The organism is Nocardiopsis codii (assembly GCF_036327455.1).
Lineage (GTDB): Bacteria > Actinomycetota > Actinomycetes > Streptosporangiales > Streptosporangiaceae > Nocardiopsis > Nocardiopsis codii.
Window position 1 is genome coordinate 1 of the sequence record NZ_JAUZMY010000031.1, and the last position, 57,145, is coordinate 57,145.

The 57,145-nt window shown below is 72.6% G+C and carries 50 protein-coding genes and 1 riboswitch (1 of these 51 cut by a window edge); of the genes, 13 read left to right on the forward strand and 37 right to left on the reverse strand.

Features of this window, described 5'->3' with window-relative positions; translation table 11 throughout:
* The first annotated feature begins 509 nt into the window (after positions 1-509).
* Complete coding sequence (locus Q8791_RS25375) at positions 510-1,379, forward strand: alpha/beta fold hydrolase (protein WP_330094322.1); 870 nt, start codon at positions 510-512, stop codon at positions 1,377-1,379.
* Between the two features lie 171 nt (positions 1,380-1,550).
* Here the strand turns inward: Q8791_RS25375 and Q8791_RS25380 are convergent, their stop codons facing one another.
* From Q8791_RS25380 to Q8791_RS25440, 13 genes are all read right to left on the reverse strand, one after another.
* Positions 1,551-2,300, reverse strand: a complete 750-nt coding sequence (locus Q8791_RS25380; RefSeq protein ID WP_330094323.1) for a YebC/PmpR family DNA-binding transcriptional regulator — start codon at positions 2,298-2,300, stop codon at positions 1,551-1,553.
* The gene (gene pdxT, locus Q8791_RS25385) at positions 2,297-2,905 is read right to left on the reverse strand and encodes a pyridoxal 5'-phosphate synthase glutaminase subunit PdxT (protein ID WP_330094324.1); all 609 of its coding nucleotides are present in this window, start codon (positions 2,903-2,905) and stop codon (positions 2,297-2,299) included. The genes Q8791_RS25380 and pdxT overlap by 4 nt, the downstream gene beginning before the upstream one ends.
* A gap of 104 nt (positions 2,906-3,009) precedes the next feature.
* Positions 3,010-3,921, reverse strand: a complete 912-nt coding sequence (pdxS, locus tag Q8791_RS25390) for a pyridoxal 5'-phosphate synthase lyase subunit PdxS (protein ID WP_330094325.1) — start codon at positions 3,919-3,921, stop codon at positions 3,010-3,012.
* Between the two features lie 189 nt (positions 3,922-4,110).
* Positions 4,111-4,620, reverse strand: coding sequence for a hypothetical protein (locus Q8791_RS25395; RefSeq protein WP_330094371.1), 510 nt, complete (start codon positions 4,618-4,620; stop codon positions 4,111-4,113).
* Positions 4,621-4,720: 100 nt separating this feature from the next.
* Positions 4,721-5,914: a glycosyltransferase family 4 protein gene (locus Q8791_RS25400; protein WP_330094326.1), complete on the reverse strand. Its 1,194-nt coding sequence runs from the start codon at positions 5,912-5,914 to the stop codon at positions 4,721-4,723.
* A gap of 7 nt (positions 5,915-5,921) precedes the next feature.
* Positions 5,922-6,875 carry a phosphatidylinositol mannoside acyltransferase gene (locus Q8791_RS25405; RefSeq protein WP_330094327.1) on the reverse strand — a complete coding sequence of 318 codons (954 nt, stop codon included), beginning with the start codon at positions 6,873-6,875 and terminating at the stop codon, positions 5,922-5,924.
* A gap of 31 nt (positions 6,876-6,906) precedes the next feature.
* Positions 6,907-7,557: a phosphatidylinositol phosphate synthase gene (gene pgsA, locus Q8791_RS25410; protein ID WP_330094372.1), complete on the reverse strand. Its 651-nt coding sequence runs from the start codon at positions 7,555-7,557 to the stop codon at positions 6,907-6,909.
* A gap of 186 nt (positions 7,558-7,743) precedes the next feature.
* On the reverse strand, positions 7,744-8,316 hold the full coding sequence (locus tag Q8791_RS25415; protein WP_330094328.1) for an HIT family protein: 573 nt from the start codon (positions 8,314-8,316) through the stop codon (positions 7,744-7,746).
* A gap of 146 nt (positions 8,317-8,462) precedes the next feature.
* On the reverse strand, positions 8,463-10,151 hold the full coding sequence (locus Q8791_RS25420) for a DUF885 domain-containing protein (protein ID WP_330094329.1): 1,689 nt from the start codon (positions 10,149-10,151) through the stop codon (positions 8,463-8,465).
* Between the two features lie 100 nt (positions 10,152-10,251).
* Positions 10,252-10,845 (reverse strand): GTP-binding protein, encoded by a 594-nt coding sequence (locus Q8791_RS25425; protein WP_017565656.1) that lies wholly within the window; start codon positions 10,843-10,845, stop codon positions 10,252-10,254.
* Between the two features lie 34 nt (positions 10,846-10,879).
* Positions 10,880-11,296, reverse strand: coding sequence for a DUF742 domain-containing protein (locus tag Q8791_RS25430; RefSeq protein WP_330094330.1), 417 nt, complete (start codon positions 11,294-11,296; stop codon positions 10,880-10,882).
* Positions 11,297-11,394: 98 nt separating this feature from the next.
* Complete coding sequence (locus tag Q8791_RS25435) at positions 11,395-11,796, reverse strand: roadblock/LC7 domain-containing protein (RefSeq protein WP_014909276.1); 402 nt, start codon at positions 11,794-11,796, stop codon at positions 11,395-11,397.
* 232 nt (positions 11,797-12,028) lie between these two features.
* Positions 12,029-15,307: a sensor histidine kinase gene (locus Q8791_RS25440; RefSeq protein ID WP_330094373.1), complete on the reverse strand. Its 3,279-nt coding sequence runs from the start codon at positions 15,305-15,307 to the stop codon at positions 12,029-12,031.
* Positions 15,308-16,020: 713 nt separating this feature from the next.
* Here Q8791_RS25440 and Q8791_RS25445 point away from each other — a divergent pair.
* Entirely contained in the window at positions 16,021-17,178 is a 1,158-nt protein-coding gene (locus Q8791_RS25445) for a M15 family metallopeptidase (protein ID WP_330094331.1), read from the forward strand.
* A 40-nt stretch (positions 17,179-17,218) separates the two neighbouring features.
* On the opposite strand, the gene Q8791_RS25450 is transcribed toward Q8791_RS25445, so the two are convergent.
* From Q8791_RS25450 to Q8791_RS25480, 7 genes are all read right to left on the reverse strand, one after another.
* Positions 17,219-17,893, reverse strand: a complete 675-nt coding sequence (locus Q8791_RS25450; RefSeq protein ID WP_330094332.1) for a hypothetical protein — start codon at positions 17,891-17,893, stop codon at positions 17,219-17,221.
* Positions 17,894-17,928: 35 nt separating this feature from the next.
* Positions 17,929-18,153 (reverse strand): hypothetical protein, encoded by a 225-nt coding sequence (locus Q8791_RS25455; RefSeq protein ID WP_330094333.1) that lies wholly within the window; start codon positions 18,151-18,153, stop codon positions 17,929-17,931.
* A gap of 125 nt (positions 18,154-18,278) precedes the next feature.
* Positions 18,279-19,313: a LacI family DNA-binding transcriptional regulator gene (locus Q8791_RS25460; RefSeq protein ID WP_330094334.1), complete on the reverse strand. Its 1,035-nt coding sequence runs from the start codon at positions 19,311-19,313 to the stop codon at positions 18,279-18,281.
* A gap of 177 nt (positions 19,314-19,490) precedes the next feature.
* Positions 19,491-20,888 (reverse strand): GH1 family beta-glucosidase, encoded by a 1,398-nt coding sequence (locus Q8791_RS25465; protein WP_330094335.1) that lies wholly within the window; start codon positions 20,886-20,888, stop codon positions 19,491-19,493.
* A gap of 154 nt (positions 20,889-21,042) precedes the next feature.
* Positions 21,043-21,912, reverse strand: coding sequence for a MetQ/NlpA family ABC transporter substrate-binding protein (locus Q8791_RS25470; RefSeq protein WP_330094336.1), 870 nt, complete (start codon positions 21,910-21,912; stop codon positions 21,043-21,045).
* 118 nt (positions 21,913-22,030) lie between these two features.
* A complete protein-coding gene (locus Q8791_RS25475; RefSeq protein WP_330094337.1) occupies positions 22,031-22,771 on the reverse strand; it encodes a methionine ABC transporter permease in 741 nt (246 codons plus the stop codon).
* A complete protein-coding gene (locus tag Q8791_RS25480) occupies positions 22,771-23,727 on the reverse strand; it encodes a methionine ABC transporter ATP-binding protein (protein ID WP_330094374.1) in 957 nt (318 codons plus the stop codon). Before Q8791_RS25480 ends, Q8791_RS25475 begins: the two co-directional genes overlap by 1 nt.
* 687 nt (positions 23,728-24,414) lie before the next feature.
* Between Q8791_RS25480 and Q8791_RS25485 the strand changes: the two genes are divergently transcribed.
* Positions 24,415-25,449, forward strand: coding sequence for a coiled-coil domain-containing protein (locus tag Q8791_RS25485; protein WP_330094338.1), 1,035 nt, complete (start codon positions 24,415-24,417; stop codon positions 25,447-25,449).
* A 569-nt stretch (positions 25,450-26,018) separates the two neighbouring features.
* On the forward strand, positions 26,019-27,017 hold the full coding sequence (locus tag Q8791_RS25490; protein ID WP_330094339.1) for a DUF3558 domain-containing protein: 999 nt from the start codon (positions 26,019-26,021) through the stop codon (positions 27,015-27,017).
* Positions 27,018-27,113: 96 nt separating this feature from the next.
* On the opposite strand, the gene metE is transcribed toward Q8791_RS25490, so the two are convergent.
* On the reverse strand, positions 27,114-29,405 hold the full coding sequence (gene metE, locus Q8791_RS25495) for a 5-methyltetrahydropteroyltriglutamate--homocysteine S-methyltransferase (protein ID WP_330094340.1): 2,292 nt from the start codon (positions 29,403-29,405) through the stop codon (positions 27,114-27,116).
* Positions 29,406-29,548: 143 nt separating this feature from the next.
* Positions 29,549-29,779: riboswitch (cobalamin riboswitch) on the reverse strand.
* Between the two features lie 223 nt (positions 29,780-30,002).
* Here metE and Q8791_RS25500 point away from each other — a divergent pair.
* On the forward strand, positions 30,003-31,553 hold the full coding sequence (locus tag Q8791_RS25500; protein ID WP_330094375.1) for a polysaccharide deacetylase family protein: 1,551 nt from the start codon (positions 30,003-30,005) through the stop codon (positions 31,551-31,553).
* Between the two features lie 208 nt (positions 31,554-31,761).
* Positions 31,762-33,342, forward strand: coding sequence for a polysaccharide deacetylase family protein (locus tag Q8791_RS25505; protein ID WP_407942055.1), 1,581 nt, complete (start codon positions 31,762-31,764; stop codon positions 33,340-33,342).
* Between the two features lie 292 nt (positions 33,343-33,634).
* On the opposite strand, the gene Q8791_RS25510 is transcribed toward Q8791_RS25505, so the two are convergent.
* From Q8791_RS25510 to Q8791_RS25535, 6 genes are all read right to left on the reverse strand, one after another.
* The gene (locus tag Q8791_RS25510) at positions 33,635-34,771 is read right to left on the reverse strand and encodes a quinone-dependent dihydroorotate dehydrogenase (RefSeq protein ID WP_330094341.1); all 1,137 of its coding nucleotides are present in this window, start codon (positions 34,769-34,771) and stop codon (positions 33,635-33,637) included.
* On the reverse strand, positions 34,768-35,694 hold the full coding sequence (locus tag Q8791_RS25515) for a proteasome assembly chaperone family protein (RefSeq protein WP_330094342.1): 927 nt from the start codon (positions 35,692-35,694) through the stop codon (positions 34,768-34,770). The genes Q8791_RS25510 and Q8791_RS25515 overlap by 4 nt, the downstream gene beginning before the upstream one ends.
* 358 nt (positions 35,695-36,052) lie before the next feature.
* A complete protein-coding gene (locus Q8791_RS25520) occupies positions 36,053-37,819 on the reverse strand; it encodes an ABC-ATPase domain-containing protein (protein WP_330094343.1) in 1,767 nt (588 codons plus the stop codon).
* Positions 37,820-38,249: 430 nt separating this feature from the next.
* Complete coding sequence (locus tag Q8791_RS25525) at positions 38,250-38,681, reverse strand: hypothetical protein (RefSeq protein WP_330094344.1); 432 nt, start codon at positions 38,679-38,681, stop codon at positions 38,250-38,252.
* 69 nt (positions 38,682-38,750) lie between these two features.
* Positions 38,751-39,539 (reverse strand): PhzF family phenazine biosynthesis protein, encoded by a 789-nt coding sequence (locus Q8791_RS25530; RefSeq protein WP_330094345.1) that lies wholly within the window; start codon positions 39,537-39,539, stop codon positions 38,751-38,753.
* Between the two features lie 205 nt (positions 39,540-39,744).
* On the reverse strand, positions 39,745-40,182 hold the full coding sequence (locus Q8791_RS25535) for an Lrp/AsnC family transcriptional regulator (protein ID WP_330094346.1): 438 nt from the start codon (positions 40,180-40,182) through the stop codon (positions 39,745-39,747).
* Positions 40,183-40,316: 134 nt separating this feature from the next.
* Between Q8791_RS25535 and Q8791_RS25540 the strand changes: the two genes are divergently transcribed.
* Complete coding sequence (locus Q8791_RS25540; protein ID WP_330094347.1) at positions 40,317-41,411, forward strand: thiamine pyrophosphate-dependent enzyme; 1,095 nt, start codon at positions 40,317-40,319, stop codon at positions 41,409-41,411.
* Positions 41,412-41,861: 450 nt separating this feature from the next.
* Here the strand turns inward: Q8791_RS25540 and Q8791_RS25545 are convergent, their stop codons facing one another.
* The 3 genes from Q8791_RS25545 to Q8791_RS25555 form a co-directional block, all read right to left on the reverse strand.
* A complete protein-coding gene (locus Q8791_RS25545) occupies positions 41,862-42,743 on the reverse strand; it encodes a hypothetical protein (protein WP_330094348.1) in 882 nt (293 codons plus the stop codon).
* Positions 42,744-43,438: 695 nt separating this feature from the next.
* Positions 43,439-44,677, reverse strand: a complete 1,239-nt coding sequence (gene kynU / locus Q8791_RS25550) for a kynureninase (RefSeq protein WP_330094349.1) — start codon at positions 44,675-44,677, stop codon at positions 43,439-43,441.
* Positions 44,678-44,720: 43 nt separating this feature from the next.
* Entirely contained in the window at positions 44,721-45,626 is a 906-nt protein-coding gene (locus tag Q8791_RS25555; RefSeq protein ID WP_330094350.1) for a tryptophan 2,3-dioxygenase, read from the reverse strand.
* A gap of 204 nt (positions 45,627-45,830) precedes the next feature.
* Between Q8791_RS25555 and Q8791_RS25560 the strand changes: the two genes are divergently transcribed.
* On the forward strand, positions 45,831-46,298 hold the full coding sequence (locus tag Q8791_RS25560) for an Lrp/AsnC family transcriptional regulator (RefSeq protein ID WP_330094351.1): 468 nt from the start codon (positions 45,831-45,833) through the stop codon (positions 46,296-46,298).
* Complete coding sequence (locus Q8791_RS25565) at positions 46,295-46,576, forward strand: DUF4031 domain-containing protein (protein WP_330094352.1); 282 nt, start codon at positions 46,295-46,297, stop codon at positions 46,574-46,576. Before Q8791_RS25560 ends, Q8791_RS25565 begins: the two co-directional genes overlap by 4 nt.
* Before the next feature lie 71 nt (positions 46,577-46,647).
* Here the strand turns inward: Q8791_RS25565 and Q8791_RS25570 are convergent, their stop codons facing one another.
* From Q8791_RS25570 to Q8791_RS25580, 3 genes are all read right to left on the reverse strand, one after another.
* Entirely contained in the window at positions 46,648-47,313 is a 666-nt protein-coding gene (locus Q8791_RS25570; protein ID WP_330094353.1) for an HD domain-containing protein, read from the reverse strand.
* A 79-nt stretch (positions 47,314-47,392) separates the two neighbouring features.
* Entirely contained in the window at positions 47,393-48,055 is a 663-nt protein-coding gene (locus Q8791_RS25575; RefSeq protein ID WP_330094354.1) for a response regulator transcription factor, read from the reverse strand.
* Positions 48,056-48,173: 118 nt separating this feature from the next.
* On the reverse strand, positions 48,174-49,775 hold the full coding sequence (locus Q8791_RS25580) for a sensor histidine kinase (protein ID WP_330094355.1): 1,602 nt from the start codon (positions 49,773-49,775) through the stop codon (positions 48,174-48,176).
* A gap of 237 nt (positions 49,776-50,012) precedes the next feature.
* Here Q8791_RS25580 and Q8791_RS25585 point away from each other — a divergent pair, with 237 nt between their 5' ends.
* On the forward strand, positions 50,013-51,332 hold the full coding sequence (locus Q8791_RS25585; RefSeq protein ID WP_330094356.1) for an MFS transporter: 1,320 nt from the start codon (positions 50,013-50,015) through the stop codon (positions 51,330-51,332).
* Positions 51,333-51,383: 51 nt separating this feature from the next.
* On the forward strand, positions 51,384-51,848 hold the full coding sequence (locus Q8791_RS25590; RefSeq protein ID WP_407942057.1) for a VOC family protein: 465 nt from the start codon (positions 51,384-51,386) through the stop codon (positions 51,846-51,848).
* Positions 51,849-51,893: 45 nt separating this feature from the next.
* On the opposite strand, the gene Q8791_RS25595 is transcribed toward Q8791_RS25590, so the two are convergent.
* Complete coding sequence (locus Q8791_RS25595) at positions 51,894-52,664, reverse strand: DeoR/GlpR family DNA-binding transcription regulator (protein WP_330094358.1); 771 nt, start codon at positions 52,662-52,664, stop codon at positions 51,894-51,896.
* Between the two features lie 241 nt (positions 52,665-52,905).
* On the opposite strand from Q8791_RS25595, the gene Q8791_RS25600 reads away from it, so the two are divergent.
* Both Q8791_RS25600 and Q8791_RS25605 read left to right on the forward strand, forming a co-directional pair.
* Positions 52,906-53,625 carry a glycerophosphodiester phosphodiesterase gene (locus Q8791_RS25600; protein WP_330094359.1) on the forward strand — a complete coding sequence of 240 codons (720 nt, stop codon included), beginning with the start codon at positions 52,906-52,908 and terminating at the stop codon, positions 53,623-53,625.
* A gap of 227 nt (positions 53,626-53,852) precedes the next feature.
* Positions 53,853-54,473 carry a TetR/AcrR family transcriptional regulator gene (locus Q8791_RS25605; RefSeq protein WP_330094360.1) on the forward strand — a complete coding sequence of 207 codons (621 nt, stop codon included), beginning with the start codon at positions 53,853-53,855 and terminating at the stop codon, positions 54,471-54,473.
* Between the two features lie 192 nt (positions 54,474-54,665).
* Here the strand turns inward: Q8791_RS25605 and Q8791_RS25610 are convergent, their stop codons facing one another.
* From Q8791_RS25610 to Q8791_RS25620, 3 genes are all read right to left on the reverse strand, one after another.
* Positions 54,666-55,577: a MerR family transcriptional regulator gene (locus Q8791_RS25610; RefSeq protein WP_330094361.1), complete on the reverse strand. Its 912-nt coding sequence runs from the start codon at positions 55,575-55,577 to the stop codon at positions 54,666-54,668.
* Positions 55,578-55,754: 177 nt separating this feature from the next.
* Positions 55,755-56,060, reverse strand: a complete 306-nt coding sequence (locus tag Q8791_RS25615) for a hypothetical protein (RefSeq protein ID WP_407942056.1) — start codon at positions 56,058-56,060, stop codon at positions 55,755-55,757.
* Positions 56,061-56,097: 37 nt separating this feature from the next.
* Positions 56,098-57,145 carry the 3' portion of an SGNH/GDSL hydrolase family protein gene (locus Q8791_RS25620; RefSeq protein WP_330094362.1) on the reverse strand. It continues 878 nt past the right edge of the window, so the window shows 1,048 of its 1,926 coding nt (coding positions 879-1,926); its start codon lies off the right edge, out of view — the gene reads right to left on this strand; its stop codon occupies positions 56,098-56,100.

Here is a 57,145-nt window from a genome sequence, read left to right on the forward strand (position 1 = left end):
GTCTGGGGAGTGATCAGACGGATGACAGGGGGCACGGGGATGGCGGGCAGGGGACGCGGCGGCACGGTGCGGCGGGTGCCGGCCGGTGGTGCGTCGAGGCGCTCGCAGGGGAGGCCCCCGCCCACCTGACGGGCGGACCGCGAGGGACCGGACGAGCGCGGCGGCCCTCGCCCGACGGCACCGCCCGGGCCGTCCCACACGTCCGTCCCCCGTCCGGCCCGTACGCGGGCGAGGCGCCGTCCCGGCGCGGACGCCCGCCGGGCAGGCCGCCGCCGCAGAGCCCTCCGAGGAGGTGCGGCCTCTCGTCCCGCCGCCCCGTGGCCGCGTGCCGGCCCGCGTGGGTGCCGCGGCGGTGGTTCCGCCGCCGACCGCGCCCCCTGTCGGTTCCCTGTCCCTCCGGCCCGCGCCCCGATCCCGGGGCCGGGCCGTTCCCCGTGTCCCGGCGCACCCCGGACGGCTCCCGGCCGTCCGGGTCTCCGTGTGTGCCGTCGTTCCGCCGAAGGTGAGAGATGTCGACCCGGTTCCCGGCGCACGTGCGCGTGTACCGTTCCAGATCAGGCGAGGCCGCCGTGCGCTCGTGGTGTGAGAGGGAGCTGGCCGCATGCCCGGGGATGCGCCCCCTGCCCCGGATCGAGGCGGACGGCCACGGCACCCGGGTCCACGTGCTCGACGGCGGCCGGGGCGTACCCGTCCTGGTCCTGCCCGGTGCGGGCCTCAGCTCGGCGGCCCTCACCGGCACCGCACGGCTGCTGGCCCGGGACCGCACGGTGATCCTCGCCGACCTGCCCGGGGAGCCCGGGCTGAGCTGCCCCCACCGCCCCCTCGGGGGGCGGGCCGCCGCCTACGGCGCGTGGCTCGACGCCCTGCTGCCCCAGGTCACGGACCGCCCTGTGGTCCTCCTCGGGCACGCGCTGGGAGCCGCCGCCGTCCTGTCGTCCCTGCCGTCGCCGCTGGTGGACCGCCTCCTGCTGCTCAACCCGGCGGGGCTGGCCGCCCCGGTGAGGGACACCGGCCGCCTGCGCGCCACGTGCGCGTGGCGGCTCTCCCCCGGCGAGGACACCAGCACGCGGCTCCTGCGGGCGTGGGGCGGGCCCGCCGGTCCGGGACCGCTCGCGGAGTGGATGACCCTGGTGGGACGGCACTGTCGGACGGGCACGGTGCCCGGCCTGCTGCGGGGCGAGGAGTTCCGCGACTGGCGCGGGGTCCCGGTGACCGTCGCGACGGGGTCCCGCGACCGAGTCCTCTCCCCCGCTCTCCTGCGCGGGGCCGCACGCCGGCTCCTCGACACCGACGTCCACGTGGTCGCGGGCGCGGGCCACCTGGTGCCCCACGAGGCCCCGGAGCAGGTCCGCGACCTGCTCCGGAGGGGCGGGGGCTGATCCCGTCCGCTCCCGCGCGCGGGCGGCTCCGGCACGAACGCCGGTGGCCGCGCCCCTGTGCTGGGCGCGGCCACCGGCGTTCGACCCCCGGCCCGGGGTCCTCAAGGCGTGTCGAACCGTCTCCGGAACGCACGGGCGGAGGAGGACCGGGGTCCCCCGATCCGCCGTCGCCTAACCGAGTTCGGCCATGACCTCGTCGGGGATGTCCGCGTTGGTGAAGACGTTCTGCACGTCGTCGGAGTCCTCCAGGGCGTCCACGCACCGCAGGACCTTCTTGGCGGTCTCGGCGTCGACCGGGACCTCCATGGTCGGCAGGAAGCTGGAGTCCGCGGACTCGTAGTCGATGCCCGCCTCCTGGAGCGCGGTACGCACCGGCACCAGGTCGGTGGCCTCGCAGACGATCTCGAACGCCTCGCCCAGGTCCTCGACCTCCTCGGCCCCGGCCTCCAGGACCGCCAGGGTCACGTCGTCCTCGGTCGTCCCCTCCTTGGGGACGATCACGACGCCCTTGCGGTTGAACATGTACGACACCGATCCGGCGTCGGCCATGTTGCCGCCGTTGCGGGTGACCGCCACGCGCACCTCGGAGGCCGCGCGGTTGCGGTTGTCGGTCAGGCACTCCACGAGCAGCGCCACACCGCCGGGGGCGTAGCCCTCGTACATGATGGTCTGCCACTCGGCGCCGCCGGCCTCCTCACCGGAGCCCCTCTTGCGGGCGCGCTCGATGTTGTCGAGCGGCACCGAGTTCTTGCGCGCCTTCTGGATGGCGTCGTAGAGCGTCGGGTTCCCGTCGGGGTCCCCACCACCGGTACGCGCGGCCACCTCGATGTTCTTGATCAGCTTGGCGAAGAGTTTGCCGCGCTTGGCATCGATGACGGCTTTCTTGTGCTTGGTGGTGGCCCACTTGGAGTGGCCGCTCATGCATGTCCTTTCACGAGGTCGACGAAGAGGCGGTGGATGCGCGCGTCGCCGGTCAGTTCGGGATGGAAGGACGTGGCCATCAGGCCGCCCTGTCGTACGGCGACGATCCTACCGGCCCCGTCGGGGCCCGGTACGCTACCGAGCACCGTGACCTCGGGCCCCGTCGACTCCACCCAGGGGGCGCGGATGAACACCGCGTCGAACGGCGCGCCGTCCAGGCCGTCGACGTCGACAGGCGCCTCGAAGGACTCGGTCTGGCGCCCGAACGCGTTGCGGCGCACCGTCATGTCGATCCCTCCGACGGTCTCCTGGCCTTCGACGGCCCCCTCGACACGGTCCGCGAGCATGATCATCCCGGCGCAGGTGCCGTAGGCCGGCAGGCCCGCCCGGACCCTCTTGCGCAGCGGTTCCAGCAGTCCGTACCTGACGGCCAGCTTGGACATGGTGGTGGACTCCCCGCCGGGGAGGACGAGGCCGTCCACGGTGTCGAGCTGTGCGGGGGTGAGCACCTTGGCGGTGTGCACGTCGAGGGTGTCGAGGACGCGCAGGTGTTCGGCGACGTCGCCTTGGAGGGCGAGGACGCCGATGGTGGGTCTGCTGCTCAAGAACGGCCTCACTCGTTGACTGGCGGGAGCGGGGCGGGGAGGCGGGGCCGACACGCGGTCCCGCTTCCCCGCCCGGGTCGTCGGCGGCCGGACGGGCGCCGCTACTACCAGCCGCGGCCGGCGTAGCGCTGCGCGTCGGACAGCTCGTCCAGGTTGATCCCGACCATGGCCTCGCCCAGTCCTCGGGAGACGCGGGCGATCACGGCGGGGTCCTCGTAGTGCAGGGTCGCCTGCACGATGGCGTCGGCGCGCCTGGCGGGGTCGCCCGACTTGAAGATGCCCGAGCCCACGAACACGCTCTCCGCGCCGAGCTGGCGCATGAGCGCGGCGTCGGCCGGGGTGGCCACGCCGCCCGCGGAGAACAGGGGCACCGGGAGCCTGCCCAGCCCGGCGACCTCCTTGACGACCTCGAACGGGGCGCGGAGCTCCTTGGCTGCGCCGAAGAGCTCGGCCTCGTCCAGGGTGCCGAGGCGCTTGATCTCGGAGCGGATGGACCGCATGTGGCGGGTGGCCTCGACGACGTTGCCCGTGCCGGCCTCCCCCTTGGAGCGGATCATGGCCGCGCCCTCGGCGATGCGGCGCAGCGCCTCGCCGAGGTTGGTCGCGCCGCACACGAACGGGACGGTGAACGCCCACTTGTCGATGTGGTACGCCTCGTCGGCGGGGGTGAGCACCTCGGACTCGTCGATGAAGTCGACGCCGAGGGACTCCAGGACCTGCGCCTCGACGAAGTGTCCGATGCGGACCTTGGCCATGACCGGGATGGAGACGGCGGCGGTGATGCCGTCGATCATGTCCGGGTCGGACATGCGGGCGACGCCGCCGTCCTTGCGGATGTCTGCGGGAACGCGCTCCAGCGCCATGACCGCGACGGCGCCGGCGTCCTCCGCGATCTTGGCCTGCTCGGGCGTGACGACGTCCATGATGACGCCGTTCTTGAGCTGCTCGGCCATGCCGCGCTTGACGCGCTGGGTACCGACCACTGCGCCGGAGCTGTTCGATGCGTTGTTGGCCACGGTTGTGGACTCCCGTTCGTCGAGTTGTCGCTGGGGCCTGCTGTCGCCGGGCAGCGGTGTCGGCGGCCGCGCGTGACGATACGCGGGCGCCGTCGGCGCCGCGCACCCAGGGGGGCGATCAGGCTCCCATTCTAGTTCCACCCCCTTTCGGTGGCTTTGGCCAGATCGGTGCTTTCGGAGGTCGCGGCCTTACAGGGTGTCGGGGCGGACCGGCGGGAGCGGGATCCGGGGCGGCTGGTCGTCGATCTCGAAGTAGTCCGGGAGGGCCGCGGTGCCCGACAGCCGGAACACGCGTATGAGCCTGGAGCGGCGGGCCCGGCGGGTGTCGGAGACGGCGTCGTTGTAGAAGGTGCGGGCGATGTGGACGCCCTTGGCGGCCGCCTCCACCTCGGCCAGCACGGGCAGCGCCGAGGGCGCGCACCCGGGCCCCGTGTCCTCGAGCACGGCCCGCAGCACCCGGGAGAGCGTGCTCTCCGCGAGGTCGAGGTTGCGTTCCCCCGCCTCACCGGCGACCTCGACCGCCTCCTCCAGCCCGCGGGCGCCGGCCGGGGAGGTGCATCCAGCCGCGGCGAGCGCGAGCACGGCGGACCGGCGGCGCACCAGGGCCCCGTCCAGCCCGGCCCGGGCGACGTCGACCCGGTGGTGCAGGCGGTGCAGCCGCGTGGCCCTCCAGGACAGGTAGAACCCGAACAGCGCCAGGGCGAGGACCGCCCCGGCGACCGCCGCGACCGGGGCGACGTCCCCGCTCAGGGCCGGTCACCTCTTCCCGGTGCTCCTGTTCCCGGTGCTCCTGCCACGCTCACACCGACCCCCGCCGCAGCAGGGCGGTGGCGCGGGGTCCGGTGTCCAGGCGCACACCCGTGCGGCGTCCGCGGCCCGCCCTGTCCCCCATGAGCACCGTCTCGTACACGCGTGCGACGTCGGCGGCCACGGTCTCCCAGTCGTAGGCGCGCACCGCCAGGCGGGCGGCCCGGGAGAGCCGTCGGCGCCGTTCCGGGGCGTCCAGGAGCGCTCCCGCGCGGGCGGCCAGGTCGGCGGGGTCCCCTGCGGAGAACAGGTCCCCGGCGGCGCCGCCCTCCAGGACCGCGGAGAAGGCGGGGATGTCACTGGCGACGATCGCCGCTCCGGACGCCATCGCCTCGGTCAGGACGATGCCGAAGCTCTCCCCGCCCAGGTTGGGGGCGCAGAAAACGTCGGCCGAGCGGTACGCGCGCGCCTTGTCCGCGGCGTCCAGGCGGCCGAGGGGTACGACGCGCGCCCTCAGGTCGTCGGGGACGGCGGCCAGCGCGGCCTCGCGGTCCCCGGGCCCAGCGACCAGGAGCCGCAGGCCGGGGCGCTCCGGAGCCATCAGGGCGAAGGCGTCCAGCAGTACGGACAGCCCCTTGCGCGGTTCGTCCAGACGGCCGAGGAAACCGAGGGACCCGCCCTCGCCGGGCCAGCCGGGCAGGGCGGAGGCGCGCTCGAAGGACCGCACCGCCACCCCGTTGGGGATGAGCACCGCGTCGCCGCCGACGTGCTCGACGAGGGTCCGCCGGGCCGCCTCGGAGACCGCGATGCGGCCGTTGATCTTCTCCGTCGCCGAGCGCAGGGCCCGGGAGCTGGCGGCCATCGCCCGTGAGCGCGGGTTGGAGGTGTGGAACGTGGCGACCAGGGGGCCGTCCGCCGCCCAGCACGCCAGCAGGGAGACGCTGGGCGCCGAGGGTTCGTGGACGTGCAGGACGTCGAAGCCGCCCTCCGCGATCCAGCGGCGCACCCGGGACGCCGTGCGCGGGCCGAAGCTGAGCCTGGCCACCGACCCGTTGTAGCGGACCGGGACCGGTCTCCCCGCGTTGACGAGGTGGTCGGGCAGCTCCGCCCCCTCCGCGTCCCCCACCGGGGCCAGCACCGACACCTGGTGCCCCATGCCGGTCAGCGCCTCGGCGAGGTCTCCGACGTGCTGCTGCACCCCGCCCGGGACGTCCCAGGCGTAGGGGCAGACGAGACCCACCCGCATGCGCGCCTCACCCGTCCCGGTGGCCGAGCGCCCGGAGGGCGGCGGTTCCCTCGGCCTCCAGGCGCCGCGCCCGGTCCTCGTCGTGGTCGCGGCTGAACACCGGTTGGAGCATGTGCCAGTCCTCGGGGTGCCGGGCGATCGCCCCCTCGAAGACCCGGGCCAGCTCCTGCGTGGTGTCCTGGATGCGTGCGGCGCGGGTGGCCCCCTCCGCGACGGGGACCTCGTCGTGGATGCGGATGTTCCAGTACGGGCCGTCGTACCAGAGCGAGACGGGCATGAGGGCGGCCCCGGTGTTGAGGGCCAGGGCGGCGGGCCCGGACGGCATCCGGGCGCGCTCCCCGAAGAAGTCCACCTCCAGGCCGGTGCCGTTGATGTCGCGGTCGGCGAGCAGGCACACCAGCCCGCCGTCGCGCAGCCGTCGGGCCAGGGTCGCCACGGTGTCGCCGCCTCCCGTCAGCGGCAGCACCTCCATGCCCAGCGACTCCCGGTAGGCCGTGAACCGCTGGAACAGGCTCTCCGGGCGCAACCGCTGGGCGACGGTGGTCAGAGGGGTCCCCCTCAGGGTCATCCAGGCCCCGGCGTGGTCCCAGTTGCCCATGTGGGGCAGCGCGGCGACCACGCCGCGACCCGAGGCGACGTGCTTCTCCAACACCTCGATCCCGGTGGAGCGAGTTCGGCCGAGGACGTACCGCTCGTCCATCGCGGGCAGTCGGAACATCTCGTAGTAGTAGCGCATGTAGGAGCGCATGCCCGCCCGGGACAGCGCGCGCAGCCGGACGTCGGTGGCGCCGGGGCCGAGCAGGCGGCGCAGGTTGCGCTCCAGCCCGCGCGTCCCGCCGTCGTGGGTGCGCCAGGAGCGGTCGGCCAGACGCTGGAAGGCCGCCCGGCCCGCCCCCTCGGGCGCGCGTTGGACCAGCTCCCAACCCGCCGTGTAGGCGACGTCCGCCCAGCGTTCGTCCACGTCGTGCTCCCCGTCCTTCCTCACGCGGCCCTCAGGCCTCTCCGACGGTGTCGCCGGTGCCCTCGGCCCCGCGCTCCTCGGCCCTGGTGACGTCGACGTAGGTGGGGTCGTTGAGGCGGGCCCGGGTCTCCACCAGGCGCTGGAGGACGGTGAGCAGGCTCATGCCCGCGAGCAGCCACAGGCCGCCGGCCAGGACGTAGGGCACGCCCAGCTCGCTGAGCCCGACGGCCACCAGGATGATCACCAGGCGTTCGGTGCGCTCGGCGACGCCGACGTCGCAGTTGACGCCCAGGCCCTCGGCCCGCGCCTTGATGTAGGACACCATGAATCCGCTGATCAGGCAGAACAGGGTCAGTCCGGCGAGCAGCGGGTCGTCGCCGCCGCCGATGAACCACCAGGTGAGCCCGGCGAGGATGGAGGCGTCCGCCACGCGGTCGAGTGTCGAGTCGAGGAAGGCGCCGAACGCGCTTCCGCTGTCGTTGGCACGCGCCACCGCTCCGTCGAGCATGTCGAAGAGCGCGAACACGGTGATGACGACCGATCCCGCGTACAGCTGGCCGCGGGGGTAGAAGTAGAGCGCGCTGATCACGACGCCGGCGGCGCCGATGATGGTCACGAGGTTGGGTGTGAGGCCGATCCGGGCGAGGCTCCGGCCGAGCGGAGCGGTGACCCGGGAGGTCATGGGGCGAAGGATTCTCAGCATGGCTTCTTGTGATCGTAGGGCGGGAACGGCTCCTGGGGTGGGAACCGCGTCCGGTGGGGGTGGCGCGCCACCGGACCGCCCGTGACCGGGCTGGAGGCGGCGCCGTGGCCGCGCGGGTACGCGGCCGTCGGGCCGCCGCGCGGTCGGTGCTCCGAGCGGGTCCGCCTAGTCGCGGGGCCAGTGGTCCGCCAGCTTCGCGCGGGTCTGCTCCAGCATCTCGGGCAGCACCTTGGTGTGGCCGACGACGGGCATGAAGTTGGCGTCGCCGCCCCAGCGGGGAACGATGTGCTGGTGCAGGTGGGCGGCGATGCCCGCGCCCGCCGCGCTGCCGAGGTTCATGCCGACGTTGAAGCCCTGGGGCCCGTAGGCGTCGGTGAGGGCGCGGATCCCGGCCTGGGTGAGGGCGGCGACCTCCGCGGTCTCGTCCTCGTCCAGCCCGGTGTAGTCCGAGACGTGGCGGTAGGGGCACACCAGCAGGTGCCCGCTGTTGTAGGGGTAGAGGTTCAGGACCACGAAGGCGCTCTTGCCGCGGGCGACCAGGAGCCCCTCGGGGTCGGTGAGTCCGGGCGCGCGGCAGAAGGGGCAGCCGTCCTCGGGGCGGGAGCCGCTGGGCTTGCCCTCGCCCTTGATGTAGGCCATCCGGTGGGGGGTCCACAGGCGGTCCCAGCCGTCCGGGGCGCCGGTCCCCGCGCCGGGGGCTCCCCCCTGGTCGTCCCGTCCGTTCTCGGCACCGCTCATGGCTCGTCCGTTTCCGTCGCCTGCCCGTACTCTCCGCGTTCCCAAGCATAGGAGCGCCCGGGGGCGGGCGCGTCGCCGCGGCACGGCGGCGATCCGGACGGCGGGCCCGACCCCGGAAGGGGCCCCGGCCGTCCGTCTCGCGCCCCCTACAGTCCGAGCAGGGCGCGCAGGTGGCGCGGGGGCGGGGAGCCGTGGGCGAGCATCGCGTCGTGCCGCTCGCGCTCACCGAGCGAGGGGCGCGCGACGGCCAGGTCGCGGGCGATGTCGGACACCTCCGCGTAGCCCACGTAGTAGGTGGACAGCTGGGCGCTGGTGAGCTGGGCCCGGCGCCACTTGCCCGCCGCCTCGCCCTCCTCCTGGTGGCCCCGCCGGGTCAGCAGGGAGATCGCCTCCTCCTCGGCCAGGTCGCCCGCGTGCAGGCGCACGTCCAGGATCGCGTTGAGGATCATCCGCAGGCGCATCTTGAGCTGCACCAGTCGCAGGGCGAGGTTCTCCCGGGGGTCCTCCGACCAGCCGTGCCGGGCGAGGACCTCCTCGGTGTAGACCGCCCAGCCCTCGATGAAGGTGCCGCTCCAGAGGACGTTGCCGACCCGGGTGCCGCCGGTGTGGCGGGCGGCGTGGGCGAGTTGGAGGGCGTGGCCCGGCACCGCCTCGTGGACCATGAGGTTGCGCAGCATGCTCGCGTTGTACTCGCGGAAGAACGACGCCCGGCGCTCGGCCGACCAGTCGGCGGGCGGCGGGGAGACCGCCACCAGCGTCTGCTGCTCCCGGGCCCGCGGGTCCAGGGGGCCGGGAGGGTCGCAGTAGGCGACGGACACGCCCCTGCGCGCCTCGGGCATCGGGACGACCCGGACGGGATCGTCGTACACCGTCACCAGGTCGAGCTGCCGCACCCGCTCGTTGAGGTGCAGGAGCGCGTCCGCGCAGGCCGGGCGCACGGTGTCGGCGTCGGTCGCGTTCTCCGCGGCGAGCGCCGACAGCACCTCCGCGACCTGGCCCCCGCGTCGCGGACGGCCCTCGTACTCGGCGGCGACCTCGGCGATCGCCTCCTCCGTGGCCAGCAGGTCGCTCTCGGCGCGCACCAGGAGCGCCTCCGGCGACAGTTCGGAGTCGAGGGTGTACCAGAGCTGCGCGGCGAAGTCCCGGGCGCCCAGGCGCGGGTCGGCGGTGGCTCCGTCGAGCTGTCCCCTGAGCCAGTCCGCGTAGTCCTCCACCGCGGCCAGGGCGGCCGACCGCTCCGGTTCGAGCCCGGACGCCGCTGACGCCTCCTGTGCGGCCAGGGCGGGCACCCCCGACGTGAGCATGGCCCTGGCTCCGTCGAGCTGTGACAGGGCCGTCTCGACGTGCACACGGGGCATGCCCGGGCCCTCGGACAGGCGGGCGCGCGCGGTGGCGAGGTAGTCGGGCAGGGCGGCGCAGCGCGCGGTCAGCGCGGCCAGGCGCTCGGGGAGGGGGAGGGTGTCGCGCTCCAGGAGGGCGTGGACGGCCTCTCCGGGCGAGTACAGGAGCGGGTCCCACGTGTGGGGGCGGAGTTCCGCGGTGTGCCACAGGTCGGCGCTGATCTTCGAGCGCAGGACCTCGAGGTCGACCAGGTCGCCCGTGGGGATCAGGTCGCCGTCGATCTCGTCGAGGGATCCGAGGGCGTCGGTGAGCACCGCGACGCGGTGCGTGTCGGCCTGTACCGACATGTCGGAAAGGCGGGCGGCGCCCCTGGGGTCTCCCAGGTCCAGCGCCCACTCGGGGGCGTCGTCGAGGAGGAAGTCGAGCACACGCTCGGCCACCTCGCGGAAACGCCGGGTCATCGCCTCTGAGTCGGACGGGGAGGAAGAGCTCATCCCGCCATGATGCCAGCACGGACGCCCGGTTCCCGCGTCGCGGGAACCGGGCCGTGCTCTGTGCGGGACCCCGGCCCGGGTTGGCCCAGAAGCCTGCGGGCTAACGCCAGGAGTTCTGACCGCCCGTGGAGGTGGGCTGTCCTGCGGCGCCCTCGGGGTCCCCCACCGTGATGGCGTGCTCGACGAGGGTGATGAGCGTCGACTTGGTGGAGGCCTTGTCACGGGCGTCCACCTGGACGATGGGGATCTCCGGGCTGAGCGTCAGAGCGTCCCGGACCTCGTCCGCGGCGTGGGGGTAGTAGCCGTCGAAGCCGTTGATCCCCACGATGAACGGCAGGCGCGCCTCCTCGAAGTAGTCGATCGCCGGGAAACAGTCCGCCAGACGGCGGGTGTCCACCAGCACGACGGCACCGATCGCGCCCTTGACCAGGTCGTCCCACATGAACCAGAACCGGTGCTGTCCGGGTGTCCCGAACAGGTACAGGATCAGGTCGGAGTCGAGGGAGACGCGGCCGAAGTCCATCGCCACGGTGGTGGTCTGCTTGTCCGGCGTCTTGGCGAGGTCGTCGACCCCGACGCTGGCGCTGGTCATGACCGCCTCGGTGGTCAGCGGCACGATCTCGGAGACAGAGCCAACGAATGTCGTCTTCCCGACACCGAAGCCCCCGGCGACGACGATCTTGACCGACGTCATCGCGTTCCCCCCAGCACCGCCTTCCTCGGCTGGGCTAGAGCTTGCGAAGTCCACTGAGCACCCTTTCAAGCAGGTTGGTGTTGGGACGGGCTTCGTTGTTGAGCGAGGACCTGATCTGGACCAGTCCCTGCTCGGACATGTCCGCCACAAGCACCCGCGCCACGCCGAGCGGCATCCGCAGCAGCGCGGAGATCTCCGCCACGGAACGCCATTCCCGGCACAGGTCGCTGATCGCCTGCCATTCGGGCGTCAGCGTCCCAGACTCGTTACGGGCCGCGGCGGTCGCCGAGATCAGAGCTTCCAGGGGAAGCTGGGACTTCGGCTTGGTGCGTCCCTTGGTGACCGCGTAGGGGCGGACCAGCGAACTGGGCGCGCTCCCCGCCGCGGGTCGTTGTTCGTACTGTTGTTGGATTGGTCGAGGAACATCTCCGCCGCCCGGCAGAGCCGGCATTCCCCCGGTAGGGGGTCCGCCCGGCTGCTGTCCGAACCACGAGGCGCTCCCGGCATCTCTACTGTGAGGTGCCACCACTTCCTCCTGTCGGTGGTGGATCAGTGGATTCCCGAGGTGCGCGCCGTTGGTGTCAGCGCCCGCCCCGCCCGCTCGACGAGCAGGGTCATCTCGTACGCGACCAGGCCGAGGTCGCTTTCCGCGGCAGCCAGGACCGCGAGGCAGGAGCCGTCGCTGATGGCCATGATGAGCATCAGCCCCCGCTCCATCTCCACCACGGTCTGGGCGACCGCCCCACCCTCGAACACCCGGGCCGCGCCCTGCGTCAGGCTCGACAGACCGGAGGCGATAGCCGCCAGCTGGTCGGCCCTGTCAGCCGGGAACCCCGCCGACGAGGCCAACGGAAGGCCGTCTGAGGAGACGACGATCGCGTGGGCGACGTCAGGGACCCGGTCGGCAAAGTCAGTGATCAACCAGTTGAGTTCATTCACCTGTCGACTCATCTGATCTCCTGTCCAATTCGCCGGCTTGGTCTCTCGGCACTGCTACCGCCGGCACGGCATGTGACAGCACTGCCTCTAGGAACTGCCCGGCCCCTCCCGTGGGGGTGGCCGGGAGTCTGGTGTTCTGCTCTGGTCAAGCGATGGGTTTGGCGCATCCGAGAAGCTCGGTAGATGCTATTGCATCCAGCTTCCCCGAATAAGGGGGACCCCGTCCCACCAGGTTCCACTGAGGTCACTCCTCCGCACCTTCGCCGAGCTGGTTGCGGCCGTCACGGACACCCTTCTGGAAACCAGAGAAGCGGTTTCGGACACGGTCCGCACTACGAGTGGGCATCTGCTTGAAGTTCTCCGGCTTGGGGGCTGTTCCTGGGACAAGGTTTGCCTTGGGAACCCGTTTTGGCAAGCCCGAGGTCGTCAGACCGCCGGCGAGCGGCTCGGCCGCGGTGCGCGCGGCCTTCCATCCGCGGTCGGCGGCGGAGTTCCACTCCTGCTCGGAGCGGGTGTCCTTGTCGGTCGCGGCGGCCTGCGGGCGCGGGGCGGGCCGGGTCGGCTGCGCCGGCCGGCCCTGGTTCGGGTCGACCTGCTGGATCGGACCGGTCTCGGTGGTGTCCACCGTGGGTCCGCCGGTGCGGCGCTTGAACCAGTTGGACTCGATCGCGTCGAAGATCGGCAGCGAGTCGTTGTCCTCGCCCGACGGGCTCGGCGGCACGACGGTGTTGTTCGGCCCCTGGGCGCCCCCGTAGCGGCGGGAGAGGTAGGCGGTCGAACCGTAGCCCTCGCGCGTGTCGCCGCCGCCCGAGCGCCAGTTCCCGGTGTCGCCGGTCGACGGCGCCTGGGGCTGCTGGCTGCCGGCGTTCCAGTCGGTGACGGCCGGGAAGGTCTCGGTGTCGTCGCTGCGCGCCGGGGTGGCCGGGCGCTCGTGGGCGCCGGCCGCGTCGCGGCCCGCGTTGTCGTCCCTGCCGAACACGCTCTGGTCGGCGTGTCCGCCGCTCTGCGACGTCGACCCGTTGTTGCCGAAGCCGTCGTAGGAGTCGGTCGCACCGGCCGGGCGCCGGAAGGCGCTGGTGTCGGTGACGGGGCGCCGGAAGGATCCGGTGTCGGCGGGGCGGCTGAACGAACCGGTGTCGGAGGAGCGGCCCACGGACCCGTTGTCCCGGAAGGGGGAGTCGCTCCCCGCGTCGGAGCGGGGGGCCGGGTCGAAGAGGCTGCGGCCGCCGGTCTCCGGCTGCGGGCGCTGGTTGTCGTCCTCGGGCGTGTCGTAGGGGTCGACGACCGGTCGGCCGTTGGCTCCCGTGTTCGTACCGGTGGCCCCGGAGCCCTTGGCGGTGCCCCAGACGGAGTCGGCGTCGGAGTCGGAGTCCGGGTTGCGCCAGAGGTCCTGCCCGCTGGGCGGGTGCTCCTCGGTCCGGCCGCCGCCGGGCTGGCGCTTGGGCAGTCCGCCGAAGTCGCCGGCTCCGGCCCCGGTCTCCTGGGTCTGCCAGGGGTCGCCGGGCTCGGCAGCCGCCGGGCTGGAGGCGAAGGCCGCCTGGGCGTCCGCGAAGGTGTCCGGGGCGCCGGACGTGAGCTCGGGCCGGCTGTTCGCCCCGCCCAGGGCGTGCTGCCCCTCCACGGGGGTGATCAGCAGGTCCGGCGGGAAGATCACGTGGGCGGTGGTACCGCCGCCGTGGGCCTCCTCGATGTGGAGCTTGACGCCGTGGCGGTGGGCCAGGCGGGAGACCACGAACAGGCCCATGCGGCGCGAGACGGCGACGTCGATGACCGGCGGGGCGGCCAGGCGGGCGTTGATCGCCGCCAGGTCCTCGGGGGCCATGCCGATGCCGCTGTCGGTGACGTCGACCTGGACGCCGCCGTTGTCGAGGGACTTGGCGCTGACCAGGACCTCGGTGTCGTGCGGGGAGAACGAGGTGGCGTTCTCCACCAGCTCGGCGACGAGGTGGATGACGTCGTTGACCGGGCGGCCGAGCACCGAGATGTGGGAGGGGGCGCGCACGTTGACGCGCTCGTACTGCTCGACCTCGGAGACCGCGCCGCGGAGGACGTCGACCAGCGGGACGGGCTGGGCCCACTTGCGGGTGTTGTCCTGGCCGGACAGGACCAGCAGGTTCTCGTTGTTGCGGCGCATGCGCGTGGCGAGGTGGTCCAGCTGGAACAGGTCGGACAGCCGGTCGGAGTCCTGCTCGGACTGCTCCAGGCCGTCGATCAGGCGCAGCTGCCGTTCCACCAGGGTCTGGCTGCGGCGGGACAGGTTGACGAACATCGCGTTGACGTTGCTGCGCAGGGCCGCCTCGTCGGAGGCCAGGGTCAGGGCCACGCGGTGGACGTCGTCGAAGGCGCGGGCCACCTCGCCGATCTCGTCGTTGCTCTCGACCTCGATCGGGGTGACCTTGACCGAGTCGGGGACCGACCCGGCCTCCTGCATCCGGTTGATCGCGTCGGGCAGGTCGCGCTCGGCGACCCGGCGCGCGCCGTCCTCCAGGGTGCGCAGCGGGCGCACCAGGGAGCGGACCACCAGGGAGGTGAGGACGAAGACCGCGAGAAGCACCAGGGCGACGATGACGAGGTCGGTGAGGGCGCGCATCATGGCGCCGGCGCGCAGGTCGTTGGCCTCGGCCGCGATGCCCTCGGCGATCTCCTCCTCGACCGTCTGGAGGCGCTCCAGGGCGACGTCGGCGATCTCCTTGTACGCCTCCGGCCCGTCGTTGGCCGTCACGCCGGTCAGCGGGTCGGAGCGCTCGGCACGGTACATGACGCGCATGCGCATGGTGGAGACCTGGCTGACCTCCAGACCGGTGAAGTGCTCGTCGAAGACGGCGCGCTGTTCGGTGGAGGCGGCCTGGACGAAGTTCGAGATCTCGTTCTCGTACCGGGCGCGGCTGGAGTCGATGGCCTCGGAGATACCGCCGGTCATCGAGTCGCGGGCCAGCGAGTGGCTCATCAGCGCGGTCTCGTAGGAGAGCTGGTCGCGCGCGTTGGAGAGCGCGGTGAGCGTCCGGACGCTCTCGCGGAGGTCGGTGTCGCCGGTGTCGTCCGCGATCGTCTGGTTGAACTCGGTCAGCGCGCGGGAGATGGTGCGGTACTTGGTGACCACGGGCAGAACCGTGATTCGGGTCTCGTCGACCTCGGTGCGCAGGGCGTCCAGGGTCGCGATCTGGCTCCGCATACCCGTGAGCCGGTTGTTGGCGATGGAGCCCTCGACCTCGCCGATGTCGTCGAGCCGGGCGGTGAGGCTCTGCTGGAGGTCCCGGGTCGCGTCGCGCTGGTCCTCCATCTCCTGTCTGAGATCGTCGGACCGCCGCGCGGGGTCGGCGTTGTCGGAGATGTACACCGCGCTGGCGGTGCGCTCACGACCCAGCTGGTTGGCCAGCTGCACGATGAGGACGCCGACTTCGGCGCGGTCCTCGATGTGCGCGTGGGTGACGGTGGAGACCGCTGCCTCGTAGACCCTCAGACCACCGAGCGCGAGCGCCACGGCGGTGGGGATGACGATGAGGGCCACCAGTCGGGAGCGCACCCGCCAGTTGCGTGGCTGCCACCAGTTGGCTCTGCGCTGGGGCGCGGCGTCGGCGTGTTCGGCCTGCGCCGCCGCGCTCCGAGCGCTGGCCCCGTCTTTTGTCGCTCGTGTCGACACGGACCCTCGCAACCTTTCGTGTCACCGCCTCGAGCGGTTGGTTGGACCCCAGGGGCCGACCGCTCCGGCCGAAGACTCTTCGGGAAAAACGGTGGAGACCACGTGGGCCACCGAACCAGGAGCGGTGGGGAATGTGGGGAGATGTGAAGACTGTCCGCCGGACTCGCCTGGGAGGAGAGGCTCCGCGCACCCAAAAGCTTCAGTAGGTGCGCGTGCGGTGGATAGCGTACCAATGCGTGCGAAGGTATCGCTTCCACCGTTTGACGGCGATCGACAAGATCATCTTCGTCCGCCTGACAGCATAATGCCCTCATTGTCGGCATTATGGCTAATCTCCCAGGTCAGACACAGGGACCGAAACCCACTCGAGTGGCCAGGTAACTTTTTGGACACACCACCTGCTTCCCTCTCAAGACGACCCCGACATGACATCGTGACAGGACGTAGACGCAGGTCCTGAGGAGGAAGCGGAGATGCGTGCCCCGTCTTGCCCACATGCGACTACCGTGCGTAGCGAAAGGCGGCCGAAGAGCCCTTTCGCCGGGAGGGCTCCCGCTCCCGGGAACCGGTCCATTTCGGTCACCGCCGCGCTTCCGATGGGCCTCGCGGTGCTCCTCACCCTGGCCGCCGCCCCCGGGGCCGCGGCCGACGAGATCGTCGGCGAACCGTCCCTCGGGAACGTGCGCGTCGCCTTGGCGGCCCTGCGCGCGGACACGGAGGTCCTCCGGCAGGAGGCCCTCGGCAAGATCGAGCGCTACGGCGAGGAGCGCGAGCGCCTGGCCGAGCTGACCGAGCGGAGCGCCGAGGCCGCCGAGCGCGCCGGGACCGCGGTGGAACGCGGCGAGGAGGCAAGGCTCGCCGCGGCCCGCCAGGCGGCGGCGGTCTACATGGGCGCCGACGTGGGGCCGGTGCACGCCTGGGGCGGCTCCCAGGGCCCCTCCGGGATGCTCGAGCGCGGCGCCCTCCTGCACCTGCTGGGGGAGCACCGCGCAGCCGACCTGGACCGGGCCGGCGCGGCACGGGTCGCGTCCGAGACCGTGCACGGGCTGGCCGACACCGCCGCGCGGGAGCAGGCCGAGGCGACCGAGGCCGCCGCCGCGGCCCGCGAGGAGGCCGAGGAGGCCGTCACCGAGCAGGAGGAGCGCCTGGGATGGCTCCTGGCCGAACAGACCCGCCTGGAGGCGCGGCTCGTCGGGGTACGCGACCCGGACGGACAGGAGCGGCGCCGCGAGGAGACCCTGCACGACGCGCGCGCCGCCCTGTCGACCGATGACGACGAACGGGGTGGTGTCAGCGGCGCGGGAAGCGGGGACGGGTGGGAACCACCGCCGTCGCACGCGCGGACGGGGTGCACGGCGGGCGACGCCGACCACGCCAACGGCCGTATACCGGAATCGGTGCTGTGCCCCCTCCCCCAGCCCGGAGAACGGCTGCGGGCCGACGCGGCCGAGGCCTTCATCGAACTCGACGGCGCCTACCGCGGGGAGTTCGGCCGGCCGATGTGCGTGACCGACTCCTACCGCCCCTACCACGAGCAGGTGAGCCTGTTCCGGGAGATGCTGCCCGGGATGGCCGCCGAGCCCGGCACCAGCCGGCACGGGCTGGGGGTGGCCGTGGACCTGTGCGGGGGCGTGAACGAGGTCGGGGCGCCCGAACACGAGTGGATGCTGGCCCACGCCCCCGCGCACGGATGGGACAACCCGCCCTGGGCACGCGGCGGGTTCGAGCCCTGGCACTGGGAGTTCGCCCCCTGACGCCGCCCGCGCTCCGTGCCGTTCGGAGCGGCGCCGCCGGTCAGACCTGGGAGCCGACCCGGACCTCGAAGGTACCCAGGACGCCCGCGTCCACGAACAGTTCGTCGTTCTCGTCCAGGCTCGGGGTGGCGACCGGCAGCAGGACGCGCACACCGCCCGTGCCGGACGGTCCCGAGACCAGCCACTCGTGGGCCGGATCCGCAATCCCCCGGCCGACCTCCCTGTCGTCCACCCAGGCGCTCAGCGGCAGCGGCGCCCCAGGCACCTCGTCGGCGGTGGTCAGGACCGGGCCCAGGGTCAGCTGTACCGCCGCTCCCCCCGCGTCCAGCCACAGGCAGGCGGGCGTGTAGGCGCTCGCCGGACCGTCACCACCGGAGACCGCGGCCAGGCCCACCAGCGCCGAACGGGCGGCGGGCAGGACGGCGTCGTCGGCGCCGCGCACGAGTTCGGGATGGATCTCCCACACCTCGCCGTCGATCAGCGCGGGAACCAGGGCCGTCGGCCTCACGGGGGCGCACATGCGCGCCTCCGGTTCGACGATGATCTCGATCGGGGCGGCGGAGGCCCGCCCCCCGGCCGCGGCCAGGGCCTCGCCGCCCGCTGCGAGCAGGTCGGCCAGGCTGCCGGGGTCGGGGCTGCCCAGCACGTCCCCGTCGTCCAGTACCCCGACGCGCTCGCCCCCGCCACTCGGCGAGAGATAGGTCACCCAGCGCATGTGCTTCTCCTTTTCCTGGCGGGAGCGGGAGCGCCTCAGAGGGCCGCGGTCGGGCTGTGCTCCTTGCCCGTCCCGGCACACCCCCGACACGGCTCGTCGATCCTGTGCCAGACGATCACGCCGCTCCCGTCCCGGTGCGGCCGCTCGGGCCGCCACCAACCCGTTCCGGAACAGAACCGGCAGTCGACGCCGTCCTGGTCGCACCACCCGCACGACGAAATCGCGCACCGGGCGTGTGTCGGTCCCCGCATCGGCTCCATGCGCTCCCACCGTCTCCCGCGAAATCGCGACCAGCCTCGCACAGCGATCGCGTGCGAGTCCAGCCGGGCGGCGGCGAACAGGCGGGTCAGAGGCGCTTCCGGTCCTCCCGCGGACTCCGCGGGGGTCAGCCGGACTCGCGCACCACCAGGTGCGTGTCGAGCATGACCGTCTCCGCCTCGACGGTCCGGGGGATCGCCACGTCGACGAGCAGTCTCGCCATCTCCCGGCCCATCTGGACCGTGGGCTGGTGGATGGTGGTGAGCGGCGGGTCGCTGTGCTGGGCCATCACGGTGTCGTCGTAGCCGACCAGGGCGACGTCGTCGGGCACGCGCAGCCCCCGCTCGCGCAGCACGCGCAGTCCCCCGATCGCCATCATGTCGGAACCGGCGAACACCGCGTCGGGCTCCAGCCCCGTGTCCAGGAGCCGTGTCATCGCCTCGGCTCCCCCCTCCACGCTGAAGTCCCCCCGGACCACGAGCCGCTCGTCCACCTCGAATCCGGCCGAGGCCATGACCTCGCGGTAGCCGCGCAGGCGCTCCTGGCCGGCGTTCATGTCCATCGACCCGGTGATGGTGGCCACGCGGCGGTGCCCGCGGTCCAACAGGTACCGGGTGGCCGCGTGGGCGCCGCCGTAGTTGTCGATGTCGACGCAGTAGGGGGCGGGCTGGTCCGGGGAGTGGGGGCGGCCGCCGTGCACGACCGGCACGCCCGCCTCGGCCAGGCGCGTGGAGAGCGGGTCGTCGCGGTGCTGGGACACCAGGAGCGCACCGTCCGCGTGGAAGCCGCTGAGGTAGTCCCCCACCCGCTTGTGCTCGGCCTCGGTGCGGGCCGTGGTCAGCATCAGCTGGAGGTCGCGCTCGTGCAGGACCGAACTGACGCCGCGGATGATGTCGGCGAAGAACGGGTCGGCGAAGAGCCGGTCGCGCGGTTCGGAGACGACCAGCGCGATCGTGTCCGTGCGCCGGGTGACCAGGGTGCGCGCCGCCTGGTTCGGGCTGTAGCCCAGTTCGGCGATCGCGTTGTGCACGGCCTCCCGGGTGTGCGGGCTCACCTGGGCGGAACCGTTGATCACCCGGGAGACGGTTCCGCGGCCGACTCCGGCCCGCTCCGCCACCATCTCCAGGGTCGGACGCTTCCGACCGCCACCGCTCTTGGCCACTTCGAGGCTCCCTCTGGGGTTCGTGTTCCGCCGCCCCGGGATCCCCGGGGCGGCGGTGTGTTCGACGGACGCTTCCATGGTGTTACCCCGCCGGGAACGACCGTGTGGGGTGCCCCGGGGGACACCCCACTGCCGTCCGCGGTCCACCGGCCGCGGCGCCTGCTCCTGCGCCCGTGTCTAGCGTTCGGGGAACCGGTCCGTCCCAGCCAGTGTGGCGTACCAGCGGCCGCTGTCCTTGACGGTCCTGCGCTGGGTCTCGTAGTCGACGTGCACGATGCCGAACCGGCGGGAGTATCCCCACGCCCACTCGAAGTTGTCCAGAAGCGACCACGCGAAGTACCCGCGCAGGGGCACCCCGGCCCGGACGGCCTCCGCGGCCGCCCTCAGGTGGCCTTCGTAGTAGTCGGTGCGGTCGGTGTCGTGGACCCGGCCGTCCTCGGTCACGGTGTCCTCGAAGGCGCAGCCGTTCTCGGTGACGTAGAGGTCGATCCCGCCGCTCTCCCCGGCCAGGCGCTGGAGCACGTCGTACATGCCGGTGGGGTCGATCTCCCAGCCCATGTGGGTGACGGGCAGGCCCTGGGAGACGTGCACCTCCTCCGGGTCGGCGCCGAGCCAGGCGCCGCCCTCTCCGCTGACCAGCGCCGGGTCCAGACCCTTGGCGGAGGCCGCGACGAACTCGGGCGAGTAGTAGTTCACGCCCAGGAAGTCCAGCGGCGCGGAGATGATCTCCAGGTCCCCGTCGGACACGAAGGAGAAGTCGCTGATGTCGGCGAGGTCCTCCAGGACGTCCGCCGGGTAGCGCCCCTTGAGGATCGGGTCCGTGAAGAGCCGGTTGCGCACCCCGTCCGCGCGGCGTGCGGCGCGGGCGTCGGCCGCGGTGGGGCCGTGGGGGCGGATGACCGCCTGGTTGTGGGCCAGTCCCACCTCGGAGGGGTGGCCGGTCGAGCGGATGGCCTCCGCCGCCAGGCCGTGGCCGAGCAGCAGGTGGTGGGTGGCGGCCAGGGCCTGCGCCGCGTCCTTGTGGCCGGGGGCGTGGTGGCCGTTGTGGTAGCCGAGGAAGGCCGAGCACCAGGGCTCGTTGATGGTCATCCAGTGGCCCACGCGGTCACCGAGGGCCTCCGCTACGACCTGGGCGTAGTCGCGGAAGCGGTACGCGGTGTCGCGGACGGGCCAGCCTCCGGCGTCCTCCAGCGGCTGGGGCAGGTCCCAGTGGTACAGGGTCGCCCAGGGCTGGATGCCGGCGCCCAGCAGGGTGTCGACGAGGCGGTCGTAGAAGTCGATCCCGGCCTGGTTGACGGCGCCGGAGCCCTCCGGGACGATCCGGGGCCAGGCGACGGAGAAGCGGTACGCCCCGAGGTTCAGCTCGCGCATGAGCTCGACGTCGTCGGCGTAGCGGTGGTAGTGGTCGTCGGCGGGGTCGCCGGTGTCGCCGCCCAGGACCTTGCCGGGTGTCTCGGCGAAGGTGTCCCAGATACTGCGGCCCCGGCCGTCAGCGGTGGTGGCGCCTTCGATCTGGAACGAGGCGGTCGCCGCCCCCCAGAGGAAGCCCTCGGGGAAATCGTTGCGGTTGCTCACTTCTTCGGTACGCACCTTCCATGACGAGGGGACATCGTTGTGGGAGCGCTCCCACAAAACAAACAGAGTAGTACCTCGATGTCAATCGACCAGGCGCAGGCCGAAACCCAACCGTTACGCGGGGCGCCGGGGCCGGAGCCCCGGCGCCCGGGGCTCAGTCCTCGGAGGATCCGCCGCCGAGGGGGATCACGATGCCCTCCCAGCGCTCCTCCATGAACTGGCGCACCTCGTCGCTGTGCAGCAGCTCGTCGAGCCTGACCATGTCCTCCGCGTCGGCGTCCTCGGAACGTACCACCAGGCCGTTGGCGTACTCGTTGTCCTCGGTTCCCTCCCAGGCCAGGGCGTTGGCCGTCGCGGGCAGGTCCGCCTCCAGGGCGTAGTTGCCGTTCACCACGGCCGCGTCCAGGTCCTGGAGCGAGCGCGGGAGCTGCGCGGCCTCCACCGGCGTGACGGTGAGGTCGAGGGGGTTCTCCTCGATGTCGTCGACCGACGGGGCGCTCCCCCCGGTGTCGGCGAGCGTGATCACGTCCTCCGCGGCGAGCAGTTCCAGGGCGCGCCCCATGTTGGAGGTGTCGTTGGGGACCCCGACCTCACCGCCCTCGGGCAGGTCGGCCAGGTCCGTGAGCTCCTGGGAGTAGATGCCGAAGGCCTCCAGGTGCACGTCCGACACGTAGCTCAGGTCCGCGTCGGGGTTGCCGTCCAGGTACTCCTCCAGGAACGGGGCCGTCTGGTAGTAGTTCGCGTCCAGCTCGCCCTCCGCGAGGGCGGCGTTGGGCTGGTTGTAGTCGGTGTAGACCACCACGTCCAGCTTCAGACCCGCGTCCGCGGCCAGGTTCTCGTCGACGAACTCCAGGATCTCCGCGTGCGGCATCGGCGTGGCGCCGATCCGCAGCGTCGTCAGGCCCTCGGCGTCGGTGCCCTCCTCGGCCCGCTCACTGGGGCTCCCGCAGGCCGCCAGCACCGCCGCCGCCAGTCCCGCGGCGGCGACCCCCTGCGCCACTCGTGCCGTGGTACTCCCGGTCATCGCTGTCCCCTTCCTCATCGGTCAGAAATTCGTCGGGGGGGGGGGTGGGGGGGGGGTTCGGGCGGGGGCGGGCGCGCGGCCCGCCCCCGGCGCCTCCCGGCGGTCGGGCGACCGCCGGTCAGCGCCGCGACAGGCGGCGCACCAGCAGGTCGCCGATGCTCTGGGCGACCTGGACGATCACGATCAGCAGGATGACGGTGGCCCACAGGTAGTGGTCGTTGAACCGCTGGTAGCCCTCCCGGATGGCCAGGTCCCCCAGGCCTCCGCCGCCGATGGCGCCCGCCATCGCCGAGTAGGAGATCAGGGCGACCACGGTCATCACCAGGCCCGCGATCAGGCCGGGCAGCGCCTCGGGCAGCATCACCTTGCCGACGATCGTGAACCGGCGGGTGCCCATCGCGTGAGCGGCCTCGACGACCCCGCGGTCCACCTCCCGCAGGGAGGTCTCCACCAGGCGGGCGAAGAACGGGATGGCGCCGATGCTGAGGGGGACGATCGCCGCCGTCGGTCCCAGCGTGGTGCCCACCAGGAACCGGGTCAGGGACAGCACCGCCACCATCAGGACGATGAACGGGAGCGAGCGGCCGACGTTGACGACGGCGCTGAGGACGGCGCGCACGGCCGGGGCCGGGGTCAGCCCTCCCCGGTCCGTGGCCACCAGCAGCACGCCCAGGGGCAGCCCGACCAGCACGCTGACGATCGTCGACCACACCACCATGTAGATGGTGTCCTGGGTGCTCAACCACAGGTTCGGCCACATGTTCGGCCAGTCCTGGACGAACGCGACGATCGCGTCCCAGGCGTTGCCGCCGTCGGCCGCCGCCGCGGCGAGGACGAGGACGTCGGTGGGGTTGGTCATCACTTTCCGGCCTCCTCGACCAGCAGGCCGTGCTCGGACAGGTAGGTGAGCGCCTCGTTCCGGCGCGCTCCGCGCATGTCGACGCTCAGGCGGCCGACGGACTGCCCGGCCACCTGTTCCACGCCGCCGCCCAGGATGTTGACGTCGACGTCGAAGCGCCGCGTCAGCTCGGACATGAACGGCTCGTCGAAGGAGCGCGGATAGGTGATGAACACCGTCTCCGGGCCGCCGTTGGCGGGCAGCGGGAAGAGGGAGCGCGCGAGCAGCGACCCCGGTGTGCCGATCAGGTCGAGGACCTTGCCCGACTCCAGGAAGACGCCCTTCTCCATGATCGCCGCGGAGTCGCAGATCCGCTTGATCACGTCCATCTCGTGCGTGATGAGCAGGATCGTGAGGCCCAGTTCGTCGCGCAGGCGGCGCAGCAGGGCGAGGATCGAGTCGGTGGTCGCGGGGTCGAGTGCGGAGGTCGCCTCGTCGCTGAGCAGCACCTGCGGGGCCGAGGCGAGCGCGCGGGCGATGCCGACCCTCTGCTTCTGGCCGCCGGAGAGCTGCGCGGGGTAGGCGCGCGCCTTGTCCCCGAGGCCCACGAGTTCGAGGAGTTCGCCCACACGGGTCCGCCTGCTCGCCCGGTCGACACCGGACACCTCCAGGGGGAAGCCGACGTTCCCGGCGACGGTGCGCGAGGACAACAGGGCGAAGTGCTGGTGCACCATGCCGATGTTGCGCCGCGCCGCGCGCAGGCGGGACCCGCGCAGCGAGGTGAGTTCCTCGCCCGCGACCGCGACCGTTCCGGCGTCGGGGCGCTCCAGGAGGTTCACGGAGCGCAGCAGCGTGCTCTTGCCCGCGCCGCTCTGGCCCACGACCCCGAAGATCTCGCCGGGTTCGACATGCAGGTTGACCCCGTCCAGAGCGGTCACCTGGTGTTTCTTCAACCTGTAGGCCTTGTGCAGGCCCACTGCGTCAATCACGGCTATCCCATCGACGTCTCAGCGGTGGTCTCACGCCGCCCTGTCAGGGAACGCGGGGGCCGGACTCGGCGTGGGGTTGACGCCCACGTCCGAGCGTACGGAGCCTCCCGCAGGCGGGCGGTGGCGACGCGCCGGTGCGGTTGCGCACGGCGGGTCGTCGGGCGCGAAGGCGCCTCGTGTGCTCCGGAGGGTCCGGCGCCGCCTGACGGCGGCGGGACCGGCCCCGGGTCTGCACGACGGGCGGACTCGCTACGGGCGGGCCTGTGGGCCGGTGCGGACGCGACAGCGCTCCCGGTGCGGGGTACGACACTCCGTGGTGCCGTCCACCGGAGCCGGGGTGGTGGTCGCTTGGTCGCGCGCAGGAGCCTTCACGGTCCCAAGCCAACCATGGTGCACCAGCCGCTTCACCTGAATTTCCACCCCGAATCCGGTTATTTAGACCACATTGGTGTGTTTATCTGATGGTGGAATCGCCCCGTCTCTCCCGAATCCCCGCGCGAGTGCCTACACTCAAGACCATCCCGTGACTCTCACCCTCTGCCGCATCACGCGCGAGGAGGCCGGGCCGGGGCCGCGACAGCGGCCACAAGCCTGTACGGGGAAAGACGAGACGCAGCGCCCGCACCCCTCCCGTGCCCGACGGGAGTGCGCGCGGGCCCAAGGAGCGACCACACAGTGCAGTCCGACGACCTGAGCCGAGTGGACGATTTCGCCGACTTCTGGGCTCCCGACCCCACCGACCGCGCCTGGGGCGACACCCTCTCGCGGATGCTTCCGGCGATCGTCCGGCCCGGTCGCGCTCGCGCGGCCGTCCTCGCGGCGGGCCTGGTCGGAACGTTCCTCGTCCTCCCCCAGGCCGCCGTCGCGGCCGTGCCCATGGACCCCGAGAGCATGAGTTCCCTGCGGGAACGCGCGGACGGCCTCAGCGAGGACTACAACGGCGAGCTCCGCGACATGGAGGGCGTCATCGAGGAGGCCGAGCGCGCCGAGACGCGCGCCGAGGGCACCCGCGCCGACGTCGACGAGGCACGCGAACAGGTGCGCGCACTGGCGGTCGCCACCTACACCGGCGGCGGCATCGACCCGTCGATGTCGCTGTTCGTGGAGGCCGAACCCGACGCGGTCATCGACCGGGCCGTGGTCATCGACTACCTGGCCACCAGCAACCAGGACAAGATCGACCAGCTCGACCAGGCCCTCACCCGCGACGAGACCGCCCGGGAGGCCGCCGAGGAGCGCCTGGCCGAGGTGGAGGCGGACCTGGAGGAGCTGGAGGAGCGCCGCACCGAGGTGGACCGGCTGATCGCCGACCACCCCGAGCAGCCGATGGGCGGCCAGTACAACATCACCCCGCGCACCGAGCTCATGCGCCAGCGGGTCATCGACGAGTTCGGCGAGGCCCGGAACGCGGGCGGCGTGGGCTGCTACCGCGCGGTCGGGGGCTGGGTCGTCGGCGAACACCCCCTGGGGCGGGCCTGCGACTTCATGCTGGACCCCAACGGCGGCATGCCCTCGCAGGAGCAGGTCGACCGCGGTTGGGCGATCTCCGAGTGGGCCATGGAGCACGCCGACGACTACGGGATCATGTACATCATCTACCGGCAGCAGATCTGGGACGTGCGCCGCGGCGACACCGACTGGCGTGCGATGTCGGACCGTGGCAACCTCACCGAGAACCACTTCGACCACGTGCACATCTCGATGTTCTGATGCCCGCGCGGTGTCGGCGGTGACCGGTTCCGGCCGGAGGTGGCGCCCCCCGGCCCGCGCACACGTGATGACGACGGGAGGGGTGCCGGACGCCCCCCCGGGGCGAAGGTCCCGGACCGGACACGCGCCCCCATTACCCCGCGCCCATACCCGGAATCCAGGAACTGGCGTCACGATTGCGTCACGCGAACCATGATCTCGCACGCAACCGACACAAAACAGTGACGATTCACCCTGTTACCCCTGGTCCGGCCTGCCGCAGTGTCACACCCCGCGGCTAGTATGCACACGTCCCGACCTCGGCGCGAAGGAATCCCCCGGCGCCGACCACCTGTGATCGGCACCCCCGGTCCCCGGGATCCTCCTCACAGAAACGGGGAACGCCCCGCCCCACGCCTCCGCCCTCGCCCGCGGGAAGGCAGTAGCGGTAGGTGCGCCTCCCCTCGCACGACCCCGTGTCGCTCCGAGCGTGCTCCGGCACCGCCGCGCGGTCCGGAAGTCGTGAGAACCCACAGGCGCGCACACGCGTCCCAGACAACACGGCCAGCACATCACGGGCGAGGGGAGCCATGAGCGAAAACGGACCTTACAACCAGCCACCGCAGAACCCCTACGGTGGCGGGGACAACAGCGGGGGCCAGCCCCCCTACGGTGCCCCGAACACGGGCGGCCAGCCCGGATACGGCGCCCCCACGGGTCCCGGCCAGGGCTTCCCCGGCCCGGAGCAGCAGATGTACGGGGGCGGCCAGCCCCCCTACGGCGGCGGACCCGGTTACCCCCAGCCCCAACCCCAGCAGCCCCAGGGCGGCGGCAAGGCCGGCCTGTGGGTCGTCATCGGCGGCGGCGCGATCATCGTCGTCCTCGTGATCGCGGTCGTGGTCATGCTGGTCACCAACGGCAGCGACGGGACGACCGTCGCCTCCCCGCCCGAGGGCACCCCCTCGGCGAGCGTCGAGGAGACGGCCGTCGACGACGAGCCGGCCCCGGAGCCGGACACCGACGCGGCCCCCACGGGCGAGCCCCCCTACTCCGTCCCCACCGAGCCCTGCGACGCCTTCACCGAGCAGGTCGTGGCCGACTTCCTGGTCACCGACGGCGGCAGCAAGTCCGTCCGCGACGAGAACTCGTACTGCGACACCCTGGACGCCACTCCGCCGGAGGGCAACGCCCCCGCCGGCTACGCCTCCTTCGAGATCGACTACCAGACCCCGTACTCCGCCGCCGACTCCGTCGAGGCCGCCTCGACCCAGTTCCAGGACACGATCGCCCAGATCACCGGCGAGAGCGAGTACAGCACCCTGTACGACGCCGAGAACGTGGAGGAGAGCAAGGAGGTGGAGCTCGGCGACGAGGCCCACCTCATCGTGACGAAGTACGACTTCGTCGGCGACCTCATCCCGCAGGCCGTGCTGCTGGTCCGGACCGCGAACATGAACATCCAGATCACGTACCAGCTGCACCCGTCCTTCACCGGTGACGACTCCCCCGAGGACCTGGTCCTCCCCGACAACATCGAGGAGATCATGGTCAACGCCGGCGCCGACGCGCTGGCCGTGGTCGGCACCTGACCGTCCCGCACAGACGGAGAGGGGCCGCGGCTTTCGCCGCGGCCCCTCCCCTTTTCCGCGCCTCAGTGCCCGGACGAAGGGCCCTGGGGGACTCCGCTAGCGGGCGCCGGGCAGGTCGGCGCGCACCCGGCGGGCCGCCTCCACCATGTTGCGCAGGGCCTGCTCCGCCTCGGCGTAGCCGCGCGTCTTCAGGCCGCAGTCGGGGTTGACCCACAGGTTGCCGGCGTCGATGTGCGCGGCGGCCAGCCGCAGCGAGCCCTCGATCTCCTCCACCGACGGCACACGCGGGGAGTGGATGTCGTACACGCCGGGACCGATCCCCCGCTTGTAGCCGCGGCGGCCCAGGTCCTCCACCAGCTCCATGCGGGAACGGGCGGCCTCGACGCTGGTCACGTCGGCGTCCAGCGCCTCGATCCCCCCGACGATCAGCCCGAACTCCGAGTAGCACATGTGCGTGTGGATCGTCGTGGACGGCGACACACCGGACGTGGCCAGACGGAAGGAGTTCACCGCCCAGTCCAGGTACGCGCCGCGCTGCTCCTCACGCAGCGGCAGCAGCTCGCGCAGGGCGGCCTCGTCCACCTGGATGTGGCGGATACCGGCGCGCTCCAGGTCGGCGACCTCGTCGCGCAGGGCCAGGCCCACCTGGCGGGCGGTCTCCCCGAGCGGCTGGTCGGTGCGCACGAACGACCAGGCGAGCATGGTCACGGGGCCGGTCAGCATGCCCTTGACCGGCTTGTCGGTGCGCGACTGGGCGTAGGTGATCCACTCGACGGTCATCGGCTCGGGGCGCGAGACGTCGCCGAACAGGATCGGCGGACGCACGCACCGCGAACCGTAGGACTGCACCCAGCCGTTCTCGGTGGTGGCGTAGCCCTCCAACTGCTCGGCGAAGTACTGGACCATGTCGTTGCGCTCGGGCTCGCCGTGCACGAGCACGTCGAGGCCGATCTCCTCCTGGAGCGCGATGACCCGGTCGATCTCCTCACGGAGGATCTGCTTGTAGGCGTCCTCCGCCAGTTCGCCCCGCCGGTGGGCGGCGCGGGCGCGGCGCAGCTCGCCGGTCTGCGGGAACGAACCGATGGTGGTCGTGGTCAGCGGGGTGTCCGCGGGGGTGCCGCGGTCCTGGGGACGCTCGTAGGCGTCGGGGCCCAGGGCGTCCAGCCGGGCGCGCACGCGCGCGTCGGTGAAGGCGGGGTTTCCGCCGGCGCCGCCGCCCGCGTACTCGGCCTCCGCCCCCTCGGAGAGGACGCGGCCGAGAAGGGCCGTCTCCTCAGCCTTCTGCTTGGCGAAGGCCAGGGCCTCGCGCAGCTCGGGGGCGAGGGAGGTCTCCGCGTCCAGGTCGATCGGCACGTGCAGGAGCGAGCAGGACGTGCTCACGGTGAGCTCGTCCGTGAGGGCGAGCAGGGTGCCGAGAGTGGCCACGGCGGCCGGGATGTCGGTGCGCCAGACGTTGCGGCCGTCCACCACGCCGGCGACCAGGCGGGTGCCGCCCAGCCCGGAGACCTTCACCAGGTCGTCGATGCCCTCGCCGCCGGTCACCAGGTCCAGGCCGACGGCCTCGACCGGGGAGTCCTTGAGCACGCGCAGGGCGGCGGCTCCGATGGAGCCGAAGTAGGTCGAGACCAGGAGCGAGGGGCGTTCGGTGAGGGCGCCCAGTCGCTGGTAGGAGCGCTCCAGGAGACCGACCGCGGCGCGGCCCTCGTCGGTGGCCAGGATCGGCTCGTCCAGCTGCACCTCGGTGGCGCCCGCGGCAGCGAGGTCCGCGAGGAGCTGCGCGTAGGCGTCCAGGAGCTGGTCGAGCAGCTCGACGGGGCTCCAGCCCTCAGGCGCGTCGTCGGCGGCCTTGGCCAGCAGGAGGAAGGTCAGCGGGCCGACCAGGACCGGACGCGTCCGGAAGCCGGCCTCGGAGGCCTCGCGGAACTCGGCGACGGGCTTGTCGCCGACCAGGCGGGGACGCGTGCTCGGCGACAGCTCGGGGACCAGGTAGTGGTAGTTGGTGTCGAACCACTTGGTCATCTCCAGCGGCGGAGCGCCCTGCTCGCCGCGGGCGAGCGCGAAGTAGCGGCGCAGCTCCTCGTCGCGGTCGCCCGCGGCTGCCGGGGAGGTGAACCGTGAGGGCACCAGGTCGAACAGGACAGCGGTGTCCAGGACGTGGTCGTAGTAGGAGAACGTGTTGGACGGGATGTCGTCGACGCCCGCCTCGCGCAGCTGGGCGTAGACGCCCCTGCGCAGGTCGGCGGCGACGCCGTCCAGTTCGTCCGCGGTCGTCCCGCCCTTCCAGTACGACTCGCTGGCGCGCTTGAGTTCGCGGTGGGGACCGATCCTCGGGTAACCGTGCACGGTGGAGCGCACGGAGGGCCGGGAGGCCCCGGGGGTGTCGGACATGAGCTTCTCTCCCTCGTCGAAAGCCGGGTACCGGCCACGAGGCGAGCGAGGACGCGGGCATGCCGGAGACCACGCCGCGGGCGTGTGCACCTGCCTCCCGCTCCTCGGCCCTCCCTCGGGGCACGGGACCACCGGCGGCACGGGTGCGACGCCGGGTGGAGGCAGGTCTTCGGACTCGAGGGCGCGGACGGTGCGGACACCGTCCTCCTACTGGCCGCCGCTTCCCGGTTTCCGACATTACCGATCGGATTTCCAGTGCTTATGGCGACGTTCGTTCCCTCATACCGCTGCGGGGCAGTCCCGGAGTCGCACCGGGTTCCCTCTTGCGACACACCCCTCCCCTTCCGGGCGCGGCCCGGACTCTGGGGTGGAACATGTACCTTCCACGCCTGCAAGTATAGGGAGCGCCCTCTCCGCCCCTGTACCCGGCGTGCATCCCCGTGCCCGGCCCGGAAACAGTGCGAACCCCTGTTGTGCGGTCGGCGTCACACCCGAAATGAAGCGTTACGCGGCGGAGCCCTCTCCCGCGCTCCCCGCGAACGTTCGTCTGTAGATGAACGTGGAGAACCCCTGGTGAACAAGCAGTCCCATCCGACCATGGCCCCCGATCGCCCCCTCTTCACGATCGCGGTCGCGCTGGCGGTCGTCGCGGGGCTGGTCTGGTCGGCCGTCGTCCCACCCGGTGTCATCACCCCCGAACACATGGGGGACGCCCGCCCCGCGGCGGACGGCGGACCCGACGAGCACCTGCCCGCGACCGGTGAACCCGACGGGCTGACCGTGGTGGACCCCGGTGACGTGGTGGACCTGACGGAGTCCTCCCTCGCCCGCGAGGGCGGGGTGGCGACGGAGGTCGCCTACCCGGTCCTCCCCAACGCCGAACCGCTGAGCGGCTTCCTGGACCGCGAACTCTCCGCGGAGGTGGACGCCTTCGAGGCGGCCAACCCCGGCGCGGTCTCCTTCGAGTCCGCGTGGAACCTGACGGCGGCCAACGACGACCTCGTCGGCGTCCGGGTGACCCGCGAGGAGACCGACTCCGAGGGGACCCGTGAGGCGTACACCACCTACTGGTACGACGCCCTGACCGGCACGGCCCACCCCTCCACCGCCCTGGTCGCGGGACAGGAGGAGCTGGAGGAGCTGAACGGCCTGGTGCGGGACGCCCTCCCGGACACCGCCGCCCCCGACGCCGTCCACCCCATCGGCTCGCTGTACGACTCCGTGGGGTTCAACCCCGACGGCGACCTCGTCGTGGAGTTCGACGCCGGGCAGGTCGCCCCCGTCGGCGAGGGCCGGACCCACGCGGTCATCGACGCCTCGGAGTCCGGCCCCCTCCTGTCCGACCTGGGCGAGCGCGCGTCGCACGCCGCGACCCGGGGAGTCCGCGACTTCGCCATCGCCGATCCGCCCGAGGCGGCCGGGGACAGCCGGGAGCAGACCCCGCCCGGGACGGTGCCGCCCGTGGACGAGGACATCGACTGCTCCGCCCCCGGCGCCAAGTGCGTGGCCCTGACCTACGACGACGGCCCGGGCGGGCGCACCCCCGAACTGCTGGACATGCTCGCCGAGTACGACGCCCGCGCCACGTTCTTCGTCACCGGCCACCCGGTGATGGAGGATCCGCGCACCGTGAGGCGCACCTACGCGGAGGGCCACGAACTGGCCAACCACACCCTCACCCACCCCGACCTGGCAGGGCTGGGCGCGGGCGGGATCCGCTCGAACCTCGGCACCGTCCAGGCCCTGGTGTACCGCGAGACCGGGTACACCATGGACCTCATGAGGCCCCCCTACGGGTCCACCGACGACGGGGTCACGGCGGTGACCGCGGACATGGGACTGGCCCAGATCCTGTGGAGCATCGACACCAACGACTGGAAGGACCGCAAGGCGTCCGTGGTCGCCGACCGGGCCGTGGACGGCGCCTCCCCCGGAGCGATCATCCTCATGCACGACATCCACGACACGACGGTCGACGCCTCCCGCACGATCATCCGCGAACTCGACGCGCACGGGTACACGATGGTCACCGTCTCCCAGCTCCTCGGCACGACGACGCCGGGCGAGACCTACGTCGACGGGGCCCCCGAGCCGCCCGCCGCGACGGACGGGGAGGACGACGGGGAACCCGGCGACGAAGCGGTCTGAGCCCGCGCCGGGCCTCCCGGGCGGCCCGGCGCCGCGGGGCGCAACGGTCGTCCCGGGACACTTCGGGCGGGTGCGCGTCGAGTGCGGACCATGACCCGCCCTGTGGCGGTGACCACATGTGGTCACCGCCACAGGTGTGCGGACGGCGTCCCCTATGTTGCTGCCATCAACCGCGTGAGCACCCGCCCAGGGATGAGGGAGACCGGTGTTGTCGTCGAGCCGAGTTCGTCCTGGCCAGGCCGAGTCCCGCCCGGGGCCGGTCCGGGCCCTCCGGCCGCGGGTCGGCGGGATCGCCGTCCGGTGCGGCCCGCGCCGGACGGGTGCGGCGGTGGCGGCGCTGCTCCTGCCGCTGGCCGCCTGCGGCACCGGCGGAGCAGCGGGGGCCGACGACCCGGAGCTCATGACCGTGCTGCTGGACGAGGCCGGCGAGGAGGCCTCCGAGTGGACCGGTGACGCCGGCGACTTCGGGGACCACCCCCACCGGCCGGACGGCGTCGAGGTCGACGTCGCCTACCCGACGTTCGAGGGCGCCGACGGGTTCGCCGCCGGACTGGCCGAACAGGTCGACCGGGAGGTGCGGGACTTCCGGGGAGCCAGCCGCGACCCCGTGCGCCTCGCGATCGACTGGGAGGTCGTGGCCGCCGGGAGCGGAGTCCTGGGTGTGCGCCTGGTGCGCACCGAGGAGGACCTGCACGGTCAGCGCCGGGGATACGGGACGTACTGGTACGACTCGGAGACCGGGCACACCGCGTACGCGACGGAGCTGCTGGTCGACCACGACGCCCTGGTGGCGCTCGACGGGATCGTGCGCGAGGAGCTGACCGGCGCGGAGGACGTGGACCTGGAGGGGCTGCACCCCGTGATGCGCACGTACGACTCGATGGGGTTCAACTCCGACGGCGACCTGCTGGTGGAGTTCGACGACGGTCACCTGTCCCCGATCGTGGTCGGCCACCCGCCCACGTCGGAGCCGGGCAGGATCGTCGCGGTGGTGCCGTCGGAGGCGGCGGCCCCGCTCCTGTCCGACCTGGGGGAGCGCGCCCGGCAGGCGTCGACGGCGGAGGAGCCCGTGCTGGCGGTGGACCCGCCCGCCGCCGCGGCGGAGTCCGTCCCGCCCGCCCCGGGGGTGGTCGCCGCGGGCGACCCGGACCTGGACTGCGAGGACCCGGAGGCCAGGTGCGTCGCCCTGACCTACGACGACGGCCCGGCCGAGGGCACCCCCGCGCTCCTGGACCTGCTGGCCGAGGAGGAGGTGCCGGCGACGTTCTTCCTCAACGGCGACCCGACGCTGACCCGCCCCGGCGTGCTGCGGCGCGCCTACGCCGAGGGACACGAGATCGCCAGCCACAACGACCTCCACGAGCACATGACGGAGTACTTCGACGAGGACGACCTCCCGGGTCAGATCGCGGCGGTCAGCGCGATGGTCCGGCGGCAGACGGGCCAGGACGTGGAGCTGTTCCGACCGCCCTTCGGTGACACGTCGGGGCCGGTCGTCGAGGAGATCGGCCGACAGGGGATGGCCCAGGTCCTGTGGAACCTGGACAGCCAGGACTGGACGGGCCTGTCCCCGGAGGAGATCGCCGACGGCGTCATGGCCGATGTCGGCGCCGGCTCGGTGGTGCTCATGCACGACACGCTCGCGCCGACCCTCGCCGCCACCCCGCAGATCATCGACCGGCTACGGGAGGAGGGCTACGAGTTCGCGACCGTCAGCCAGGTGGTCGGCGACCCCGAACCCGGCGAGTCCTACCCGCCCGACGGCGTCACCGTGCCCGAGTACTGGTAGGAGTGTCGGCGGAGGGGCGGCGGCCTGTGTCGGCCGTGCCCCTCCTGTGCCCCCGCCTCTGCCGTGCCCGGCATCCGCGGCCCGTCGGCGCCCCGCCCCCTGCAAGGCCCGAGGGGGCGTCCGGGCCCGCCGCACCGCGGGTCGGGCGCGGGCCCGGACACGCCGCGGGGCCGGGGCCCTCACGGATCCGGACGTGCGTCGCACCCCTGTGAGCCGGGGTGTCGCAACCCCCACCAGAACCCGGGAGGCCACCGGACCCGGACGGGACAGGACCGTGGCCGGACGGCGGTGGTCAGACGGCGGTGGACTCCGGGGCCCGCCCGGCGTCGGGGACGTCGGCGCCGACCGCCTCGCCGATGGAGCCGTACCCGGCCCGTCGGACCAGCTTGGCCAGGCCGCGGTGGATGCGCCTCGGCCAGAGGGGGCCGCCGTAGATCAGGCCCGTGTAGCCCTGCACGAGGGTCGCCCCCGCGCGGATGCGCGCCCACGCGTCCTCGGGGGTCTCGACACCGCCGACGGCGACCAGGGTGACGCGGTCGCCCACGCGGGCGCGGAGGCGGCGCAGCACCTCCAACGACCGCTCCTTGAGCGGGGCTCCGGACAGGCCGCCCGCACCGGCCGCCTCCACCTCGTCCGCGGAGGCGGCCAGCCCCTCGCGGGAGATGGTGGTGTTGGTGGCGATGATGCCGTCCAGCCCCTCGGCCAGGGCGAGGTCGGCGACCGCGTCGACATCCTCGTCGGCCAGGTCGGGGGCGATCTTCACCAGCAGCGGCAGGGTGGGGTGACCGGCCTCGGCGAGCGCCTCGCGGACGGCGGCGAGCAGGGGCCGCAGCTGCTCCACGCCCTGGAGGTTGCGCAGCCCCGGGGTGTTGGGGGAGCTGACGTTCACCACCAGGTAGTCGGCGTAGCGGGCCAGGCGCAGGGCGCTGAGCGCGTAGTCGGCGGGGGCGTCCGCCTCGGGCGTCACCTTGGTCTTGCCGATGTTGACGCCGAGCACGGGGCGGCGTCCGCCGCTCCGGTGGTGCAGGCGTTCGGCGACCAGGGCGGAGCCCTCGTTGTTGAAGCCCATCCTGTTGACGATCGCCCGGTCCTCGACCAGCCGGAACAGGCGGGGAGCGGGGTTGCCCGGCTGCGGCTGGGCGGTGACCGTGCCGATCTCGACGAACCCGAAACCGAGCGCGGCCAGCCCGGAGGGGCTCTCCGCGTTCTTGTCGAAACCCGCGGCCATGCCCAGCGGGCCGGGGAACTCCAGCCCCAGGGCGTGCACGGTCAGCTCCGGCTCACGCGGCCCGAGCACCCTTCCCATGGCCGAGGCCACGCCGGGGATCGCGGTCACGCCGCGCAGCGCGGCGAAGCTGACCCGGTGTACCTTCTCCGCGTCCATGTGGCGCAGGACCGAGCGGAAGACAATCTGGTAGAACACGGTCATCCGTTTCCGTCGCCCTCGCGCTCGGCGAGGTAGCGTTCGAGTTCCGCGCCGAGCTCGTCGGCGGTGGGCAGTCCGGCCTCGTCGTCGGCCAGCGGGAGTGTGGGGCGTTCCTCGGGGTCGGTCCGTGAGGACATGATGTCGTCGTACTGCCGCTCCAGGTTGGCCACGACACGCTGGACCTCGTCGGAGGCCGCGACCTGCTCGGCGATGTCGACGTCGGTCGCCCCGGCGACCTCCTCCAGCCCGCTGGTGGGCAGCGCGAGCCCGGTCGCCCCGGCCACGTACCCTGCGGCGGCGATGGCGGCCCGCGGGTACTGGGACTGGGCGAGGTAGCTGGGCACGTGGACGGCGTAGCCGACGAAGTCGTGGCCGCCCTCCCCCAGCCGGTACTCCAGCAGCGACGTGGCGCTGGCCGGCACCTCGATCCGGCCGATCCACGGGGTGTGGCCCTCCACCAGCTCGGGGCGGGTGGCATGCGGGGTGACCGTGACCGGGCGGGTGTGCGGCACCGCCATGGGCACGCCGTGCGTGCTGATGGACAGCGACACGGAGAACCGCTCGACCAGCTGCACGACGGCGGCGGCGAAGGCCTCCCACTCGCGGTCCGGCTCCAGGCCGTGCAGGACCAGGAACGGCGCGTTCTCCTCGTCGTGCATCCGGTACAGGGCCAGCTTGGGCGGCTCGTAGTCGGTCCAGGTGTTCTCGACGAAGGTCATCGACGGCCGCCGGGACCGGTAGTCCACGAGCCTGTCGGTGTCGAACGTCGCGACCTCCTCGGCGTCGAAGCGGTCGAACAGGGCCGTGGCCATCTGGCGCCCGGCGTGTCCGGCGTCCACGAAGCCGTCCAGACAGACCAGCATCGCCAGCCCGGCGATGTCGTCGAAGCCGGGATGGAGCTCGTACAGGTCTGCGGGGTCACGCACCGGGTTCTCTTCTCCAGGAATGGTCGGATTCGCAGGGCTGCGTCCTCACGGCGGTCCGACCGCCGGGGCGCGACCGGGGAGGGCCCGGCATCGCACCTCCTGGGAGGCTGTGCCCTGCTTTCCCACAATACCGACCGGATCCCCCCTCAGGCCTGCCGTGGGACGCCCGTCACACCCCGCCCACCGGACCGGCACAGGGCGGTGCCCGGACCGCCTCGGGGGGACGCGCCACCCCCACCCTGCCATCCCGCACGCGGTGCCCGTGTGGTCCGGCGCCGTGGACCGGAGGTCCGACCACGGCCGAACCGGCGCGGACGGCCCCGCCCCCGCCCTCAGCGGCGCCGGTCGACCGACGTCCTCATCCGCCCCGGCGCTGGTCGGCGACCCGGAGGGTGCGCAACCTGTTGAGGACGGCGGCGACCTCGAACCGGCGCGGCAGGACGTAGTCTCCTCCGAAGTCGTCACCGAGGAGGGTGACGCCCTTCACGGCCAGCGCCTCCTCCAGGGAGTCGAGCGCCTCGGTCAGGGTGCGCGTTCCGTCCAGGTGGCGGCCGGCCACGAGTCGGCGCAGGGCGAGCCCCGCGCCGACGATCTGTCCGGGGTCGACGAACTGCTCCACTGACCGCACGTCGACGTCGCTCTCCCCGAACACCAGCACGTCCATGTCGCGGCGCTTGATCCTGCCCCTGCCCCGCGCGGTGGTGTCGTCCACCGAGTCGGGGTCGACCACCCGGGCACGCGGCGCCTCGAAGTCGGCGTCGGTGCGTCCGCGGGCCAGCTCGGACGCCCGTTCGGTGACGTCGTGCGGGTGGTAGGCGTCCAGCATGATCACCTGGTCGGCGACGTCGAAGTAGTCGCCGCTGCCGCCCATGACCAGGACCGTGGACACCCCGTGCTCCCTGCGCAGTGGCCGGACGAGGTCGATGAACGGCACGAGCGGCTCGCGGTCGCCGTGGACGAGTGCCTGCATGCGCTCGTCACGGATCATCAGGTTGGTGGCGGTGGAGTCCTCGTCCACCAGCAGCGTGCGCGACCCGGCCTCCACGGCCTCGCAGATGTTGGCGGCCTGGGAGGTGGAGCCCGAGGCGTTCTCCGTGCGGAAGTCGCTCGTGTCCGCGCCGGTGGGGAGGTTGCGCACGAACGGGCTCACGTCGACGCGTTCGACCCGGCGCCCCTCCTCCGCCCGGATCTTGACGGCGTCGTCCCGGGTCACCACCAGCTCACGGCCGTCGCCGGGCACGTGGTCGTAGACCCCGCGCTCCAACGCGTGCAGCAGGGTGGACTTGCCGTGGAAGCCGCCGCCCACGATGAGCGTGATGCCCTCCGGCACGCCCATCCCGCTCACGGCCCCCCGGTGCGGCAGGTCGACGCCGACCCGCAGGCTCTCCGGGGAATCGAAGGGCACCGCGCCGTCCGCCATGGGCCGGTCGCTGACGCCGCTGAGGCGCGGGAGGACCGCGCCGTCCGCGACGAAGGCGACCAGTCCCCGGTCCGCCAGCTGGTCGCGCAGCGCGACCGTGTCGGCGACGCTGTCGGCGAAGGCCTCCGCCTCGGCTGCGTCGACCTCCTCCCAGGCGAGGTCGTCGACCAGCGCGGGCAGGGTCCGGCACAGCTCGCGTTCGGCGGTGCGGCCGTCGATGCGGCGGCCGTGGCCCGGCAGGTCGATCCCGATGCGCAGCTCGACACCGCCGTCGGTGAGGCGGCAGGAGGAGCGTTCGATGACCTCCTGCCCTCCGGTGTCGATCTTGAGCAGTGATCCTTGGAGCAGTCCGCGGGCCCGGCGCCCCAGGTAGTCGGCGGTGGCCCGGCGGCGCACCGGGTCTGCCCACGCGCTCTCGGGGATGCCGGCGTCCGGCACGAGCACCCGCACGCGCGAGGGGGGCGCGAACGGGTCGGACTGGACGCGCTGCACGGTCAGGGTGAAGTCGCCGAAGTCCCAGTCCCCCCGCAGGGACTTGTACCGCCCGTAGGAAGCGCCGTCCATGCCGAGGAGCTCCGAGGAGAGCCTGGCGTCGTCGCGCACCCCCCGGATGGGCTCGGGCTCGGGTGCGCGCCCGCCCCCGCGGCCACCGCCTCCGCCGCCGTACCTGCGCCCCTGGCCGCCGCCCCCGTACCGTCCCGTCATCAGTGTCCTCCCTGGTCCCGAATGTTCCTCCGGGCCAGGTTAGGTGTTTCGTCCATGCGCCGCAGAACACCTGTGGACAACCGCGTCCGCCCTGGGCACGGGCCCTGGCGCGGAACCGCCTGAGAGGGTTCGCCCGGCCGGGAACAGGAGAAGATCGGCCCCGGGGGGCGCCGGGGCCGATCTCTCGGGGGTTCGCCACAGGTCGTCCCGGTACCAAGGGGGTGTCCCGGGTCGGAGTGTGGCGGGCACCTCCCCGGGAGGGGTGGGGAGGTGCCTCGCGTTCAGTTGTACCGGAAGTCCGGGTGCCGCGCGGGGGAAACAGTGATTCCGTCGGCCCCGAGTTCCCCTTCGACGGCGCGGCCCACGCGGGCCGCATCCGCCGTTCGCGCCCCCGGCCGCCCCCGACCGCTCCCGTGCGGGAGCGCACAGGTCAGGTGCTGCGCTCCAGCGCGGCGCGCAGGGCGCGGTCGTGCTCGTCGACTGGCTCCTGCTCCAGGTCACCGACGAACACCGCGACGAGCTGGCCGCCCTCTCCGGTGACCTCGGCGATGAGGGCCCTCCAGTGGTGCAGGGTCGGGTGGTCGACGTCCTTGCAGGCCTCGGCCGGGGCCAGCTCGGCCTCCGCCGTCTCCAGCTGCTCGACGGACAGGGGGTAGGAGGCGCTGCCGGAGGAGTGGCCGGTCACCCTGGCCAGGATCACCGCCGGCAGGTAGTTGCCGTCCCGGTTGGTCATCGTGAACCCGGTCCGGCCGTCGCGGATGACGCCGACGGCGTAGGCTGCCGGCCGCCGCCAGCGCGGGTCGGCGGCCTCCAGCCGCTCCCGGACCGCGATGATCTCCTCGACGGTGGCCCACTTCTCCATGGGTCGCTCCTCCCGACATCCTGTTCCCGGAGCTCGGCGAGCCCTGACACCGACCCTAGGGCGCGGGTCCTAGAGATGCAGGGTTCCGGTGGCGACCGACACCGCCCCGCCGCCGATCAGCACCCGGTCGCCCCGGTCCTTCAGCAGCAGGTCGCCGCCGCGCGCGGACGCCTGGTGGGCGGACAGCTCAGCCCTGCCCAGCCGGTCGGCCCAGAACGGGGTGAGAACCGTGTGGGCCCTGCCCGTCACCGGGTCCTCGGGCACCCCGACGGCGGGAGCGAAGACCCGGGACACGAAGTCGGGCCCCTCCTCGGCCCCGGCGGTGACGATGACGAGGTGGAAGGGCAGGGCGGCGACGGCCGCCAGGTCGGGGGCCAGCCCCCGGACGGCGGCCTCGTCGGCGAGTTCGACGAGGAGGTCGTCCGCACCGCCCAGGCCCACCCACAGGGGTTCCGCGCCCAGCGCCTCGGCCAGCCCCGCCGGCGCCTCGACCGGCATCGGCGGCTTGGACGGGAAGTCCATCCAGATCAGGCCCTCGTCCCGGGTGACGGTGAGGATGCCGCTGCGGGTGGTGAAGCGGAAGGGCCCGGGCTCGCCGAGTTCGGTGAGGGCGTGCGCGGTGGCCAGGGTGGCGTGTCCGCACAGGTCGATCTCCACGGTCGGGGTGAACCACCGCAGTTCGTAGTCGGCCCCGGGGTCGTCGACGGGTCGCACGAAGGCCGTCTCGGACAGGTTGAACTCGGCCGCGACCCCCTGCGCCCAGGCGTCGGGGTAGGCGTCGTCCAGGACCAGGACGGCGGCGGGGTTGCCGGCCAGGGGCCGGTCGGTGAAGGCGTCGACGACGCGGTACTCGGGCATGGTCCCAGGCTAGGCCGCGTTCCGCGGATCATTCCGGGCTCGCGTCGATCGGCGCAAGCGCCGAGTCAACCGAAAGCATCCACGGAACACGCCCCAGGGCCCGGAGGGGGCTGCCCAAGGTCCAGTCACGGGGCGAACGGCCACCGGTCGGACGGTCCGGGGCGGGGACCGGGGCCGCCCGGGACGAGGCCCCGGGCGCCGGGCGTCACAGGGGCGGCTCGTCGAGGATGAACATGGTCTGCGTGCTCTTGACCTCGGGGATGCGCTGGAGGCGTTCGAGGACGAAGGTGCGCAGCGCGGCGGCGTCGGTGACGCGGACGAGGAGGAGCAGGTCGACGTCGCCGGAGACGAGCGCCGCGTGGTCGACCTCCGGGATGTCGCGCAGGTAGCCCCGGAACCTCTCCCAGGAGTGCTGTTCGATGCGCACGGACACGTACGCGGACAGGGCCGTGCCGTACTTCTCGGGATCGATGACGGCGGTGAACCCGCGGATGACGCCCTCGTCCCGGAGCCGTTCGAGACGGGAGTAGGCGTTGGCCCGCGAGATGTGGGCCTGCTCGGCGACCGCGCGGATGGACATGCGTCCGTCGTCGCGCAGGAGGGCGATGATGCGTCGGTCGGTGTCGTCCAGGCGCACGGCCATGTGTCTCACCTCATAGTGCTCACACGAAGGACGCGCGAGACCATCCGTACCGCTCTGGCGGCCTACCGGGCATTTCGTCCAGCATCAGCCTGGGGACATCGACAATATGGGGTGATTCACCGCATATTCAAGACATGAAGCACACCGATGAGCGATCCCGTCCGGCTCCCCCGCCCTCGGCGGTGGAACCCGTGCGTCTCGTGGACCGGTTCGGCCGTCGTGTGGAACACCCGTTGTTCACCGCTCCCGACAGCACCCGGCTCGCCGGACTGCACCGCGCCATGGTCATCGGCCGCCGCTTCAACCAGCAGGCCAGCGCGCTCGCCCGCCAGGGCCGCCTCGCCGTGTACCCGTCCTCGACGGGCCAGGAGGCCTCCCAGGTCGGCGGCGTGCTGGCCCTGTCCGAACGGGACTGGCTCTTCCCCAGCTACCGCGACAGCGTCGCCCTGGTCGCCCACGGGGTCGACCCGGCGGAGACCCTGACCCTCTTCCGCGGCGGCTGGCACGCCGGGTACGACCCCCACCGCTACCGGTGCGCGCCGCAGTGCACCCCCCTTGCCACGAACGCCTCCCACGCGGTCGGCCTCACCTACGCCGCGCGGAGCAGGGGCCGGGACGTGGCCGCCCTCGCCCTGATGGGCGACGGGGCCACCAGCGAGGGCGACGCCCACGAGGCCTACGACTTCGCCGCCGTGTGGAACGCCCCCGTGGTCTTCCTCGTGCGGAACGACCACTGGGCGGTCAGTGCGCCCCTGCACCAGGGGACCGCCACCCAGGCGCACAGGGACCTCGGCCACGGCATGAAGGGGTACCGCGTCGACGGCGGCGACGCCGCCGCCGTGTACGCGGTCGTCTCCCGGGCCCTGGCGGAGGCCAGGGCCGGGGGCGGCCCGTCCGTCGTCGAGGCCGTGGCGTACCGGGAGGGCCCCGGCGCCGACGCCCCGCGACGCCACCCGGACGGGACGGAGGCCGAGCGCTGGCGCGAGCGCGACCCGATCACCCGGCTGGAGGCCCTGCTGCGGGAGGAGTGCCTGTTGGGAGACCCCTGGGAGACCGAGCGCGCCCTGGCCGGCTTCGCCGCCGAGGCCGAGGGGACCGCCTCCGTCGTGCGCATGGCGTTGGAGGACGGCCTCGGTGCGGACGCGCTGTTCAGGGACGCCTACTCCACGATCCCGCCGCTGCTGGAACGCCGGCGCCGTGAGTTGGCAGACGAGCTCCGGGAGGTCTGAGGGGCGCTCCCTGCCCCGGAGCCGCCCCCGGGACGGCACCGTCACACGAACCTCCGTGCCGAGCACGCGGGAGGGGTCCGATCACGTCGGCGACAACGGCGTCGCCGCCGAGACGTGGTCCGGGACCGTCCCGATGGGCCGCGGCACCGGATCGGGCGCGCGGACTCCGCGCCGGCGCGCCCGCAGGACGGGCGGGCCGCTGTGGTCGACGGCGACCGGCGGTCCGCCCGCACCTCCCGCCCGACGGGAACCGGCCCCGGGCGGCGCCACCGCCCCGGTGGAGCACGCGGGGCTGCCGCAGGGCAGCCCTGTGACGCCGCCTCCGGCGGGGCGGGCGGCGCCACCGCCCGGGGTCCGGACACGACGAAGGGCCGCGGCCTGTCGGCCGCGGCCCTTCGGGAACCGCGTCTGCGGGGCGTCCTCCGGGGATCCCGGAGGACGCCCGACGCGTTACTTGTTGCCGCGCAGCCTGTCGAACAGGGCGCTGATGCTGGAGCCCAGGCTGTGGCGCCCGTCGCTCCCGGCCAGCAGACCCTTGCCCTCGCCGTCGGCGGAACCGGCGTGCTGGCCGGCCGGACGACGGGTCCAGGCGAAGAACAGCGCGATCAGGATCGCCGGGATGATGGCCAGGGTCAGCAGACCCGTGCCGCTCATGACGCCGTCCGCACCGGTGAGCTCGGCTCCGGAGAGGTCGTTCGTGGCGGTCTCGGCGGTCACGCCGCCGTCGCCACCGTCGTCCTGACCCTCGGCGGCAGCGGCCTGGTCGGCCTGCTCCTGCTCCTTGGCCTGCTCCTTCGCCTGCTGCTCATCCTTCGCAGCCTGCTCGGCGCCGTCGTCGGAGGTCTCCTTCGCGGACTCCTCCTCGGGCTTCTCCTCGGTCTTCTCCTCGGGGAGGGGCGAGACCGCGTCCTCACACTTGTTGCCGGGCTCGTTGAAGGGGTGCGGTGCACCCTCGGTCCCGTTGCCGTCGCCCCACTCGGTGATGTAGTACTCGACCTCGGCGTGGCCGTTGCCGCCACCGACGGTCAGGCTCTCCTCGTCGAAGCTCGTACCCATCATGTCGGCGAAGGTCTTGCCGTCGATGTCGAGCAGCACGTCGCAGTCGGCCGAGGGGTCGCCCGGACCGCGGTCACCGATGAAGAACTCGTGCTCTTCGCCTTCGTAGACGATGTATCCCTCGGTGCCGAGCGGCCAGCTGGGGCTGGAGAACAGCCCCTTCTGCATGGGCTCTCCGCCCGCAGGGGCACCCGTGTCCCCGTTGATGCCGGAACCGTCGTCCCAGAAGTAGGTCGCGGTGACTTCGCCGTGCTGAATGGGAGTTTCGTTGCTCATAAATTAAGGGCCAGGTTGACGACAGGGCCGAGAAGACCGTGGACATGAGGCTCCAGAACACGCAGGCACGCTAGGTGCGCCCCCACGAGGGCTTCATGTCATGGATCTCCCGCGTCGCTGGCGGCGAGTGGCGGGCGGGAACGGGAGGAACCGATGGAATTCGGTGATCCGCCGGCTCGGGCGAATGGATTCGCACGGCCCTGTTCCCGATGAGGGTCTCGACTCCCTTGCGGCACGCGGCCGGTCAAGGGCTCGGCATCGGCTCGTTAAAGACGCATAACGAAGCGATCACGAGGACACTAACCCACGTTTAAGCAAAGTGTGCAAGCCTTTCAGGTAAAATGACACTGCGTGTTTGCCCGCACACCGCGAGCGGCACCCAGCAAAAGGACCCCTGAAACGCGAAAAGCCCCTGTGGGAAGGGGTTTTCGAGTGCATCGGAGTGCGGCGAACGGCCTCATTCGTGGCCCGCGTCATATCCTCGCGAGAGTTGACATGGGGCGGGATCGGTGGGACAGGGGGCCTTCTGCGGGCCGAGAGGTCACGGCCCACGCGACGCGGTTCGAAGGGGATCGGGGGGCGCGGTCAAGGCCGCGCAATGCCGGTCCTGCGAAAAGGTCAGCTGCGGGAGCGGCTCACCCGCCGGGGGCAAAGAGAACTCCGGACGGTTGCCCGTCCGGAGTGCCAAGAAGAGGTCACGTGACCTTGCCGCGCAGGGCGAAGCGCTCCTGGCGCCACTCCCCCGACTCGACGACCTCGACCAGGGCGGCGGCCGCGTCCCACACGTCCGTGTAGCGCAGGTACAGCGGCGTGAACCCGAACCGCATGACGTCGGGGGCCCGGAAGTCACCGATCACACCGCGCGCGATGAGCGCCTGCACGACGGGGTACCCGGCGCCCTCCTCCGGCTGCACGAGGGCCACCTGGCTGCCGCGCCGGGAGTGCTCGGACGGGGTGATCGAGGAGAGGCCCGCCTTCGCGGCGCGGGCGAGGAACAGGTCGGTCATCGCCAGGCTCTTGGCGCGCACCTGGGCCAGGTCCGCCTTGGCCCACACGTCCAGGGACGCCTCCAGCGCCGCGTCCGCCACGAGGGGCTGCGAGCCGCTCAGGAAGCGCGAGACCCCGGACGCCGGCTCGTACTCGCCCGAGAAGTCGAACGGTCGGGCGTGGCCGTGCCATCCGCTGATGGGCTGGTCGGCCGCCGCGTGGTGGCGCCGCGCGGCGTACAGGAACGCGGGGGCGCCCGGCCCCGCGTTGAGGTACTTGTACGTGCACCCGACCGCGAAGTCCGCCCCGCCGCCGGACAGGTCCACCGGGACGGCTCCGACGCTGTGGCACAGGTCCCAGACCACCAGGGCCCCGTGCTCGTGGGCCAGCCGGGTGATGCCGGGCATGTCCCGCAGGGTTCCGCTGCGGTAGTCCACGTGGCTGAGCAGCAGGACCGCGACGTCGCCCGCGGCCAGGGCCTCCTCCAGCCCGGGGCCGTCGGGGTCCACCCGGCGCTGGACGGCTCCGGCCAGCGCGACGGCGCCCTCGGCCACGTACAGGTCGGTGGGGAAGTTGCCCGTTTCGCCCAGCACGACGGAGCGGTCGGACATCCGCAGCGCGGCGATCAGCGCCTTGAACAGGTTGGCGGAGGTGCCGTCGCCGACGACGACCTCGTCGGGTGCGGCGCCGACCAGCGGAGCGATCTTGGCGCCCAGGGTGCGCGGCTTGTCCCACCAGCCCGCGTCGTTCCAGCTGCGGATGAGGTCCTGGCCCCACTCGCGCTCGATCATGTCGGCGACCCGGCCCGGGGTGGAGCGCGGCAGCGCGCCCAGGGAGTTGCCGTCCAGGTAGATCACGCCCTCGGGGAGGACGAACTCCTCACGGAACGCGGCGAGGGGGTCGGCGGCGTCGAGCGCGACGCAGTCCTCACGGGTGGTGGGCGTCATCGATTCCTGCTTCCTGGTCGTACTGTCTGGTGCGGCGTACTGGTCAGACCGAGCTGCGGAGCGACCACAGTTCGGGGAAGACGTCCTGTTCGGCGTTGCGGGACAACCAGGTGAGGCCGTTGGAGCCGCCGCTGCCGGGCTTGGCGCCCATCGTCCGCTTGACGGCGACGAGGTGGCGGTGACGCCATCGCGTCACCCGCTCCGCGACGTCGAGCAGCGCCTCGGCCAGCAGGAACAGGTCGTTCCCGGGCTTGTCGTCGGCGTAGACGGCCGTCCACGCCGCCTCGACCCCGGCGCTGGGCTCGTAGTCCTGCGTCCAGTCCCGCTCGACGCGGTCCGCGGGCACCGGGAGGCCGCGGCGGTGGAGGAGACGCAGCGCGGCGTCGTAGAGGCCGGGGCGCTCCAGCACGTCCGCGAGCTCGTTCGCCACTCCGGCCATGGCCTTGTGCGGCCGGATCATCGCGGCCGACTTGTTGCCGAGCAGGAACTCCAGCTTGCGGTAGCCGTAGGACTGGAATCCGGAGGCCTCGCCGAAGGAGTCCCGGAACCGGTTGAACTCGGTGGGGGTCATGTCGGCGAGCAGGCCCCAGGAGTCGTTGAGCACGTCCTGAGCGTTGCACGCCCGCCGCAGCCACGCCAGCGCGCCGGGCACGTCGTCGGCCTCCAGCGCGTCGCGGGCCGCCTCCCAGCGCTCCCGGACGAGCGAGAACAGCAGTTCCATCACCTGGGTGGCGATGATGAACGCGGACTCGGCCGGCTCGGCGGTACGCGGTCTCTGGAGGCCGAGCAGGGTGTCGATCCCGGCGTAGTCGACGTAGGGGGTGTTCTTCTCGAAGGAGAGCGTCGGCTGCCCCTCGTTCGACTCGGCTCGGCGCGCCCGGCCCGCCTCGGCCCCGCCGGCCTCCCCGCCCGGGACGAACGGACACTGCTGGGCGGTGGTGGAGAGCATGACGACCCCTTGTCGGTACTGCGTGAGCGACTGCGCGGGCACCGTGCCGTCCGGGGGGATCGCCCCCGCGCACACGGCGCCCCGTATGTGAGGTCACATCATCGGACAGATACGCCGGGAAAGGAATGGCCGATGAGCACGCAAGCCGGGCATTGACCTAACATTCGTCAGAGTTAACGACCTCCGACTTTGGGAACGCAAAGCATGGCCTCACGACTGGCAACTCCGCTGGACAGCGTTGACCAGCGCATCCTGTCCGAGCTGCAACAGGACGGGCGTCTGTCCTTCAACGAGCTCTCCCGCAGGGTCAACCTGTCGGCGCCCGCCGTCGCCGACCGCGTCCGCCGCCTCACCGACCGCGGGGTGATCACCGGCTACCACGCGCACGTGGACCCGGCCGCCGCCGGACTGCCGGTGACCGCCCTGGTCCGCATGGAGTGCTTCGGCGCCCACTGCCTGCTGCGCGAGCAGTCCTCGCTCGATCTGCCCGAGATCCTCCAGGTGCACCGGGTGACCGGCGACGACTGCTGCGTCCTGCTCGTCGCGGTCCGCTCCATGGAGCACTTCGAGGAGGTCATCGACACACTCGCCGAGCACGGCCGCCCCTCCAGCACCATGGTCATGTCCAGCCCGGTCCCGTGGCGGGCCGTCAACGCACCCCGTACCTCATGAGCGTCCTCATCGACTCGGCCGTCTGGCCCGGACCGCGCGGCTGGCTGTTCGCGCACATGGTCAGTGACAGCTCCCACGAGGAACTGCACGCCTTCGCCCGCGAGATGGGGGTGGACCCCCGCGCGTTCGACCGCGACCACTACGACATCCCCGGCCACCTGCACGCCCGCGCGCTGGAACTGGGCGCCGAACACGTCACGGGGCGCGAGCTGGTCACCCGGCTGAGCGCGGCGGGACTGCGGCGGCGCAAGGCTCCGCGGGTCGGCGGAGCAGCCTGACGGGCGGCCCTCCCGGGCGCCCCTCCCCCGCGCCGGGGCCCCACGGGTCCGGGGACCGCGCACCGGCCGGTTCAGGGAGGCGGGAGGTCCAGGGGGGCCGACGAGGCCAGCCGGTCGAGTTCCGCGAGCATGTTCACCCGGGCCCTGGCCTCCCAGTGGGCACGGCCGAACGCCGTGTGGAACACGTGGGGGCCGTCCAGGAGCGACCGCAGCACCCTGCTGCGCCCCGCACGGAACACCCGGTCGGGGATGTGGCGGTACTCGGCCCGGATCGCTGCCGTGTAGGCGAGGTACTCGTCGGTCGGCCCCGCCAGGACCGACAGGTCGGCGTCGGAGACGACCTTGCCGTCCGCGTCCCACTCCTCCGGCCGGTGCGTCGCCGTCACCCCGACCAGGCGCACCACCTCGCCGATCCGCGCGGGCTCCTCACCGACCAGCTCCAGCAGGCGCGCGGCGAGCTCCGCGCTCTCCTCCTCGTCCCGGCCCGGGCGCCCCTCGTAGACCGCGTCGTGGAACCAGACCGCGTAGCGGACGCCGTCGGCGTCGGCCGCCTCCCCCTGGAGGACGTCGACGGCCCGGAGGGTCTCCCACAGGTGCAGGAGCGTGTGGTACCGGCGGTGCGGCTCGTTCCAGCGGTCCAGGAGCTCCGCCCCGACCGCCGCGGCCTCGGGCCCGCCCCCGGCCAGTCGCTGCCAGGCGGCGCCCAGCAGGACCGCCTCCTCCTCGTTCAGTGGCAAGGTCTCGTCACCGTTCGCCTAGGAACCCTCGGACCTTCCCAGTCTTCCCCACCGCCGGCCGTTTGCCACCCGGCCCGGTTCACGTGTCAGAGGTGTCCACCATGCCGGCCTCGTAGGCCAGGACCGCGGCCTGGACCCGGTTGCGCATCCCCAGACGGCCGAGGATGGCGCTCACGTAGCTCTTGACGGTGCCCTCCACCAGGAAGAGGCGTGCGGCGATGTCGGCGTTGGAGAGCCCCGCTCCCACCAGGGCCAGCACCTCGCGCTCCCGCTGGGTGAGCCCCTCCAGCCGGGCGGCGGCCTCGGCCTCGCGGGCGGCCCTGCCCCCGCCGAACTGGGCGATGACCTGTCTGGCCACCTGCGGTGACAGGTAGGCGCCGCCGTCGGCGACCGCGTGCACCCCCGTGATGAGCTCGCGCGGGTCGCCCGCCTTGAGGAGGAAACCGCTGGCGCCGTCGCCGAGCGCCCGCGAGATGTAGGCGTCCTCGCCGAAGGTGGTGAGGATGACCACGGCGGTGGCGGGGGCGACCCTGCGGATCTCGGCGGTCGCGGCGAGCCCGTCCATCCTGGGCATGCGGATGTCCAGGAGGGCGACGTCGGGGCGGTGCGTGAGCACCAGGTCCACGGCCTCGCGCCCGTCGGCGGCCTCCGCGACCACCTCGATGCGCGGATCGGTCCGTACGATCGCGCGCACCCCGGCGCGGATCATCGCCTCGTCGTCGGCGAGCAGCACTCTGATCACGTCGGTGTCCTCTTCGCCTGTCGTCGCCCGTGCGGGCGGGATCGGCCGGGGGCGGCGCGGGGCCGGTCCCGGCGGGTGTCGTGGCGCCCGCGGGCCGCGGTGCCCGCCGGGGATCCGGTCAACGTACCGGCACCTCCTCCTTGGTGACCAGACGGCCCTCGGCGAAGCACAGCCGGAAGGAGGCCGTACCGCCGGGAAGGATGTCGTCCGCACCGCGGTGGTAGGAGCACGAGACACCCCCGGCCTCCGCCGGCGGTGCGTCAGGCCCCGCGGGGACGGGCAGCAGGAGCCTCTCGACGTGGTCTCGGCCGTCCCCGGCCCTGAGGGAGTCGAAGGCCTCCTGCGCCCGGTCGCCCTGCTCGACCACGTCGAGTGCGGCCCACGCCAGGGCGAGGACCGCCCCGACGACCGCCGCGACCGGCGGGAGGACCAGGGCCAGGCTCCACCGGCGCACGCGGCGCCGGGCGGCCGACTGGAGCTGGTCTATCTCGGTGCCCTCGCCGTCGGGCTCCTCGGCCCCGGCGCCGGGGCTGCCGTCCAGCGGCATGGTCGCGCACACCTCCCAGCCCCCGTCGCCGACCGGTCCGGCGGCGAAGGCGCCCCCGACCACGCGGACGCGCTCGCGCAAGCCGATGAGTCCGTGCCTGCCGCCCGTCGCGGACACGCGACGCCCGTCGGGCGGCGCGGAGTTGACCACCCGCACCTCCAGGCGCGTTCCGTCGGCGGTGATCCACACCCGCACCTCCGCGCCCGGGGCGTACTTGGCGGCGTTGGTCAGCGATTCCTGGACGACCCTGTGGACCGCGCGGTCGACCATGGGCGGAAGGTCGCCGATCCCGTTCTCCCGCACGAGCGTGATCCGCATCCCGGAGTCGCGGACCCGTTCCACCAGGGCGGGGACGCCCTCGTCGGCGGGGACCGTGGGCGGGGGGCCGGCGTCGGTGCGCAGCACCCCGATGACCTCCCTGAGGTGCTGGGTGGCCGTGACCGCGGTGGAGCGCAGATCGGCCGCCGAGCGGCGGTGCTCCCCGTCCAGGTCGGGCGCGATCTCCAGGGCTCCCGCGCGCAGGGCGATGAGGCTCAGCTCGTGTCCGAGGGAGTCGTGCATGTCCTGGGCGATCCTGGAGCGCTCGCGCAGCCGGGCCCGGTCGGCCGTCAGCGCGTGCTCGCGCTGGAGCTGCCGGGCGTGCTCCCAGCCCGCGGCGGCCAGAGCGAGGTGCTGGCGCCGGTGGACGCCCACCATCCAGGGCAGGGCGATGTTGAGGGCCGCGGTCACGGCGACGGTCACCCACGCCACCCGGTCCTCCGGCCACAGCAGGGGGATCGCCACCGCGCAGGGAGCCGCGCCGACGGCGAAGGACACCAGCGCCGACCGCACGCCGGGCATGCGACGGCCCGCGAGGTAGGAGGCGCAGACCAACAGGACGCTGAAGCTGTACACCCAGAACGAGGACAGCAGCGAGACGACCACGGCGAGCAGGGGGTAGAGGCGGGTGAGCACGACGACGAGGGCGGTCACCGGGACGGCCGCCGCCATCGTGACGGCCGCCTCGGCGGAGGACAGCCCTCCCCCGGCCAGTCGCAGCAGGAGCTCCACCGCGCACTGGGCGGCGGTCACGGCCCCGAGGAGCACGTCGCGCAGGACGGCGCCCCGTGTGGGCCGGCCCGCCGTCGGGCGCAGCGCCCCACGGGCGGTTTCACGCGGCTCGGAGAGGGTCATGGGGGCGAACCTACCGAGTCGGCCTCCGGGGCGGCACCATCGAAAGTCAGGGCCTTCCCGCCCGCCCGGGACGGCGCACCCACCTGCCGGACACCGTCCGCTCCGAACGCGCGACCGGGTGCGGTGACGAGCTTCCGCCATATCATGGGATGAATTTTGTCCCTTCCTCCGATGGTCCGGGCAGGCCCGCCGTGCTGGAATCCGAGAGGCGGGAACCACGACCGGGACGGGGCTGGGATGTCACCCATCGAGACGCTGCGGCGGATGCACCGGATCGCCGGATGGCCGCTGCTCCTCACCAGCTTCCTGGCCCGGCTGCCCGTCTCCATGGCCCTGATCGGCCTCCTCACCCTCGTCACCGTCACGACCGGCAGCGTCGCCGCCGCCGGGGCCGTGTCCGGGGCCTTCGCGCTCGGCGAGGCCGTCGGCGGACCCGTCATCGCCCGCTACGCCGACCGGCACGGGCAGCGGATCCCCGTGCTCGTCACCGCCGTGGTCGACGCCGTCCTGATCGTCCTCCTCGTCCTCGCCGTCCTGTCCGGGGCCTCCACCCCCGCTCTCGCCGCACTGGCGGTGGTCGCGGGCATGTGCATGCCCCAGATGGGGCCCATGGCCCGGACCCGGTGGGTGGTACTGATCCGCAGGGGCCCCGACCGGGGCGCGGAGAGGGAGCGCTCCGTGTCGGCCGCCATGGCGGTCGAGGGCGTGCTCGACGAGGCCGCGTTCGTCCTCGGCCCCGCCCTCGTGGGGGTGCTCACCGTGGCCCTCTCCCCCGCGGCGAGCGTGGTGGGCGCCGCCGTGCTCATCGGCGTGTTCGGCTCCGTGTTCGCCCTCCACCCGACCGCGCCGCCGGGAACGCGGCCGGTGCCCGGCGCGGGCGGCCGGATCGCCACACCCGCCCTGCTCGTCCTCACCGTCCCCATGTTCTGCCAGGGGATGTTCTTCGGCGGCATGTCCACCGGCGTGACCGCGTTCGCGGCGGCCTCGGGGTACGGGGACCTGTCCGGGCTGATGTACGCGGTGATGGGCGCCAGCAGCGCCGCGGCAGGGCTGCTCATGGCCTCCGTGCCCCCGGGGTTCTCCCTGACCGCCCGGACGCGGGTCGCGGCCGGTGCCCTGTTCGTGCTCAGCCTGCCGCTGTACCTGGACCACGGGGCGGCCACGCTCGCGGTGACCGTCTTGGTGCTGGGCACCGCGATCGGCCCGCACATCGTGAGCCTGTTCGGACTCATCGAGCGGGCCGCTCCGCCCAGCCGCCTCTCCCTGTCGATGGCCGTCGTCCTGAGCAGCCTCATCCTGGGCCAGGCCCTGGGCTCCACGGTCTCGGGCGCCGTCGCCGACGCGTACGGACACCAGGGGGCGTTCGCCCTGGCCACACTCGGCGGACTGGTCTCGTTCGCCGTCGCCTCACTCGTGATGCGCGCCCGCTGGTACACGCGCACCGGTGACTCCGGCGAGGAGCCCGGGGACGGTGCGAACCCCCTCGCGGACACCGCTGCGGCGTCCTCCGCGCTCCCCCCTGCGGAGCCGGGTGGCCTTGGGAACATCGGGCGTTAAGCCCGCGTTAAAACGGAACCGGAACACCCACACCCACACCTAGGCTTGTGGATCGTGCTCGAACTACTGACCAGCATCAACCCACGTCGCAGAGAGGTGACCGTGCCCCAGCTCAACGGGCTCGCCCGCGTCACCCTATCCGTCCGCGACCGCGACGAGAGCGTGCGCTTCTACCGCTCGGTCCTGGGATTCAAGGTCCTCGAACGGCGCGACCACGACGGAACCCTGCGCAGCGAGTGCCGGCACCCGGCGTCGGGCCTGATGGTCGCCCTCATCCAGCACCGCGACAACTTCAAGAACCGGTTCGACCGCAGGCACTGCGGCCTGGACCGGCTCACCCTCGGCGTCGACAACCTCGGCGAACTGGAGGCGTGGGAGGAGCGGTTCTCCGACATGGACGTGGAGCACTCCCCGGTCATGCACCGCGAGGAGGGGTCCACCCTGCTGTTCTACGACCCGGACGGCACCGAACTGGGGCTGTTCTGCCCCGCCGAACTGGACGCCGGCGAGGCCTGATCCGCCCCCGCCGGGTCCCGGGCCTCCCGGATCCGGGAGGCCCCGTCAGTCGGTCTCGACGAGTTTGAGCCGCACGTCGTGCTCGGCCAGTTCGTCCACGGCCGAGCGCGGGAGCCGGTCGTCGGTGATGATCAGGTCGAACTCCTCCAGGCTCGCCACCCTGAAGGTGCCGAACTTGCCGTACTTGGTGCTGTCGACGGTGAGCACGCTCTTGGATGCGATCCGCAGGAGCGCCTGCTTGGCGACCACCTTGGCCTCGGAGGGCGTGGTCGAGCCCCGGTCGACGTCCCAGGAGCTGCTGGCGATGAAGGCCAGGTCGACGTTCACCTGCCGCAGGAAGTCCGCGGTGAACCGGCCGACCGAGGAGTGGTCGGAGTGCGAGACCACGCCCCCGGTGTGGATCAGCTCGATCCCCGGGTACTCCATCAGGTGCCCGACCACGTTGAAGTCGCTGGTGATGACGGTCAGACCGACCTTGTCGGTGAGCAGCGGCACCATCTGGAGCGTGGTCGTCCCCGCGTCCAGGTAGATCGTGAAGTTCTCCCGCACCAACTCGGCGGCGGCGCGCGCGATGGCACGCTTGGCGGGGACCTCCAGCTGGGCCTTGGCCAGGTAGGAGGGTTCGCTCTTGAGTCGTGCCGCGAGCCGTACCCCACCGGTGACCGACAGGACCTTGCCGTCGTTCTCCAGCGCCTGGATGTCGCGCCGGACCGTCATGTGGGACACGGACAGCATCGACGTGAGCTCGTTGATACTCAGCACGTGACGCTCCTGCAGGAGCTTCAGGATGTGCTCTCGTCGCTGGTCCGGGATCATCGTTCGCCTCACACTCGGGGGCCGGCCGTGGGGACGCCGTGCATTCACGACGCCATGTAACAAAGTTTCCCAGTTCATCGCACCCGGATCGGTGCTCTCCAGACGTGAGACCGCTCGCAATCGCGGCGCCGGGGCCCGGACTCCGGCCCGTACGGGCCCGGACCGCCGCGGCGAGCCGTCTTAGGGAACGTTTTTCCTGTTTGCACCACGTGGGACGGTGGACTTTGCCACCCTTGACCGCATGACGCTGTCCATCGCACTACGCGGAGACACCGCACGCTTCCCGGGCAACACGCTCCCGGCCCTGCGTTCAGCCTCGCGCGCCGGGGCCGACCTGGTCAAGATCGACGTGCACCTGACCTCGGACGGATACACGGTCCTGGTCGACGAACGACTCGTGACCGTCCCCGGTTCCCCTCCCCGGCCGGTGGGCGCACTCACCCTGGCCGACCTCGCCGCCGCACGCGAGGACGTGGAGCGGCGCATACCCACCCTGATGGAGGTCCTGGCCGAGTTCGGCGGCCACGGACCCCCGCCCCTGCTCGTCTCGGCGGAGACCCCCCAGGCCGCTCTGGCCGCCCACACCATGCTGGACGAGCGCGGCTTCGGCGACCAGGTGCTCTTCACCGGATCGACCGACACCCTCGGCGCACTGCGCACCCACAGCACCGGCGCACGCATCCTGATGGCCTGGGACCAGCCGGGCATGCCCCCCGACGATATCGTGCGCACGCTCCGACCGGAGTTCCTCGGCAGCCACCACGCACTTCTGACCCGCGAAACGGTCAGTGAAATGCACCGGTTCGGATATCTCGTCACCGCGTGGACCGTGAACGCTTTCCCGGAAATGGCCCGTCTGATCGGCATGGGCGTCGACGCCCTCGCCACGGAACGGATCGACGACCTCGTGTCGTTGACGAGCGGCCGGGTACGGGGCGGCGCGACGGTCGGGCCGGCCTGATCGCCGGACGTCGAAGCACGTGGGAAGGCACGTGAGAGACGGCCCCCGCTCCCCCGGGCCGCCCCGCCGTGTGACCGTGCCACCGTGACCGCCGGCGGCCCCCGGTTCCGCCATTCCACGCCTTTTCCCGCCCCTCCGCGGATATCATCGAAAACGATGAGCCATCGGGTGAAGACCGCGCACCCCTTGTTTTCCGCTGCGCACCCCGAACGATGAGACCCCACGACATGACGGCCCACTCCTCGCCTCACGCACTCCGCGCCACCGCCCCGGTCCTGGACTGCGCCGCGCGCCTCTTCGCCCGGCACGGCTCGCGCGGTCTGCCCATGTCGGAGCTGACCCGCCGCATCGCCGCCGAGACCGGGACGGACGCCGCGTCCCTCCGGAGGGCCTTCCCCACCCGCTTCGACCTCGCCTACGCCGTCGTGCTCCGGGCCACCCGCGAGCGGGTCGACGGGCAGTTGGCCGCGGACCTGCCGCACCTGCCCGCGATCGAACGCATGGCCGCACTGGTCAGACGCCATGTGGAGACGGGGTGGCGGCACCGGACCGCGGCCGCGCTCGCGCACGAACTGCTGCCGACCCTGCGGGCCATCCACCCCGCGCGCCACCGGGACGTCAGCTCCCTCACCCGGGTCTACCGGGAGCACATCCGCGGGATCATCGCGGACGGCGTGGCCGCGGGCGTCTTCGCCGTACCCGAGCCGGGAAGGGCCGCCGACGACGTGCTGGAGACCTTCGACTCGCTCCTGCACTGGTACGACCCGGAGGCGGGACTGAGCCTGGACGACCTCGGTGCCGTCTACGTGGACCTGGTCGTCCACCACCACCTGGGCTGCCCGCGCTGACGGACGGCGCCCGCGGCCGGGGAGCGTCCTTCAGGACGCTCCCGTGTCGGCGGGCGGCTGTCCGGGCCGTCTCTCCCCGGACGATGTACGCGGTTCGGCCCGGTCGTGCCTCACGAGCGCAGAGGCGCAGCGGAAGGCAGACCGGCGGACGCGAACCCGGCAGGAGGCACAGGACTCGGTCCAGGCCGTGTTTCAGGTAGCGGGTGAGTCTTGGGCGGGTAGTTCTATGGCCAGTTCCCTACAGCGCCATCGGGCTGGGGAGACGTCGTAGGGCATCTTGCCGATGGCTTCGAACGCGCTCATGGAGTCGGCCTCCCGCCTGCCGGAGCCGAGGTCGGCCTCGTCCTCGCCGTCATCGGCGGTAGCGGGGTGCAAAGTGTCCCAGGCGTCGAAGAGGGCATCGTCGTCCTTGTCCAGGCCGGACTCCTCGATGACGGCCTGCAGGGCGCTTTCGAAGGCGTGCCGCTCGGCGGCCACGTGAGCCACCCGTGGATCATCGACGGCGACACTGTCATCGAGTGCCTCCTCGGCGTCATCGATGCGGTCGGAATCCTCCCGCAGAGCGGGATGCGTGGCCAGGGCGATGAAGCGGGTGGCCTGGACGGCCGCGCCGAGCGGGCCGAGGATCCGCTCGGTGACGAGCAGAGTGTCCAGGTCCGCCTGACGCAGGGAGCCCTCGGGCAGGCTCTTGAGACGGTCGGTGACGAAGTCGGAGAGCAGGCCCATCCGGCTGCCTTCGGTGCGCATCCGCTGCACGGCGGTCCGTTGCCGCACCGATTCCGCCTCCTGCTCGGCGAGGGTTTCCTCCAACCGCTCCAGGATGCCCGCGATACCGTCTCCGCTGTCCGCGCCGGCGGAAGCCGTGCCGGCGGTGAAGGCGTCACGGATGTCGTCCAGGGCGATCCCGGCGTCGGCCATCTTGCGAATCCACAGCAGGCGGATCATGTCCTCGTGCCCGTAGCGGCGGCGGTCATCGACGCCCCGCTCAGGCTCGGGGAGCAGCCCGATCTCGTGGTAGTGGCGAATCGCCCGTGGCGTGGTGCCGGCGAAGGCCGCCGCGTCACCGATCTTGACCTGACGGGGTGGCATGAAAGACAAATGCATGAGCAGGGCTTTCCTCAAGGGACCGGGACGTGAGTCCACCAGACCACATGCCGCTACGGAAGGTGCAACCCCCTACACACCGCCCCGCGCCGATGCCAGGAAACGCGCCCTTCCTCCGTGACGACCGCAGGCCCGTCCTTTCCTGCTGTGGCACCCGCACGACGGCGGACCGAGGGTTCACAGCCGCCGATGAATCGCCGCGGCCTGAACCGTCGCCTCGAACCGAACCACAAGTCCGTCGAACCGGGTCGCCACGGCCCGGTGCTGCTTGAGACGGCTGATCCCGCATCCGACCGCGGGCCGGGCCTTGTAGTCCTCGCGGTCGAAGAAGGGCGGACGGCCACCGCCGCGTCCGCGGCGCCTGCGGTGGCGGACCTGATCGACCGGCTCAGGAATCGTGCACCTGATGCCACGTCTGCGCAGGTAGGCGCGATTCGCGCGTGAAGAGTACGCCTTATCGCCCCGCATCTTGATCATCAGCATGCAGGGCGTGCACAGGATGCCGAACCTGGAACACGGCCTAACCGCCGACGAGCTGCCGGAGGTCCACGGACTCGGCCAGCGCCCGGAGCCCGGCGTCCCCGGGGTGGATGTGGTCGCCCGAGTCGTAGGCGGGCAGGAGGCGGGTGGGGTCGGCCGGGTCGCGCAGGACCGCGTCGAAGTCCCACACCCCGTCGAACGGCGTCGCCGGGTCGGCGCTCTGCGAGCGCAGGTAGGTGTTGACCTGCTGCCGCGCCTGTTCGACCTCCGGGGTACAGCGCCGCTCACCCGCACAGGGCCCGAGCGTGGCCACGAACACCCGGACGCCGTGCTCCTCGGCCAGGCGGGCGATCTGCCCGAGCCCGCTGATCACCGCGTCCGGCGGGGTCCCCCAGCGCAGGTCGTTGATCCCCGCGAAGACGACCACGGTCTCCACACCGCTCTGGGCGAACACGTCGCGCTGGACCCTGTGGACCAGGGCGACACCGCTGGGGTTCGTGGAGACACCCTCACCGGGGTACCCGTCGGTGACCACGTGGTTGCCCGCCACCCCGACGTTGAGCACGCCGGGGTTGAGCACTCCGGGCTGCGCGGCGAAGCGCGTGCTCAGCACGTCGGGCCAGCGGGTGTGGGCGTCGGGGGTGGACCGGGTCCCGTCGGTGAGGGAGTCCCCGAAGGTGACGATCGCACCGGGCCCGTCGGCCACCTCGATACCGGTGAGGAACGGCCACTGCGCGACGCGCCCGGTGAACGGGGCCCCGGTGGTGTCGAGGGTCTGGTCGCCGCTGCCGGGCTCGCTGGTGTAGTTGGTGTCCACCGCGGCGTAGTGCACGGGGGCCGCTGTCACCAGCTCGGGGAGGTGGAAGCTGACCAGGACGTCGGTGTGCGGTGGCAGGAGGATCTCCACCGGGTCGCTGAACACCTGCCCGCCCGCGGGGATGACGGTGTCGGCGCGCCCGTCGAAGGTGAGCGGGAGCGCGGACCCGCGCGTGCCCGCCGCGTCCCCGCGCAGCGCCAGCGAGGCCGCGCCCACCGTGACCGGCTCCGCGGCGAAGGTGTTGTCGAGCCGGATCCTGGCGACGTGGCCG

Excerpts from the sequence above, each read along its gene's own strand:
- Q8791_RS25435 (WP_014909276.1), bottom strand. The coding sequence starts at position 11,796 with ATGAGTCGACAGGTGAATGAACTCAACTGGTTGATCACTGACTTTGCC.
- Q8791_RS25415 (WP_330094328.1), bottom strand. The coding sequence starts at position 8,316 with ATGAGCGGTGCCGAGAACGGACGGGACGACCAGGGGGGAGCCCCCGGC.
- Q8791_RS25375 (WP_330094322.1), top strand. The coding sequence starts at position 510 with ATGTCGACCCGGTTCCCGGCGCACGTGCGCGTGTACCGTTCCAGATCA.
- kynU (WP_330094349.1), bottom strand. The coding sequence starts at position 44,677 with ATGACGCCCACCACCCGTGAGGACTGCGTCGCGCTCGACGCCGCCGAC.
- Q8791_RS25490 (WP_330094339.1), top strand. The coding sequence starts at position 26,019 with ATGAGCGAAAACGGACCTTACAACCAGCCACCGCAGAACCCCTACGGT.
- Q8791_RS25455 (WP_330094333.1), bottom strand. The coding sequence starts at position 18,153 with ATGGAGCCGATGCGGGGACCGACACACGCCCGGTGCGCGATTTCGTCG.
- Q8791_RS25420 (WP_330094329.1), bottom strand. The coding sequence starts at position 10,151 with ATGAGCTCTTCCTCCCCGTCCGACTCAGAGGCGATGACCCGGCGTTTC.
- pgsA (WP_330094372.1), bottom strand. The coding sequence starts at position 7,557 with ATGACCTCCCGGGTCACCGCTCCGCTCGGCCGGAGCCTCGCCCGGATC.
- Q8791_RS25380 (WP_330094323.1), bottom strand. The coding sequence starts at position 2,300 with ATGAGCGGCCACTCCAAGTGGGCCACCACCAAGCACAAGAAAGCCGTC.
- Q8791_RS25615 (WP_407942056.1), bottom strand. The coding sequence starts at position 56,060 with ATGCTGATGATCAAGATGCGGGGCGATAAGGCGTACTCTTCACGCGCG.
- Q8791_RS25555 (WP_330094350.1), bottom strand. The coding sequence starts at position 45,626 with ATGCTCTCCACCACCGCCCAGCAGTGTCCGTTCGTCCCGGGCGGGGAG.
- Q8791_RS25600 (WP_330094359.1), top strand. The coding sequence starts at position 52,906 with ATGACGCTGTCCATCGCACTACGCGGAGACACCGCACGCTTCCCGGGC.
- Q8791_RS25475 (WP_330094337.1), bottom strand. The coding sequence starts at position 22,771 with ATGACCAACCCCACCGACGTCCTCGTCCTCGCCGCGGCGGCGGCCGAC.
- Q8791_RS25545 (WP_330094348.1), bottom strand. The coding sequence starts at position 42,743 with ATGAGCAACGAAACTCCCATTCAGCACGGCGAAGTCACCGCGACCTAC.
- Q8791_RS25510 (WP_330094341.1), bottom strand. The coding sequence starts at position 34,771 with ATGACCGTGTTCTACCAGATTGTCTTCCGCTCGGTCCTGCGCCACATG.
- Q8791_RS25565 (WP_330094352.1), top strand. The coding sequence starts at position 46,295 with ATGAGCGTCCTCATCGACTCGGCCGTCTGGCCCGGACCGCGCGGCTGG.
- Q8791_RS25470 (WP_330094336.1), bottom strand. The coding sequence starts at position 21,912 with ATGACCGGGAGTACCACGGCACGAGTGGCGCAGGGGGTCGCCGCCGCG.
- Q8791_RS25520 (WP_330094343.1), bottom strand. The coding sequence starts at position 37,819 with ATGACGGGACGGTACGGGGGCGGCGGCCAGGGGCGCAGGTACGGCGGC.
- Q8791_RS25450 (WP_330094332.1), bottom strand. The coding sequence starts at position 17,893 with ATGCGCTGGGTGACCTATCTCTCGCCGAGTGGCGGGGGCGAGCGCGTC.
- Q8791_RS25400 (WP_330094326.1), bottom strand. The coding sequence starts at position 5,914 with ATGCGGGTGGGTCTCGTCTGCCCCTACGCCTGGGACGTCCCGGGCGGG.
- Q8791_RS25540 (WP_330094347.1), top strand. The coding sequence starts at position 40,317 with ATGAAGCACACCGATGAGCGATCCCGTCCGGCTCCCCCGCCCTCGGCG.
- Q8791_RS25610 (WP_330094361.1), bottom strand. The coding sequence starts at position 55,577 with ATGCATTTGTCTTTCATGCCACCCCGTCAGGTCAAGATCGGTGACGCG.
- Q8791_RS25535 (WP_330094346.1), bottom strand. The coding sequence starts at position 40,182 with ATGGCCGTGCGCCTGGACGACACCGACCGACGCATCATCGCCCTCCTG.
- Q8791_RS25560 (WP_330094351.1), top strand. The coding sequence starts at position 45,831 with ATGGCCTCACGACTGGCAACTCCGCTGGACAGCGTTGACCAGCGCATC.
- metE (WP_330094340.1), bottom strand. The coding sequence starts at position 29,405 with ATGTCCGACACCCCCGGGGCCTCCCGGCCCTCCGTGCGCTCCACCGTG.
- Q8791_RS25445 (WP_330094331.1), top strand. The coding sequence starts at position 16,021 with ATGGGCCTCGCGGTGCTCCTCACCCTGGCCGCCGCCCCCGGGGCCGCG.
- Q8791_RS25595 (WP_330094358.1), bottom strand. The coding sequence starts at position 52,664 with ATGATCCCGGACCAGCGACGAGAGCACATCCTGAAGCTCCTGCAGGAG.
- Q8791_RS25605 (WP_330094360.1), top strand. The coding sequence starts at position 53,853 with ATGACGGCCCACTCCTCGCCTCACGCACTCCGCGCCACCGCCCCGGTC.
- Q8791_RS25585 (WP_330094356.1), top strand. The coding sequence starts at position 50,013 with ATGTCACCCATCGAGACGCTGCGGCGGATGCACCGGATCGCCGGATGG.
- Q8791_RS25425 (WP_017565656.1), bottom strand. The coding sequence starts at position 10,845 with ATGACGTCGGTCAAGATCGTCGTCGCCGGGGGCTTCGGTGTCGGGAAG.
- Q8791_RS25530 (WP_330094345.1), bottom strand. The coding sequence starts at position 39,539 with ATGCCCGAGTACCGCGTCGTCGACGCCTTCACCGACCGGCCCCTGGCC.
- Q8791_RS25525 (WP_330094344.1), bottom strand. The coding sequence starts at position 38,681 with ATGGAGAAGTGGGCCACCGTCGAGGAGATCATCGCGGTCCGGGAGCGG.
- Q8791_RS25580 (WP_330094355.1), bottom strand. The coding sequence starts at position 49,775 with ATGACCCTCTCCGAGCCGCGTGAAACCGCCCGTGGGGCGCTGCGCCCG.
- Q8791_RS25500 (WP_330094375.1), top strand. The coding sequence starts at position 30,003 with ATGGCCCCCGATCGCCCCCTCTTCACGATCGCGGTCGCGCTGGCGGTC.
- Q8791_RS25430 (WP_330094330.1), bottom strand. The coding sequence starts at position 11,296 with ATGCCGGCTCTGCCGGGCGGCGGAGATGTTCCTCGACCAATCCAACAA.